The sequence below is a fragment of the Rhodococcus sp. 15-2388-1-1a genome (assembly GCF_002259145.1).
GTDB lineage: Bacteria > Actinomycetota > Actinomycetes > Mycobacteriales > Mycobacteriaceae > Rhodococcoides.
This window is the reverse complement of sequence record NZ_NPFP01000030.1, coordinates 1-57134: the sequence shown is the minus strand read 5'-3', so window position 1 is coordinate 57134 and position 57134 is coordinate 1. Positions and strand designations below refer to the sequence as shown.

Annotated in this window: 52 protein-coding genes and 2 pseudogenes (1 of these 54 running past the window's edge); 26 read left to right on the top strand and 28 right to left on the bottom strand. The window is 64.7% G+C overall.

The features are described 5' to 3' along the window. Positions 1–103 carry the 5' end (the start) of a hypothetical protein gene (locus CH302_RS17335; protein WP_037191758.1) on the bottom strand. Its footprint begins 104 nt before the window's first position, so the window shows 103 of its 207 coding nt (coding positions 1–103); the start codon lies at positions 101–103; the stop codon falls past the left edge of the window. Positions 104–242: 139 nt separating this feature from the next. Between CH302_RS17335 and CH302_RS17330 the strand changes: the two genes are divergently transcribed. After that, positions 243–1571, top strand: coding sequence for a cryptochrome/photolyase family protein (locus tag CH302_RS17330; protein ID WP_037192152.1), 1329 nt, complete (start codon positions 243–245; stop codon positions 1569–1571). A 19-nt stretch (positions 1572–1590) separates the two neighbouring features. Here CH302_RS17330 and CH302_RS17325 read toward each other — a convergent pair whose 3' ends face one another. The 6 genes from CH302_RS17325 to CH302_RS17300 all read right to left on the bottom strand — a co-directional run bounded on the left by CH302_RS17325 (position 1591) and on the right by CH302_RS17300 (position 7615). Further along, positions 1591–2493 (bottom strand): DMT family transporter, encoded by a 903-nt coding sequence (locus CH302_RS17325; protein ID WP_037191760.1) that lies wholly within the window; start codon positions 2491–2493, stop codon positions 1591–1593. Between the two features lie 73 nt (positions 2494–2566). Then, on the bottom strand, positions 2567–4423 hold the full coding sequence (locus tag CH302_RS17320) for a propionyl-CoA synthetase (RefSeq protein ID WP_037191762.1): 1857 nt from the start codon (positions 4421–4423) through the stop codon (positions 2567–2569). A 125-nt stretch (positions 4424–4548) separates the two neighbouring features. Further along, a complete protein-coding gene (locus CH302_RS17315; RefSeq protein WP_037191764.1) occupies positions 4549–5001 on the bottom strand; it encodes a hypothetical protein in 453 nt (150 codons plus the stop codon). Continuing rightward, positions 4998–6245, bottom strand: coding sequence for a molybdopterin-dependent oxidoreductase (locus tag CH302_RS17310; protein ID WP_037192154.1), 1248 nt, complete (start codon positions 6243–6245; stop codon positions 4998–5000). Before CH302_RS17310 ends, CH302_RS17315 begins: the two co-directional genes overlap by 4 nt. 99 nt (positions 6246–6344) lie before the next feature. Further along, entirely contained in the window at positions 6345–6947 is a 603-nt protein-coding gene (locus tag CH302_RS17305) for a TetR/AcrR family transcriptional regulator (RefSeq protein ID WP_052047755.1), read from the bottom strand. Further along, entirely contained in the window at positions 6944–7615 is a 672-nt protein-coding gene (locus tag CH302_RS17300) for a methyltransferase domain-containing protein (protein WP_230596300.1), read from the bottom strand. Before CH302_RS17300 ends, CH302_RS17305 begins: the two co-directional genes overlap by 4 nt. 130 nt (positions 7616–7745) lie before the next feature. Here CH302_RS17300 and CH302_RS30150 point away from each other — a divergent pair, with 130 nt between their 5' ends. Next, positions 7746–8144, top strand: a complete 399-nt coding sequence (locus tag CH302_RS30150; protein ID WP_037191766.1) for a hypothetical protein — start codon at positions 7746–7748, stop codon at positions 8142–8144. Positions 8145–8178: 34 nt separating this feature from the next. Here CH302_RS30150 and CH302_RS17290 read toward each other — a convergent pair whose 3' ends face one another. The 6 genes from CH302_RS17290 to CH302_RS17265 all read right to left on the bottom strand — a co-directional run bounded on the left by CH302_RS17290 (position 8179) and on the right by CH302_RS17265 (position 13155). Then, a complete protein-coding gene (locus tag CH302_RS17290; RefSeq protein WP_037191768.1) occupies positions 8179–9699 on the bottom strand; it encodes a carboxyl transferase domain-containing protein in 1521 nt (506 codons plus the stop codon). 9 nt (positions 9700–9708) lie between these two features. Then, a complete protein-coding gene (locus tag CH302_RS17285) occupies positions 9709–10908 on the bottom strand; it encodes an ABC transporter permease (RefSeq protein ID WP_037191770.1) in 1200 nt (399 codons plus the stop codon). Continuing rightward, positions 10905–11798, bottom strand: a complete 894-nt coding sequence (locus tag CH302_RS17280) for an ABC transporter ATP-binding protein (RefSeq protein ID WP_037191773.1) — start codon at positions 11796–11798, stop codon at positions 10905–10907. The genes CH302_RS17285 and CH302_RS17280 overlap by 4 nt, the downstream gene beginning before the upstream one ends. Positions 11799–11814: 16 nt before the next feature. Beyond that, positions 11815–12366, bottom strand: coding sequence for a hypothetical protein (locus CH302_RS17275; protein ID WP_037191775.1), 552 nt, complete (start codon positions 12364–12366; stop codon positions 11815–11817). After that, positions 12363–12635 (bottom strand): helix-turn-helix transcriptional regulator, encoded by a 273-nt coding sequence (locus CH302_RS17270; RefSeq protein ID WP_008719231.1) that lies wholly within the window; start codon positions 12633–12635, stop codon positions 12363–12365. Before CH302_RS17270 ends, CH302_RS17275 begins: the two co-directional genes overlap by 4 nt. A gap of 64 nt (positions 12636–12699) precedes the next feature. Further along, the gene (locus CH302_RS17265) at positions 12700–13155 is read right to left on the bottom strand and encodes a MarR family winged helix-turn-helix transcriptional regulator (RefSeq protein ID WP_037192160.1); all 456 of its coding nucleotides are present in this window, start codon (positions 13153–13155) and stop codon (positions 12700–12702) included. 81 nt (positions 13156–13236) lie between these two features. Here CH302_RS17265 and CH302_RS17260 point away from each other — a divergent pair, with 81 nt between their 5' ends. Continuing rightward, positions 13237–14067 (top strand): alpha/beta fold hydrolase, encoded by an 831-nt coding sequence (locus CH302_RS17260; protein WP_037191778.1) that lies wholly within the window; start codon positions 13237–13239, stop codon positions 14065–14067. Positions 14068–14125: 58 nt separating this feature from the next. Here CH302_RS17260 and CH302_RS17255 read toward each other — a convergent pair whose 3' ends face one another. Continuing rightward, positions 14126–15757, bottom strand: coding sequence for an ABC-F family ATP-binding cassette domain-containing protein (locus tag CH302_RS17255; protein WP_094649993.1), 1632 nt, complete (start codon positions 15755–15757; stop codon positions 14126–14128). 54 nt (positions 15758–15811) lie between these two features. Here CH302_RS17255 and CH302_RS17250 point away from each other — a divergent pair, with 54 nt between their 5' ends. Further along, the gene (locus tag CH302_RS17250) at positions 15812–16660 is read left to right on the top strand and encodes an aldo/keto reductase (protein ID WP_037191781.1); all 849 of its coding nucleotides are present in this window, start codon (positions 15812–15814) and stop codon (positions 16658–16660) included. A 41-nt stretch (positions 16661–16701) separates the two neighbouring features. Next, positions 16702–17523, top strand: a complete 822-nt coding sequence (locus CH302_RS17245) for a uroporphyrinogen-III synthase (protein ID WP_037191784.1) — start codon at positions 16702–16704, stop codon at positions 17521–17523. On the opposite strand, the gene CH302_RS31015 is transcribed toward CH302_RS17245, so the two are convergent. Next, positions 17520–18587: a flavin-containing monooxygenase gene (locus tag CH302_RS31015; protein ID WP_037191786.1), complete on the bottom strand. Its 1068-nt coding sequence runs from the start codon at positions 18585–18587 to the stop codon at positions 17520–17522. The genes CH302_RS17245 and CH302_RS31015 overlap by 4 nt on opposite strands. Positions 18588–18649: 62 nt before the next feature. Between CH302_RS31015 and CH302_RS17235 the strand changes: the two genes are divergently transcribed. The 3 genes from CH302_RS17235 (at position 18650) to CH302_RS17225 (ending at position 21579) form a co-directional block, all read left to right on the top strand. Further along, complete coding sequence (locus CH302_RS17235) at positions 18650–19381, top strand: enoyl-CoA hydratase (protein WP_037191787.1); 732 nt, start codon at positions 18650–18652, stop codon at positions 19379–19381. Then, on the top strand, positions 19378–20712 hold the full coding sequence (locus tag CH302_RS17230) for an ammonium transporter (protein WP_037191789.1): 1335 nt from the start codon (positions 19378–19380) through the stop codon (positions 20710–20712). The genes CH302_RS17235 and CH302_RS17230 overlap by 4 nt, the downstream gene beginning before the upstream one ends. A gap of 192 nt (positions 20713–20904) precedes the next feature. After that, a complete protein-coding gene (locus CH302_RS17225) occupies positions 20905–21579 on the top strand; it encodes a hypothetical protein (protein ID WP_037191791.1) in 675 nt (224 codons plus the stop codon). 69 nt (positions 21580–21648) lie between these two features. Here the strand turns inward: CH302_RS17225 and CH302_RS17220 are convergent, their stop codons facing one another. Then, a complete protein-coding gene (locus CH302_RS17220; protein WP_037191793.1) occupies positions 21649–22596 on the bottom strand; it encodes an alpha/beta fold hydrolase in 948 nt (315 codons plus the stop codon). 198 nt (positions 22597–22794) lie between these two features. On the opposite strand from CH302_RS17220, the gene shbA reads away from it, so the two are divergent. Next, on the top strand, positions 22795–23376 hold the full coding sequence (gene shbA, locus CH302_RS17215) for an RNA polymerase sigma factor ShbA (protein ID WP_037191795.1): 582 nt from the start codon (positions 22795–22797) through the stop codon (positions 23374–23376). Between the two features lie 115 nt (positions 23377–23491). Next, positions 23492–25138: a purine-cytosine permease family protein gene (locus tag CH302_RS17210; RefSeq protein ID WP_037191797.1), complete on the top strand. Its 1647-nt coding sequence runs from the start codon at positions 23492–23494 to the stop codon at positions 25136–25138. Between the two features lie 62 nt (positions 25139–25200). Here CH302_RS17210 and CH302_RS17205 read toward each other — a convergent pair whose 3' ends face one another. Both CH302_RS17205 and htpG read right to left on the bottom strand, forming a co-directional pair. Further along, a complete protein-coding gene (locus CH302_RS17205; protein WP_037192162.1) occupies positions 25201–26004 on the bottom strand; it encodes a crotonase/enoyl-CoA hydratase family protein in 804 nt (267 codons plus the stop codon). A gap of 93 nt (positions 26005–26097) precedes the next feature. Next, the gene (gene htpG, locus CH302_RS17200; protein ID WP_037191799.1) at positions 26098–28035 is read right to left on the bottom strand and encodes a molecular chaperone HtpG; all 1938 of its coding nucleotides are present in this window, start codon (positions 28033–28035) and stop codon (positions 26098–26100) included. Positions 28036–28129: 94 nt separating this feature from the next. On the opposite strand from htpG, the gene CH302_RS17195 reads away from it, so the two are divergent. From CH302_RS17195 to CH302_RS17160, 8 genes are all read left to right on the top strand, one after another. Further along, entirely contained in the window at positions 28130–29245 is a 1116-nt protein-coding gene (locus CH302_RS17195) for an MBL fold metallo-hydrolase (RefSeq protein ID WP_082323719.1), read from the top strand. A 24-nt stretch (positions 29246–29269) separates the two neighbouring features. Continuing rightward, the gene (locus CH302_RS17190) at positions 29270–31666 is read left to right on the top strand and encodes an HAD-IC family P-type ATPase (protein ID WP_037191801.1); all 2397 of its coding nucleotides are present in this window, start codon (positions 29270–29272) and stop codon (positions 31664–31666) included. 42 nt (positions 31667–31708) lie between these two features. Then, the gene (locus tag CH302_RS17185) at positions 31709–31897 is read left to right on the top strand and encodes an antitoxin (protein WP_037191803.1); all 189 of its coding nucleotides are present in this window, start codon (positions 31709–31711) and stop codon (positions 31895–31897) included. A 77-nt stretch (positions 31898–31974) separates the two neighbouring features. After that, positions 31975–33603, top strand: a complete 1629-nt coding sequence (locus CH302_RS17180; RefSeq protein ID WP_037191805.1) for a Na+/H+ antiporter — start codon at positions 31975–31977, stop codon at positions 33601–33603. Positions 33604–33616: 13 nt separating this feature from the next. Then, complete coding sequence (locus tag CH302_RS17175; RefSeq protein ID WP_037191808.1) at positions 33617–34798, top strand: alpha/beta hydrolase family protein; 1182 nt, start codon at positions 33617–33619, stop codon at positions 34796–34798. Further along, positions 34795–35967: a sensor histidine kinase gene (locus tag CH302_RS17170; RefSeq protein ID WP_037192165.1), complete on the top strand. Its 1173-nt coding sequence runs from the start codon at positions 34795–34797 to the stop codon at positions 35965–35967. The genes CH302_RS17175 and CH302_RS17170 overlap by 4 nt, the downstream gene beginning before the upstream one ends. Next, positions 35964–36758: a LytR/AlgR family response regulator transcription factor gene (locus CH302_RS17165; protein ID WP_037191809.1), complete on the top strand. Its 795-nt coding sequence runs from the start codon at positions 35964–35966 to the stop codon at positions 36756–36758. Before CH302_RS17170 ends, CH302_RS17165 begins: the two co-directional genes overlap by 4 nt. A 67-nt stretch (positions 36759–36825) precedes the next feature. Next, the gene (locus CH302_RS17160) at positions 36826–37131 is read left to right on the top strand and encodes a hypothetical protein (protein ID WP_371828448.1); all 306 of its coding nucleotides are present in this window, start codon (positions 36826–36828) and stop codon (positions 37129–37131) included. Between the two features lie 12 nt (positions 37132–37143). Here CH302_RS17160 and CH302_RS17155 read toward each other — a convergent pair whose 3' ends face one another. Next, positions 37144–37806, bottom strand: a complete 663-nt coding sequence (locus CH302_RS17155) for a GAP family protein (RefSeq protein ID WP_141216678.1) — start codon at positions 37804–37806, stop codon at positions 37144–37146. Between the two features lie 101 nt (positions 37807–37907). Between CH302_RS17155 and CH302_RS17150 the strand changes: the two genes are divergently transcribed. From CH302_RS17150 to CH302_RS17120, 7 genes are all read left to right on the top strand, one after another. After that, positions 37908–39650 (top strand): sodium/solute symporter, encoded by a 1743-nt coding sequence (locus CH302_RS17150; RefSeq protein ID WP_037191818.1) that lies wholly within the window; start codon positions 37908–37910, stop codon positions 39648–39650. 229 nt (positions 39651–39879) lie between these two features. Next, on the top strand, positions 39880–40179 hold the full coding sequence (locus CH302_RS17145) for a DUF485 domain-containing protein (RefSeq protein WP_037192167.1): 300 nt from the start codon (positions 39880–39882) through the stop codon (positions 40177–40179). Next, entirely contained in the window at positions 40176–41807 is a 1632-nt protein-coding gene (locus CH302_RS17140; protein WP_037191820.1) for a solute symporter family protein, read from the top strand. The genes CH302_RS17145 and CH302_RS17140 overlap by 4 nt, the downstream gene beginning before the upstream one ends. A gap of 81 nt (positions 41808–41888) precedes the next feature. Beyond that, positions 41889–42320 carry a type II toxin-antitoxin system Rv0910 family toxin gene (locus tag CH302_RS17135; RefSeq protein ID WP_037191822.1) on the top strand — a complete coding sequence of 144 codons (432 nt, stop codon included), beginning with the start codon at positions 41889–41891 and terminating at the stop codon, positions 42318–42320. Positions 42321–42340: 20 nt separating this feature from the next. Beyond that, positions 42341–43972, top strand: coding sequence for a VWA domain-containing protein (locus CH302_RS17130; RefSeq protein ID WP_037191824.1), 1632 nt, complete (start codon positions 42341–42343; stop codon positions 43970–43972). 238 nt (positions 43973–44210) lie between these two features. Next, complete coding sequence (locus CH302_RS17125; RefSeq protein WP_082323708.1) at positions 44211–45068, top strand: bacteriorhodopsin-like; 858 nt, start codon at positions 44211–44213, stop codon at positions 45066–45068. Positions 45069–45226: 158 nt separating this feature from the next. Next, positions 45227–46879, top strand: a complete 1653-nt coding sequence (locus tag CH302_RS17120; RefSeq protein ID WP_037191826.1) for a VWA domain-containing protein — start codon at positions 45227–45229, stop codon at positions 46877–46879. Between the two features lies 1 nt (position 46880). Here CH302_RS17120 and CH302_RS17115 read toward each other — a convergent pair whose 3' ends face one another. From CH302_RS17115 to CH302_RS17095, 7 genes and pseudogenes are all read right to left on the bottom strand, one after another. Further along, positions 46881–47618, bottom strand: coding sequence for an energy-coupling factor transporter transmembrane component T family protein (locus CH302_RS17115; protein ID WP_037191829.1), 738 nt, complete (start codon positions 47616–47618; stop codon positions 46881–46883). Next, entirely contained in the window at positions 47615–48568 is a 954-nt protein-coding gene (locus CH302_RS31010) for an ATP-binding cassette domain-containing protein (protein WP_441347078.1), read from the bottom strand. Before CH302_RS31010 ends, CH302_RS17115 begins: the two co-directional genes overlap by 4 nt. After that, positions 48557–48883: pseudogene (locus tag CH302_RS31005) on the bottom strand (ATP-binding cassette domain-containing protein); the annotation flags it as partial. The pseudogene CH302_RS31005 and the gene CH302_RS31010, both read right to left, overlap by 12 nt. A 195-nt stretch (positions 48884–49078) precedes the next feature. Further along, positions 49079–49525 (bottom strand): annotated as a pseudogene (locus tag CH302_RS31000) (ABC transporter); the annotation flags it as partial. A 143-nt stretch (positions 49526–49668) separates the two neighbouring features. Further along, positions 49669–51069, bottom strand: coding sequence for a DEAD/DEAH box helicase (locus CH302_RS17105; RefSeq protein WP_037191832.1), 1401 nt, complete (start codon positions 51067–51069; stop codon positions 49669–49671). 244 nt (positions 51070–51313) lie between these two features. Further along, positions 51314–52657 (bottom strand): HNH endonuclease, encoded by a 1344-nt coding sequence (locus CH302_RS17100; protein WP_176460722.1) that lies wholly within the window; start codon positions 52655–52657, stop codon positions 51314–51316. A gap of 790 nt (positions 52658–53447) precedes the next feature. After that, positions 53448–54746: a hypothetical protein gene (locus tag CH302_RS17095; RefSeq protein ID WP_141216677.1), complete on the bottom strand. Its 1299-nt coding sequence runs from the start codon at positions 54744–54746 to the stop codon at positions 53448–53450. Between the two features lie 287 nt (positions 54747–55033). On the opposite strand from CH302_RS17095, the gene CH302_RS30145 reads away from it, so the two are divergent. Beyond that, complete coding sequence (locus tag CH302_RS30145; protein ID WP_155292929.1) at positions 55034–55177, top strand: hypothetical protein; 144 nt, start codon at positions 55034–55036, stop codon at positions 55175–55177. Positions 55178–55472: 295 nt separating this feature from the next. Here the strand turns inward: CH302_RS30145 and CH302_RS17080 are convergent, their stop codons facing one another. Both CH302_RS17080 and CH302_RS17075 read right to left on the bottom strand, forming a co-directional pair. Then, complete coding sequence (locus CH302_RS17080; RefSeq protein ID WP_037191839.1) at positions 55473–56090, bottom strand: hypothetical protein; 618 nt, start codon at positions 56088–56090, stop codon at positions 55473–55475. 4 nt (positions 56091–56094) lie between these two features. After that, positions 56095–56976 carry a hypothetical protein gene (locus CH302_RS17075; RefSeq protein WP_037191841.1) on the bottom strand — a complete coding sequence of 294 codons (882 nt, stop codon included), beginning with the start codon at positions 56974–56976 and terminating at the stop codon, positions 56095–56097. Between the last annotated feature and the right edge of the window lie 158 nt (positions 56977–57134).

Genomic DNA, 57134 nt, shown 5'->3' with positions numbered 1-57134 from the left:
CCAGCGCGGGTGCCTTGGCGTAGAGCTGCTCGTAGTACTTCTCGAAGGTGCAGGTGCTGTCCACCAGTGAAAGAGCGCCGGGGAAGGGGCGTGTGTTCGTCATGGTGTTCTCCTTATCTCTTCTGTGTTTCCCAAGGTAGAGCCCCATGTTGCGGCCATGGTGAGTCGTCGTTGGCGGTTCTCTGAGAATCGAACGAGCGAGGGAGGGATTGCTCGGGGCGGGGGTGGGTAAGACTGACAGCATGTCGATCGTCTGGTTTCGCCGTGATCTCCGTCTGGGGGATCTGCCCACCCTCACTGCCGCTGCCGAGTCGGGAGATCCGGTGCTCGGACTCTTCGTGCTCGACGATCGTCTGCTGAAGCCCTCCGGCGGGCCGCGCAAGGATTTCCTGTTCCGCTCGCTCGAAGCACTCGACGAGCAACTCGGCGGGCGGCTGATGGTGGTGCACGGTGACCCCGAGACGGTGGTCCCGAAGGTGGCGAAGGCGATCGGCAGCGAGGACGTGCACATCAGTGCCGATTACGGCCCCTACGGGCGCGAGCGAGACGCGCGGGTCGGCGAGAAGGTGACCCTGGTCGAGACCGGATCTCCGTATGCAGTTGCCCCCGGGCGGATCCTCAAGAACGACGGGGAGCCGTACAAGGTGTTCACGCCGTACTCACGGCAGTGGATGGACCACGGTTGGCGCGGTCCGGCGGACACCTCGGCCGACTCCGCCGAGTGGATCGACCCGGACGAGGTCAAAGGTGTTCGACGCGTGAAGATTCCCTCCGAGAAGGAGGCCTCCGACGCGGCAGCCGGTGAGGCGGCGGCTTCGAAGCAGTGGAAGGAATTTCTCGACGAGGTCTCGGTGTACGACGACGAGCGCAACCGTCCCGATCTCGACTCGACGAGTCGGATGTCGGTGCACTTGAAGTACGGAACCATTCACCCGCGAACGATGCTCGCCGACCTGGGCAAGCTCCGCAACGAGGGCGCGGCGTCGTATCGTCGACAGATCTGCTGGCGAGACTTCTACGGCGACATCCTCTTTCAACGTCCCGACAGTGCGCGTGAGAACTACGTCAAGAAGTTCGATGCGATCGAACTGGACTCGGGCAAGCACGCCGACGAGCTGTTCGAGGCCTGGTGCAAGGGCGAGACCGGCTTCCCGATCGTTGATGCCGGTATGCGGCAGTTGAACTCGGAGAAGTGGATGCACAACCGAGTTCGCATGATCGTCGCGTCGTTCCTGGTCAAGGATCTGCACCTGCCGTGGTGGCGGGGAGCCCGGTACTTCATGCAGCATCTCGTCGACGGAGATCTGGCCAGCAACCAGCACGGCTGGCAGTGGACCGCAGGAACCGGTACCGACGCCTCGCCCTACTTCCGAGTGTTCAATCCCATCACCCAGGGCGAGAAGTTCGATCCCACCGGCGAGTACGTACGACGCTGGGTGCCGGAGTTGCGCGGTGAAGAAGGAAAAGCCGTGCACACGTTGAAGTTCGGCCGACCAAAGGAATACGTGGATCCGATCGTCGACCACAAGCACGAGCGGGAAGTGGCGATCGCACGCTTCAAGGCGCTGTAACACCTCACCGCCGTGGCCGCTATTTTTTGCGGGACAACCCGACTCCCACCAGGCAGATCACTCCGCCGACCACGGCGAGGACATGCGGAACCTCGCCCAGCAGCAGCCAGGCCAGAACGATCGTGATCGGCGGGACCGCGTACGTGGTGATACCGAGCTTGCCTGCGTTCATTCGCGTCAACGCGTAGGCCCAGGTGCTGAACGCCAGTGCAGTCGGGACGAGTCCGAGGTAGATCAATCCGCCGGTGGCACCGGCCGACGCGGCCCCGAGGTCGTCGAGCAGAGCCGGTGCGAACGGCAGCGTGCAGACCATACCGATGGTGCATGCCATCCACGTGACCTGAAGTCCGGGGACGGTGCGCAGCACCGGCTTCTGGCTGAGCACTCCGATGGCATAGGTCACCGCGGACACCAGACACAGCGCGATGCCGAGGAAGTCGGCGTCCGTCTTGGTGGTGGACGTGGTGGTCACCGCCGTGACGACACCGACCATGACTGCGCCTGCGAACGCGATGCCCGCACCGATCACCAGCCACCTCGGAAAGCCCTCGCCCAGAAGCAGACCTGCGAACAGGGCAACCAGAATCGGACCGATCTGAATGATCATCGACGTCGTGCCGGCGTCGACGCGTTGCTCGGCGGCATTGAGGGCGACGTTGTAGATGCCGAACCAGAAGACACCGATACTGACGATCTGCAGCCACTGCGTGCGGTTGGGCTTGACCCACTGTTTTCTGACCAGAACTATCGCGCCGAGCGCGAACGATCCGATGAGCAATCGCCCCAATGCGAGCGGGCCTGCCCCGAAGGATTCTCCGACGCCGCGAATCGCCACGAATGCCGAGGCCCACGAGACCACCGTGATGGTGACCGCACCGAGGGCAAGCCAGTCGACGGCAGGGCGGGTGTCGAGATCTGTCATGAGCACGACGCTATCGCGCGGGACATCCCTGTGGCGCGCGGGTTTCGGCCATGGTTGCTCGTATTCCCGCCGCCTATCTGCCGAGCAACTTCTCCAACGCATCGAGTACTGCCGGATCCTCGATGGTCGACGGCACGCCGTACTCCTCACCGGCGACGATCTGCCGCATCGTCTTCCGCAGGATCTTGCCGGAGCGGGTTTTCGGCAGTGCTCCGACGATCGTCACGTCGCGGAAGGTCGCGAGTGCGCCGATCTGATCGCGCACCATGGCCACCAGTTCGGTACGCAGTTGATCCTCGGTGATGGTCTCCCCGGCCTTGAGCACCACGTAGCCGCTGGGGCGCTGGCCCTTGAGGTCGTCGTGGATACCGATGACGGCGCACTCGGCAACCGCCGGGTGACCGGCCAGTACCGCCTCCATCGATCCGGTGGACAGGCGGTGTCCGGCCACGTTGATGACGTCGTCGCTGCGGCCGAGCACGTAGACGTACCCGTCGGCGTCGATGTACCCGGAATCGCCGGTGAGGTAGTACCCGGGGAACGTGTCCAGATACGAACGCTGAAAACGTGATTCGTCGTTCCACAGCCCCACCAGAGCGCCCGGTGGCAACGGCAGCTTCACGACGATGTTGCCCTCGGTGCCTGCGTCCACCGGTGCTCCGGTCGCGTCGAGGATACCGACCTGGAATCCCGGCACCGGCACCGTCGGTGAGCCCGACTTGATCGGAAGTGGTTCGAGTCCGCGAAGATTGGCGCAGATCGCCCAGCCGGTTTCGGTCTGCCACCAGTGGTCGACCACGGGGCGGTTCAGGGTTCGCGAAATCCACTCGTACGTATCGGGATCGAGGCGTTCACCGGCGACGAACAGCGTCTCGAGCGACGAGATGTCGTACTTCTCGAGCTCGGCGGCGTGCGGGTCGACCTTGCGAATGGCTCGTAGTGCCGTCGGCGCGGTGAACAACGCACGGACGCCGTGATCCTGGATCACCCGCCAGAACGCGCCCGCATCGGGAGTGCCGACGGGCTTGCCCTCGTAGAGAACCGTTGTGGCACCGGCGAACAGCGGTCCATAGACGATGTACGAGTGCCCGACGACCCAGCCGACGTCGGACGCCGTCCACATCACCTGACCGGCACCCACGTCGTAGATGTTGCGCATCGACCACGTCAACGCGACGGCATGACCGCCGTTGTCGCGCACCACACCCTTGGGCTTTCCGGTCGTGCCCGAGGTGTAGAGGATGTACAGCGGATCCGTCGCCTGCACCGAAACCGATTGGGCGGCGGTGGCGTCGGCGATGAGGGTGTCCCAGTCCAGCCAATCGTGGCCGCCGGGGATACCGTCGCGGGCCTTGACGATCACCGCGGGGACGGCCGCGGTCGTGAGAGTCAGGGCGCGTTGCACCAGCGGGAGGTATTCGATGACGCGGCCCGGCTCGAACCCGCCGTTGGCGGTGATCAGCAGGACCGGCTCTGCGTCGTCGATTCTCGCTGCCAGCTCCTTGGCTGCGAAGCCGCCGAACACCACCGAGTGCACTGCGCCGAGCCTGGCGCACGCGAGCATGGCGACAACTGCCTCGGGAATCATCGGCAGATAGATCACCACGCGGTCGCCTCGGGAGACGCCGTTGCTGCTGAGCACTCCGGCGAAACGGGCAACCTGATCGAGCAGTTCGGCGTAGGTGTAGCTGCGGGTGAGGCCGAGCATCGCCGAGTCGTAGATCAACGCGGTCCGGTCGCCGTGCCCCGCGTCGACGTGCCGATCGAGCGCGTTGAAGCAGGTGTTCAGATGGGCTCCGGGAAACCAGTGCGAGCCGTCGAACGCAGTGGTGGGAGGGGTGTCCCAGTCGACTCCCGCTGCAGCGTCGAGCCAGAATTGCTCGCGGTTGTCGATGCTGTCGTCGAACGCCTGCCGATACTCGCCACTCATGTTGTGGAGCGTAGTTCGGGGCCGCGTGGTGCGGGCCGGGTTGCGCACTACCGGCGACGACCGGCGGAATCCCGTCGACCGGCGGTCGTTGCGTGCAACCGTGCCCGGTGTACGTCAAGATTGCGTCAACGCCTCTGTCTGAGCATTTCGCGGCCGCCGTAGAACGCTGCGCTGGCCGCGAACATCCCCGCTACCAACAGCAGCCATCGCATCGCGTACGGCTCCTGTGTCTGACCCGTGGCGGCCTCGTAGGTCTCACTCCCGTGGGCGAAGATCCCCGGTGCGAAGAGCAGCAGGCTCAAACCCGCCCCGAGCGCGGGTATGCGCACCGCGTTGACGAACCTGCCCAGACGACCGACCAGCGTCCGGTCCAGCGCGGCGTACAGCGGAAAGAGGATCGCATCGTGCACCACCGCTGCCCCGACGAACCAGAGACCGATGGACTGCCACCACGTATCGGTGTTCCACAGGGCAGGGAAGCCGATCGTCAGGACGACCGCGCCGGCCAGGGCGAGGCAGCAGGCCGTGACCGCGAGATGCATCGGTCCTGCGCCGTACCTGGCTCGAAACGTTGTCATGCTCGCTCCTCGAAGAATTCGACGGACTCGATCCACTTGGTGGCGTGCACTCCGGGTATCGCCGGCATCATGATTCGAGCGGGGTAGCCGTGATCGAGTGACAGGTCGGCCCCGTTCACTTTCAGTGCGAGAAGTGAATCCGGATGCATCATCTGGTGTCCTCCGAAGGTGACGCGGTTGAACGACCCGACGGGTTCGAGCGACCGCACCTCACCGGTATCGACGGCATCGACACCCACGAGTGCCGCCAGATCTCGGAGCGGAACTCCGGTCCACGTCTGCACCGTCGACCAGCCCTCTACGCAGGAAATCGGGAGTTCGACGGTGTGCAGGTCCATCTGCTCGAGTTGAGCTCGGGTGAGTACTACCTCGGTACCGCCGGCCAGTACCGTCAGCCGCCACGCATCGCCTGTCTGCGCATCGGTGACGCCTGCGGACTGCGCGGTGCGGTTGATCTGGAAGTCGTTGGGGCCGTCGCCGTACGAGCGTCCGCGAGGCAGCAGTATCGCCGCTGAGCGCAGTGGTCCGCCCGTCGTCTGCCCAACGCTGAGGACCGCGACGAACAGTGCGCTGCCGCCCACGAGGGTGAGAGCTCCGCGTCTGCTGATCGTCGCCGGAGCGGGATCGGTTGCAGCAAGACCGGATTCGTCGTCGGCATCGGGTACCGTGTCAGCCACTCGAATGCGCATCAACTCCAGGAACGGTCGGGTTCTCAACGCCGTCACCATGGTCGGAAGCTTGAGCGCCACGTGGGCGAGAAAGCCGGCGACGAACACCCAGGCGCCCCAGTAGTGCGCGGTGTAGAAACTGAAACCGAAGATGTAGTCGTACTGAATGTTCAGGACGCCGGTGATGATCTCGAAGAGGATGCCACCGACCAACGCCAGCAACGAGATTCGCTCGAGAAGGTGCGCGACACTGCGAACCGGGGGCATCTCGATCAGTTTCGGGATCACCGACCACAGCTTGGTCAGCACGATCGGCACCATGACCAGTCCCAGTCCCACATGCAGGCCCTGGGTGAGCCGATAGAGCCAGGCGGGCTCGGTCGGCCAGTCGAACGACGGAATTCGTAGCCACCCGACGTCGCCTGGCATGGCCTGGCCGAACTGTGGGCCATATGCGGCCCAGGAGATGAATCCGGTGATCGTCACGATCGGCAGGGCGACGAGCAGGACGGACGCCAGGACCGACGTGAACCAGACACCGCGGATTGGGCTACGGAACGTGGGAAGTCGTTGCATGCTGGTTCCCGTCTCCAATTTTGTACCCAGTAGTACAAACTGTGAGGTCGAGGTTAGCGCACTCGGGGTCCTTTCGCCAGGGCTGGTGTCGGCGTCGGATCAGGTTGCGCGCCGACGCAGCGCGGCGACTGCTGCGTCCAGCGTGTCGCGCAGAGGTTGCACATCGCCCGCGATGCGGGCGATCAGCATTCCGCCTTGCAGTGAGGCGATCAAGGTAGCGGCCGCGGCGGCGGGATCGGTCGCCACGTCGAGTTCGCCTCGGTCGATCATGCGACGAAGTCCCTGCTCGAGTGGTTGCTCCCAGCGTCGGAACGCGGCGTTCAGGGTGGGAACGAAGGCCGCGTCGTTCTTCAGTTCTGCAGCGAGAGAACCGAGAGGGCACGAGAACGGGCCACCTGGTTGTTCGTGATTTCGCACGATCTCGGCGGCCCATGCGTCGATGTCCTCGAGGCTGTCGATGTGGGCCAGGCGTGGCTGGGCGGCGAGGACGCGCTCGAGCTGACGTGCAATAACTGCCTCGACCAGGTCCGACTTGTCGGAAAAGTAGTGGTAGAGCTGCGACTTTCCGGTTTCGGACGCGGCGAGTACGTCGTCGAGAGTGGTCCCGGCAACGCCATGGGTGTACATCATGGACGCTGCGGCGTCGACGATCGCAGCTCTCGTTCGTCTGCCCTTGGCCGTTCTCGGCAGCTCCTTGCTCACGGGTGCTCGGCTCCTCGGTCGATGCTGTGAACAGCGAGTTCCACGAATACTCGTCCGTTCGATTCGATGGTTCGACGGGCTCGAAGGCCCGCGGTCACCGCCAGCGCGCGCAGCGAGCTCACGCCGACGCTGGCCCAAGTGAACCACTCGCCCACCGAGTCGCCGGTTTCCCATCGGACCATTCGGTTCCGATCGTCGGCATCGGGCGTGGACTCGACTTCGACGATGGCCGTCCCACTCTGGTGCAGCAGCGCACGAACCGTCGCCAGGAGTGCTGCGGGATCACCACCGATGCCGATGTTGCCGTCCGCGAGTAGTACGTGTGACCAATGGCCGGCGCGGGGGAGTGCCGAGAATATGTCCTGTTCCACGGCGAATCCGCCCCGTTGATTCGTGATCTCCACGGCGACCGAGGATGTGTCGACTCCCAGAGCGGGAACGCCGGCTCGGGTGAGCGCTTCGGTCAAACGCCCTGGTCCACAGCCGAGATCGAGGGTGGGGCCGGTGCAGAAAGCAATCGATGCTTCGTCCGCCCGGATGTCTTCGGCCGTCGAATGGACTCCGCCCATCCAGCGCGCGATCGGAAGTTCGGTGCGGCGGCCGTCGTAATCGGTGATCCACGAGGGCAAGCCGGCTCGGCCGCGGCGATAGACGTCGTCTGCAATCACCCGATTGAATGTACCAGTGAGTACAGTGGGAGGCGCCGCGAGACGAAGTCCATCAAATTTTCTGCCGGTGCCGTCAAGATTGCGTCAACACCTCTGTTCGACGCCACCGCGCGGCGCAAGACTTCTTCTCATGACACTTCTCGACATGCTTCCGTCCCTCGGTGCCGCATACGTTGCGCGGTGCGATCCAGCGCTCTGGCCTGCAGATACGCATTGCGTCTGTGGCCGCATCACGGTCGACGGCGTTGCGCTGGAGGATCTGGCCGATGCGCAGGGCACTCCGGTGCAGTGGGGCTCGATTCTGGTGACTCGGGTGCGTTCGGTGATCGCAGGCGAGGTGGGCGTCGACGCCGAGTTCGCGGATCTGCGCCAAGCCGTGGTGGTCAACCGGCATTCGGTGGGCCCGGTGGTCAAGGTCGATGTGCACGGCCCGGGTCGACGCTGCGTCAGTCCGGTGGAGTTGCCCGCCGACCTACGCGCGGGTGACGTGGTAGCGCTCGTGACCTCGCAGGTGCACGAAAACTCGTAGCAGGCTACGGCGGGAGTGGAGCCTGCGGAACGACCTATTGGGGGCGCCCGCTCACGTGCGGCGGAGCCGCACAGCCGAGATTGCGGTAGCGGCCGAGTCTGTTCCGAGTCCGGGTGGCGGGATCGACGATCGACAGCGCATGCAGTTCCCGGACGATGGCGTCGGCGATGCGGCCGGAGAACGCGGCGGGCTCGTCGGCCGCATCGGGGAGTTCGGGAACGATGGCGTCGACGATGCCGTCGCGCAGGAGGTCGACCGACCTGATGCCTTGGGCCTCGGCCATGTCCGGGGCGTGGGCGGTGTCGCGGTGCACGATGGCACTGGCACCCTCGGGCGGAAGCGGTGCGAGCCAGGCGTTCTGGGCGCACAACACGCGGTCGGCGGGAAGAAGCGCGAGTGCTCCACCGCCGGTTCCCTGGCCGAGCAGAATCGAGACGGTCGGGGTGTCGACGGTGACGAGATCGGAGATCGATCGGGCGATTTCGGGTGCCAGGCCACCTTCTTCGGCTTCTCTGGACAGTGCAGCGCCGAAGGTGTCGATCACCAGCACCAGCGGTAGGCGTAGTTCCTCGGCGAGGCGCATGCCGCGTCGCGCCTCTCGCAATGCCGCCGGACCCATCGTGGCGGTGGCGGAGCTGCTGCTGCGGTCGTTTCCGAACAGCACGCAGGAGATCCCTCGAATTCGACACAGCGACAGCAGGATCGACGTGTCGGCCTCGCCCTGACCGGTGCCGCTGAGCGGAACGTGTTCGCTGGCTGCGTGTTCGATGAGTTGTCGAATGCCTGGCCGATCTGCGCGACGCGACGACTGCACCGAATGCCAGGCAGACTGCTCCGGTATCTCGGCCGGCTCATCGCCGGTGAGATCGGGCCACACGGTGGCGTCGAGAATTACTCGAAGTGCGCGAATCAGTAGGTGACGCAGGTGATCCAACGGCACCACGCCATCGATGACGCCGTGCTGGTAGAGGTTCTCGGCGGTCTGGACACCGTCGGGAAATGGTTTGTCGTACAACGCCTGATAGACGCGTGGTCCGAGGAACCCGATGAGAGCGCCGGGTTCGGCGACCGTGACGTGGGCCAATGACCCCCAGGACGCGAACACGCCGCCGGTCGTCGGATTGCGCAGATACACCAGGTACGGCAGGTGCGCCGCCTTGTGCGCGGTGACGGCGGAGGCGATCTTGACCATCTGCACGAAAGCCAACGTCCCCTCCTGCATACGAGTGCCGCCGGAGGTGGGGGAGGCAATGAGCGGCAGGCCCTCTGCGGTGGCGCGCTCGATCGCGGAGGTGATGCGTTCGGCCGCCGCGACGCCGATCGAACCGGCGAGAAAGGCGAACTCGCAGGCGATGATCACCACGCGTCGGCCGTCGATGGTGCCCTCGCCCGTCAACACCGACTCGTCGACCCCGCTCTTCTCGCGAGCTTTCGCCAGGTCGCGCTGATACGAGTCGTTGGGGTGAACGTCGACCGGCTCGGAGTCCCAGGACACGAACGATCCGCCGTCGAGAACGGAGTCGAGAATCTCGGCGGCGGATGTCCGTGGGCTCATGGAAGAACCCTAGCGAGAAAACGCTTCCTTCCACGAGACGGTCTTGCCGATCCGAAGAATGGAACGCTGGTAGATCTTCGCTGCGCCCATCGCCAGGATCGCGGTGGTGATCACCATCAGGACTGCCGAACCGACGATCTGTACCGGCGAGGTCACCCCGGCAGCGATGCGCAGCGGCATCATGATCGCGGAGAACGGGGGGATCCAGCTCAATGTGTTGGCCAGGGTGCTCTCCGGATCGCTGACGGAATAGAACGCCGCGAAGAACATCGCCATGATCAGGATGAGTAGCGGCATGGTCGTCGAGTTGACGTCCTCCTGGCGCGAGACCATCGAACCGCCGGCCGCGTAGAGCACCGCGAAGAAGGCGAACCCCAGGATGAACCACGCCAGCGTTGCCGCGAAGACGCTCACCGCGGCACCGGTGACCGTGAGTACACCTGTGCCCAATCCTGCTCCTACACCTGCGATTCCGTACAGGGCGAGCTGCAGGATGCCGACCGCACCGATACCCAGGATCTTCCCCCACAGCAACTGCAGGGGGCGGACGGTGGAGAGCAGCAGTTCGACCACACGCGAGGACTTTTCTTCGACGACGCCCATCGCGACGTACATGCCGAAGCCGATGATCTGTGCGTACAGCAGGAACACTGCGGACAGGGCAAGAGCAGTCCGCTGACCGGCCTCGGGGTCCGGCGGATCGATCGCGTCGACGGTGACCGTTGCGGCACTTGTTGCTGCCCCGAGCGTGTTCTGGTCGACACCCTGCTGCGCCAGTGCAGTATTGGTGGCCTGCGTTGCGACACTGCCTTCGACGACGGCGCGCAACGTGCCGGTCAGATCGGACTCGGTGACAGCGGTGTACGCACCCGCGGTTCCGTCCGGAACCAACGCCACGTCGAGATCTCCCGATTCGACGCCGCTGCGTGCGGCTGCTGCGTCGGCTACCTCGCGCACCTCGACCGGAGATCCGACTGCGTCCCCGGTTGCTTCCACCACGGCTGCGATGGACTGGTCTCCGGCGATGCCGACGACGTCACGCTCTTCGTCACCGCTGCCGGAGAAGATCGAGAACGCGATGATGCCGCCGACGATGACGGCCAGGATGATCACGTTGCTGATGACGAAGCTCTTCTTCATCACCTGAACGGTGAACTCGCGCTTGGCTATCAAGGACACTGCGCTGAAGGAGTTCAGTTGGGAGCTCATGCCACTACCGCCTCTCGGAACAGGTCGCTCAGGGAAGGTTTCTGGATGGAGAATTCGTGTACCGGACCGGTTGCCAGTGCGGCCCGCAGGATCTCCTGATCGTCGGCCCCGGGTGCCAGGCCGAGGACGGTGACGCCGTCACCGTGGCCGAGCGTGCTCACCCCGGCGATGCCCGACGCCCATCCGGGGGCAGCGTTCGGTGCATGGACGCGCAGTTGCGCATCTCCCGAACCGCGTAGCTCGTCGACGGTTCCGACGGCCTTCATCGAGCCGGCAGCGATGATGCCGACACGGTCGCACAGGCGCTGCACCAGATCGAGTTGATGGCTCGAGAACACCACCGGCACTCCGGCAGCGGCCTTTTCGCGCAGCACCTCGCTCATCACGTCGACGGCGATGGGGTCGAGTCCCGAGAACGGCTCGTCCAAGACCAGCACTGCGGGATCGTGCACCAGCGCGGCCGCCAACTGCACGCGCTGCTGGTTACCCAGGCTCAATGCGTCGACAGTGTCGTTGACGCGCTGATCGATTCCGAGACGTTCGGTCCAGCGAATCACCGCTGCCTTGGCGTCCTTGGACGAGAGTCCGTGCAGTTCGGCCATGTACGCAAGTTGCGGACCGACCTTCATCTTCGGATACAGTCCGCGCTCCTCGGGCATGTAGCCGATGGTGCGGCGGACGTCGAGGTCGACGGGCTTGCCGCCCAACAGAACCTGGCCGGAGTCTGCGGACAGAACTCCCAGCGCGATGCGCATCGTGGTGGTCTTGCCCGCGCCGTTGCTGCCGACGAAGCCGAACAGCTCGCCCGGCCGGACGTCGAAGCTGAGGTTGTCCAGGGCGATCTTGTCGCCGTATCTCTTGGAGACTGAGTCGATCGTGAGGGTGCTCATGGTGCCCTTTCGGTCGTTACTTCGGGTCGAAATCTTCGGTGTCTTCGAGTTCGGGGTCGGGGGTGATCCACGCGAGAACGACGGCCGGTGCGCATCCGCCGGCCAGCAGAGCAGCGAGCGTCCACAACGCTCCGGCGTACGCCAGGTTCTCGTTGTCGTACGTTCCCGACAGCACGATCAGGACCAGAACTGCCACCATCACCAGGGCCTGAGTGACGGTGAGGCCGATCGAGCGGGCTTCGTTGCGCTGCTGTACTTCCCACTCGTCGAGTGCGCCCACCGGTGCATCGCTGTGGCGACGTGACACTGTCTGCAACATCGTCCACGTGACGAGAAACATCACGGTGGCCGGGACCCATGCGATCGGTGCCCACCGGGAGAACAGTGACCACACGGCGATCACCAACAAAGTGAGCAAGGACGCCATCACGAAGACGGCGAGAATGCGACGACGCTCTTGGGTGCGCCAGTTCGGAAGCCAGTGACGGGTTTTCGCGTCGTGCTCCAGGAATCGTCGAGTTCGATACGCCTGGTAGCGGGTGAGGAGGTCGGAGCTGGGTGTGGTCATCGATCCTTCTCCCTTCGGAAGAGTTCGGCCGAGAGTGGTCCGAGTTCGGTGCGCGAGAACACCGCTTCGATCGGCAGATCGAAGACGTCGCAGATGCGCATCGCGAGGTCGAGACTCGGGTAGTGGTCGCCCCGCTCGAGGGCTCCCACCGTCTGGGGATTCACTTCGACGAGTTCGGCCAGTTGCGCGCGGCTCATCTTCCGTTCTGCCCGCAGAACACCCACCCTGTTGTAGATCGGGAGCGCGGTACCGCGCTTGATGGGGCTCATGACAATGAAGTGTTGTATAAACCCAACGATGTGTCAACCAGTAATAACGATTTTGTTGATGCGCCTACAGGCTCTGCTGTTCGCGAGCCGCCACGACCACGGCATGCATGGTCGTTAGAAATTCGTCGATCGTTGCCCGCTGCTCTGGTGTGAAGCGTGCGAGCTCGTCGACGGCCCGACCGATGACGGGGCCGAAGAACGTCGTGCCGAGTTCGGCTGCGCGTGCGGTGACCCGTAGGAGTACCCGCCGGCGATCGGCTGGGTCGGGTTCGCGTGATACCAACTCGCGCTTGGCCATTCGATCGATCAGAGCCGTGACCGACGCGGATTCCAGGCTCAGCTGTCCGCCGAGCCAGCCGGGTGTGGCGCGCGTTCCGGCTCGGTCTGCATCCAGTAGGCAGATCAGCGCGCGGATGTCTGTCGGGTGAAGCGCGTGCTTCTGAGCGAAGTCTGCGCCGAGGAGATCGAGCTCGACGGTCAGTGCTCGCAACTGATGCACGGCGGCGACAGGTTCGGTCATGTGCTGATCCCTCGGGAGATGCTGGACGAGTGGTCTCTCCATTGTCTACTATCTCGATCATCGAGAGAAGTGAGGGTTGCAATGTCGCTGGACGAGTTCTTCTCCGCCTACGACCGGGTGCTGCAGAAGTGGCCGGCTGATACCCAAGCCATCGACGTGAACACGGTGCACGGCACCACGCGAATCAACGCCTGCGGACCCGTCGACGGCCCGGCGCTGGTGCTGCTCCCTGGGGCGGGTGCCACGTCCACCGTGTGGTTCGCAAACGTCGAGGCGCTCTCGCAGCGGTATCGGGTGTACGCGGTCGACCTCATGGGTGACGTCGGGCGCAGCGTCCCCGGACAGCAGTCCATCGACTCGGTGGACGAGCTGCTGAACTGGGTGACGGCGGTGTTGGACGAGCTGAAGCTGCCCACCGCGGCACTCTGCGGACATTCCTACGGCGCGATGATCGCCCTGGCGTACGCCCTGCGGAACGCGACCCGAGTCGATGCACTCACGCTACTCGACCCCAATGCTTGCTTCGGTTCCATGAGTCCGCGATACCTGCTTCATGCCCTTCCGATACTGCTGTCTCCCAACGAGACACGGCAGCGACGCTTCGTAGGGTGGGAGACCGATGGCCTGGAACTGGATTCCGACTGGCTCGACGTCCTCGCGCTCGGAGCCGCACATTTCCCGACGGCGAAGACCATCGTCCCAAAACGGCCGAAGCCTGCTGCGTTCGAGGGCTTCAATGTGCGCACAACCGTGGTCCTGGCGGGGAAAGGGAAGGTACACAACGCATCCAAGATCGAAGCGGCAGTCCGAGCCGTATTACCTGACGCGCGAATCGCAATACTCGACGGAGCCACGCACCACACGCTGCCGATGCATCCGGCCGCCGAGGTGAACGAAATCCTCCTGAGCTGACGTGAATCGGGTGCAGCTGACCGCGCTCACCGCGGTCAGCTGCACCCGATTCGCGTGACTACAGTTCCGACAACTGCCCGTCGGTCATCGTCCAGTGCCGAGTGCTGCGGACCGTGTCGAGCATTCTGCGGTCGTGTGTCACCAGCAGCAGCGTGCCCTCGAAGTTCTCCATGGCCCGTTCGAGTTGTTCGATGGCAGGCAGATCGAGGTGGTTGGTCGGCTCGTCGAGTACCAGCAGGTTGACTCCGCGGGCCTGCAGCAGGGCGAGTGCCGCGCGGGTTCGCTCACCGGGCGAGAGAGACGACGCCGGCCGCAGTGCGTCGTCGCCGCGCAGGCCGAACTTGGCCAGCAGGGTGCGGACCTCGGCGTCGGGCCACTCGGGAACCGCTGCGCTCAGGGCGTCGGACACTGTGCCCTCGCCGACGAAATATGCTCGTGCCTGATCGATTTCACCGATCGCCACGCCCGAACCCAGCGAGGCCGTGCCCTCGTCCGGGTCCAACCGGCCCAGTAGTACCGACAACAACGTCGTTTTGCCGGAACCGTTGGGCCCCGTGATCAGAATTCGATCGCCCCAGTCGATCTGCGTCGTGACCGGGCCGAAGGTGAACCCGGATCGCCGCACGACGGCTCCGCCCAGAACTGCGACGACGGTGCCGCTGCGAGGAGCGGCCGCAATCTCCATCCGCAGCTCCCACTCCTTGCGGGGCTCTTCGACCACCTCGAGCCGCTCGATACGGCGCTGGGTCTGACGGGCTTTCGCGGCTTGTTTCTCGGTGGACTCGGCGCGGGTCTTGCGGGCGATCTTGTCGTTGTCGGTAGCCTTCCGACGCGCATTGCGTACCCCCGACTCCATCCAATTCCGCTGCATCTGCGCCCGAGACTCCAACGCGGACTTGGTGTCTGCGAACTCGTCGTACTTCTCCCGAGCATGCTGGCGGGCGATCTCTCGCTCTGCGAGATACGACTGGTAGTTGCCCTCGTACACATCGATGCGACGCTGCGCCCGGTCGAGCTCGACGACTCCCGTCACCGTCCGCGCCAGAAACTCGCGATCGTGACTGACGACGACGATGGCGGCCCGCGTGGCGACGACGAACTGCTCCAGTTGCTCGAGGCCGGCCAGATCGAGGTGGTTGGTCGGCTCGTCGAGCAGCAGGATGTCGTAGCGAGCGAGCAGAATCGCGGCGAGCCCGGCCCGGGCAGCCTGCCCACCGGACAGCGCCGTCATCAACGCAGACCCGTCGACGTCGAGACCGAGATCCGCGAGCACCTTCGCCGTGCGCTCCGCCAGATCCGCGCCGCCGAGTGCCAGCCACTTCTCCAGCGCGGGGGTGTAGAGGTCCTCGTCACTCGAACCGAGAGCCTCGGCGGCGGCGTTCATCGCAGACTCTGCCGCCGTGACCCCGGTGCGCCGACCGAGAAAGTCCAGCACCGTCTCCCCGGCAATGCGCTCGGGTTCCTGTGCCAGGTAGCCGACCGTGGCGTCGGGCGGGCTGGTGTAGATCTCACCCTCGTGATCGGCCGTCTCCACCCCCGCGAGCAACGTCAACAACGTCGACTTACCTGCACCGTTGGCCCCGACGAGCCCGATCACATCACCCTCGGTCACCGTCAGATCCAGGCCGGAAAACAGGGTTCGATCGCCGTGAAAAGCGGCGAGATCATCGATACGAAGCGTTGCGGTCACACCGAAACACTAAGGGGCGGGAACAACACCACCCCACCCACCGTTGCCATTCGTATGACGTATTCAGCCGAGACCAGTACTGTCCCGACCATCGTGCTCAACGACGGCACGTCCATTCCCCAGCTGGGGTTCGGAGTGTGGCAGGTGCCCGACGACGGTGCCCAGGCCGCCGTGACCGAGGCATTGAAGGTCGGCTACCGCAGCATCGACACCGCCAAGGTGTACGAGAACGAAACCGGCACCGGCCGGGCCATCGCAGACTCCGGCATTGCCCGTGACGAGCTGTTCGTCACCACCAAGCTGTGGAACGACGACCAGGGCTACGACTCCACGTTGACGGCGTTCGACGCGAGCATGGATCGCCTCGGACTCGAGTACCTCGACCTGTACCTCATTCACTGGCAGCAGCTCGACCGTGACAAGTACATCGACACGTTCAAGGCTTTCCAGAAGCTCAAGGCGGACGGCCGCATCGGCTCCATCGGCGTCTCCAACTTCACCATCCCCACCCTCGAGAAGCTGATGGACGCCGTCGGTGAGGTGCCGTCGGTCAATCAAATCGAACTGCATCCGCGCTTCATCCAGGAAGAGCTGCGCGCCTTCCACACCTCGAAGGGCATCGCCACCGAGGCCTGGAGCCCGCTGGGCTCGGGCACCGTTCTGGACGAGCCGGCCTTCGCGCCCATTGCCGAGGCGCACGGAGTCACCCCGGCCCAGGTGATCCTGCGCTGGCACATCCAGCTCGGCAACGTGGTGATCCCCAAGTCGGTGACCCCGAAGCGCATCGCGAGCAACTTCGACGTCTTCGGCTTCGAGCTGAGCAACGACGAGATTCAGCAGATCAACGCGCTGGACTCCGCAGACGGCCGCACCGGCCCGGACCCGGACAAGTTCAGCAGCTGACCTGTCACGTTCCAGGCACGTCGGGGGCCTAGTCTGTACTCATGTCCGATTCGCTCGCAGGCAAGACCGTTGCCCTCACCGCCGAGCGACGTGCAGACGAATTGGCCACCATGCTCGAACGCCGCGGCGCGAACATCGTTCACGCCGCGGCGATTCACGTTCTGCCCCTGATCGACGACTCGGAGCTGAAGTCCGCCACCGAGGGCATCGTCGAACGCCCGCCGCAGATCGTGGTGATCAGCACCGGCATCGGTTTCCGGGGCTGGCTCGACGCGGCCGCCGACTGGGGCATCCGTGATGATCTCGTTGCGGCTCTTGGGCATTCGCGGATCATCGCCCGAGGGCCCAAGGCGCGCGGTGCCATTCGTGGTGCAGGGTTACGAGACGAGTGGTCCCCGGCCACCGAGGCCTCGCAGGAAGTCTCCGATCATCTCGAGGCCGAAGGTGTTGCCGGCGCGGACATCGCGGTTCAGCTGCACGGGGTGATCACCGAATGGGAACCGACGATCCACTTGAGCGATGCACTGATCGAACTCGGGGCACACGTGCGGCCGGTTCCGGTGTATCGGTGGATCCGCCCCGTGGATCAGGCTCCGCTCATCGACCTGCTGTCGCAGATCATCGAGCATCGGGTTCACGCGGTCACGTTCACCAGCGCCCCCGCGGTCGCGTCCCTGCTCTCGACCGCAAAGGACAACGGCCTGCTCGACGCCTTCCTCGACGCACTTCGCGGCCCTGTCGCCGCGATCTGCGTCGGGCCGGTGACGTCGGCGCCGTTGGATGCGTTGGGTGTTCCGACCTCGATGCCGGGCCGGGCGCGATTGGGCGCGCTGGCGAAGTTCGTGGCCGAGGAGCTCGGTTAATCCAGAGTTTCGAGTAGTTCGGTCACCGCGGCTCGCCCGGCTCGGTTCGCCCCGATCGTGCTGGCGGACGGCCCGTAGCCGAGCAGGTGGACGCGATGGTTCGCGGCGACCCGGGTGGTCAGCTTGCCGTCCATCACGATTCCGCCGCCGTGTCCCCGCAGGCGCAGCGGCGCGAGGTGGTCGAGGGCGCTGCGAAAACCGGTCGCCCACAGGATCACATCGGTGTGCTGACTCGACCCGTCCTCCCACACCACCGAATCTTCCGTGATGGACGAGAACATCGGTTTCCGGTCGAGCGCGCCGCGTTTCCGGGCGGCCGCCAACGACGGCGTCAGCAGCAGCCCGGTCACCGAGACGACCGAACCGGGTGGCAGGCCGGCCCGCACACGTTCTTCGACCATCGCGACGGCCTTGCGGCCGGCATCGTGGTCGAACTCGCTGTCCCGGAACACCGGTGGTCGGCGCGTCACCCAGGTCGTGGACGTGACCTGCGAGATCTCGTCGAGCAGCTGGACGGCCGAGATGCCGCCGCCCACCACGACGACGTGCTTGCCGGCGAACTCGTCGGCGGTTCGATAGTCCTTGGTGTGCACTTGCCTGCCGGTGAACGTCTCGGCACCGTCGTAGTGCGGAACGAACGGCTTCTCCCACGTCCCGGTCGCATTGATCAGCCCCTCGGCCATGACGACGGTCTCGCCTGCCTCGACCCGGAACCGGGGTTCACGATCGCACACGACGGTCACCGTGACGGGGCGTCGAACATGCAGTTCGAAGCGGTCCTCGTAGGCGCGGTAGTAGCGGGGGACGGCGTCGGCGGCTGCGATGGTCTCGGCAGGCTCGTCGCCGAGGGTGTCGGTGAACGCCATTCCTGGCAGGTCGTGCACGCCGTTGACGGTGCTCAGCGTCAGCGAGGGCCAGCGGAACTGCCACGCACCACCCGGTCCGGGCGATCGGTCCAGCATCACGAACCCCTCACCGGCGGTCAGGCCCGCACGATGGAGGTGATAGCCGGCCGAGAGTCCGGCTTGGCCGGCACCGATGACGGCGACCCGAGTCTCGATCATGCAGACCAGTAGATCAGGCCCCGCACTGTCAATTCCTGTACTGGTGGGTAACCTCTGCTCTCGTGATCGGACTCTCTCGTGACGGCGACGTCGTCACCATCGAACTGCAGCGCCCGGATCGACGGAACGCGTTGAACTCCGAGTTGTGCCTCGCGGTGCATCGCGGAGTCGAACAGGCCGAGCGTGACGGCGCGCGGGTCGTGGTCATCACCGGCCAGGGCACCAGCTTCTGCGCGGGCGCGGATCTGACCGGCGATGCGTTCCCCGAGCATTTCGGACAGATCCTCGAGGACATGCTGACCGCGGTGGAGGCGGCCTCGATTCCTGTGGTCGCGGCGGTCAACGGCCCGGCCGTAGGGGCAGGCACGCAGTTGGCGATCGCCTGTGATCTGCGGGTCGTTGCGCCGGGCAGCTTCTTCGAGATTCCGTCGACGCGCCTCGGTATCGCGGTGAGCAACTGGACCATCCGGCGATTGGCTGCGCTCGCGGGCGGGGGAGTGGCGCGCACCATCCTGCTGGGCGGGGAGCGGGTGCACGCAGATCAGGCGTACACGTGCGGGCTGGCCAACAAGCTCGGTGATCGCGATGTCGCGACGCAGTGGGCGAAATCGATCTGCGAGCTCGCTCCGTTGGCGCTGAAGCACCTCAAGCTCGTGTTCAACGACGACAGGATTCACGATCATCCGACGCCGGAGCAGGCCGCAGCGTTCGAGGCCGCGTGGAGCAGTGAGGACATGAAAGAAGCGCGCCGCGCACGAGCAGAGAAGCGCAAGCCGAAGTTCGTGGGCAAGTGATCACCGGAGCGCCCGATGCGGGCGACACCGCCTGGCTGATGGCCAGCACCGCGCTGGTGTTGCTCATGACTCCCGGCCTCGCGTTCTTCTACGGCGGCATGGTGCGCTCGAAGAGTGTGCTGAACATGATGATGATGAGCTTGTCGGCGATCGCAGTGGTGTGGTTGCTGTGGTTGGCGTTCGGTTTCTCGATGGTGTTCGGCGACAACGTGATCGGCGGGTGGATCGGGAACCCGTTGCAGTACGCCGGGTTCGAGGGATTGTTGGGTGGGGTGTACACCTCGGCCGCAGGGACGGTGTCGATTCCGTTGGTGGGAACCGTTCCGGCGCTGGTGTTCGCGGCGTTCCAGGCGGGCTTCGCGATGGTGACGGTGGCATTGATCTCCGGGGCCGTCGCAGACCGCATGCGGTTCGTACCCTGGGTGCTGTTCGCGGCGCTGTGGTCCACTCTCGTGTATTTCCCGGTGGCGCACTGGGTGTTCTCGCTCGACGGCCTCACCAGTGAGTTCGGTGGGTGGATCACCAACCGGCTCGGTGCCGTCGACTTCGCCGGTGGCACCGCGGTGGAGATCAACGCAGGCGTCGCCGGGCTGGTGTTGGCTCTGGTCGTCGGCAAACGTCGGGGCTGGCCGCGAGATCCCATGCGCCCACACAACCTTCCGGCCGTCATGCTCGGAGCCGGGTTGCTGTGGTTCGGCTGGTTCGGTTTCAACGCGGGATCGTCGTTGGCCGCGGACGGTGTCGCCGCGGTGGCGTTGGTGAACACGATGGGTGCCGGAGCGATGTCCATGGCGGCGTGGCTCGTCGTCGAGAAGTGGCGGGACGGCCATGCGACGTCGTTCGGCGCGGCCTCGGGCGTCGTGGCCGGACTGGTGGCCATCACACCGTCGTGCGCGGCGGTCACCCCTATCGGTGCCGCGGCGATCGGCATCGCGTCGGGTGCGCTGTGTGCTCTGGCCATCGGCCTCAAATACCGCTTCGGGTACGACGATTCGCTCGACGTCGTCGGTGTGCACCTCGTCGGTGGCATCGTCGGCACACTGATGATCGGACTCGTGGCCAGCGCCGAGATGCCGGCAGGCGTCGACGGTCTGTTGTACGGCGGCGGGCTTCATCAGCTGTGGGTGCAGGCGATCGCGGTGGTGGCGGTGTTCGCCTACTGCGCCGTCGTCACCACCGGCATCGCATTCGCGATCAAGGCGGTCATGGGAGTGCGCGCCGACGCGCAGCACGAAGCCGACGGCCTCGACGAGCACGAGCACGCCGAGTCCGCCTACGACTTCGGAGTGGGCCACGGAGGCAGCAACAAGCCTGGTCTTTTCGGCAAGTAGGGGCAACCCGTACGCGCCCTTTGGAAACCGATCGGTCGCTGAAAGTCGTTCTGTCCCTTTCGAGTCGATATGATCGATCGTTGTTCGGATCGACCCCGTTCGTTCATCTCGGGTTCGCCTCACTCGCGTGTTCCACCCATAGTTTTTCGCTGCTCGGCATCGAGTGATGGACACGACGAAAGACTGAGGAACATGAAGCTGACTCGATTCGCGGCAACGTCCGCATTGGTCATTGCAGCGATGACGACCGCCATGGGCACCGCCTACGCGGATCCGGCACCGGCTCCCGCCGCTGCCGTCGGGTGGAACGTCACCCAGGCCGGCAACCAGGTCCTCGTCGACACGACGGCCGGCACCCTGAGCAACGAAGACAACCACCTCGTGGTTCGTGACGCCACTGGCGCACTGGTCGACTCGGTTCCGCTGGCCATTGCCGCCGACGGATTCTCGCACCCCGTCGCCGCCGTGATCGACGGTAACCACGCCACCCTGACCGCCGATGTCTCGCCTGCCGCGGCAACGCCGGTCTCCGCCTCACTCCCGGGTCTGCAGCAGGTCGACCTGCCCGCCGCAGTCTCCGGCGTCAAGGACAACATCAGCCTCTCCGCATCGATCGGTGGATTCCTCGGAGCCGCAACCGGTCTGGTCACCGGCTGCTTCCTCGGAGCCATCGCTGCCGGCACCGTCTCCGCGCCTGCACTGCTGCTCTTCGGCGCTGCACCGGTTGCCGGATGCGTCGGCGGCGCACTGCTTCTCGGCTCGGGTGCTTCGCTCGCCGGTACCGCCATCGGCGGTCTCGGTGCCATTGCCGGCAACGCAGGGCAGTTCATTCAGCTCCTCAATGCTCCCCCCGCCGTCAAGAAGTAATTCTCTTTCAGTGCTGTGGCCCGCATCGGATTTCCGTTGCGGGCCACAGTCGTCGGCAGGTTCTCGTGGCTAGCGAGCCAGCGCAAGATCTCCCACGTGAGCACGTCGAGCGGCCGTCACGAGTTCTACGATGGCCTCGGCCACCTCGTGGGCTCGTTCCAGAATCACCATGTGCCCGGCCTGCGCGACGCGCACCAGGTGAGCGTCGGGCAGGTGTGCGGCAAGGGTTTCCGAGTGTCGCATCGGTGTCATCACGTCGTCGGATCCGCAGAGCACGAGGGTGGGAATCGAGGCGAGAGCGGCCAGGCCGGCCACCTCGTCGAGTCCTCGGAACGCCCCGAGGAAGCCGGCCATCGTCACGATGGACGTCTCGCCCAGCATCGCCGTCGCCAGCGTCACCACCCTCGGATCGACTTTTCGGGATCCGCATCCCGCTGTCCTGACGATGGGTGCACACACGCCACGACTGAGTCTCTTGGCACCCGACATCAGGCGAGGGGCTCGTCGCACAGCGGCCTGGAATGCCGACACCGCGGGATGCGCGAGACAACTACCGAGTCCGTCGTCGGTTATCCCACCCGCCGACGTCGCGATCAAACCGACTCCGATCAGGCGCGTGCCGATGGCCTCCGGGTTCTGACGGGCGTAGGACAGCGCCGTCATTCCCCCCATCGAATGGCCGACGACGACGAACGGTCCGGACGGGACCACCGCGCGGATGACGTCGGCCAGGTCCTCGCCGAGTCGGTCGATGGTGCAACTCTCCGGGGCGGCCGCGCTCGACTCACCGTGTCCGCGGTGGTCGTACATCACGATCCGCACATCGTCTCCCCAGGTGTGCTCCACCTGTCGACGCAGTTCGGTCCACGACTGCATGCGCAGGCAGTGTCCGTGCACGAACACCGCGGTCAGCGGCGCATTCGGATGCCCGAACTCGCGAACCGCCAGCGCGGTGCCGTCGCCGGCAGCGACGGTGCTGCGGCGACCGACCTGATGGGTCTGCTCGCTGGTGATCATGGGCGCTCCGCGGGTGTGAGTGTCACGTGCTGCGACGACGGTGTTGTCGGGTACTTCGCTCCGTCGACACGCCGTGTTACCTGAATCACACATTTCGGTCGGTGTGGTAGCTGCTCGGACCAAGCCGGTTGGGAATCGGCACCGAAGTACTGGTGAGCGTTCAGGAGAGGACGCGCGTTGCCAGTGAGGAGATCGACCATGAGCTTCGGCATGGACAGGCTCGAGGATGTTGTGCCCCGAGCCGTAGCGGGAGATCGACTCGCTCTCGAGCAGGTGCTGGTGCTGATCCAGCCACCGGTTCGTCGATACTGCGCCTCCCGAATCGGAAATCTCGACGTCGCCGCGGACGATGTGGTGCAGGAGGTCTGCCTCGCATTGGTCACCGCCATCCCCAAGTACCGCGACATGGGCAAGCCCTTCATGGCGTTCGTGTACGGGATCGCCGCGCACAAGCTGGCCGATGCCGGTCGCAAATCTGTTCTGCGACAGACGTTCTCGATAGACGAGATGCCCGAGGAGCAATCCACCGATGCCGGGCCGGAGCAGCTCGCGCTCGGCGACGAACTGCGCAGCCACACCCAGGCCTTGATGGACACCCTGCCGACGAAGTACCGCAAGATCATCCTGATGCGAGTCGTGTGGGGTCTGACGGCACCGCAAACCGGCGAAGCGCTCGGAATGACGGCCGGAGCCGTGAGAGTCGCCCAGCACCGGGCGATGAACATGCTTCGTGCGGAACTGTCGAACTTCTCGCTGCTGGCGGCGCGCGCAGCCGCGTGATGTAGCCGCAGAAGCGGGACATTCGGTCCGTAATGTCCTGATCGTCGGAGTGAGTAACAGTAGCTACATCTTCCCAAGACGCCCCGGCAACGTGGCGGTTCTACGTTACTGACCCATGACCGCCGTACAACCAGCGCCGACAGACACCGCGCTCAAAGAGACGCTAGAGGACTACACGCTGCGCTTCGCGCCGCGTAGCTACCGCAAGTGGGGAACCGGTGTCGTCGCGACGTCCGCGCTCGGCGGCATCGCGTACCTCGCGGATTTCGCGATCGGTGCCAACATCGGGATCTCCTACGGAACCGGCAACGCACTCTGGGGCATCCTGGTGTTCGCCGTGGTGATCTTCCTGACGGGACTCCCGCTCGCCTACTACGCCGCCCGCTACAACATCGATCTCGACCTGATCACGCGCGGAAGCGGATTCGGCTACTACGGGTCGGTGGTCACCAACGTCATCTTCGCGACGTTCACGTTCATCTTCTTCGCGCTCGAGGGTTCGATCATGGCGCAGGGACTCGAACTCGGACTGGGCATCCCGTTGCCCATCGGGTACGCGGTGTCCACGATCATGGTGATCCCGCTGGTCATCTACGGCATGAAAGCCCTTGCCAAGCTGCAGGTCTGGACCACGCCGCTGTGGCTGGTGCTGATGGTGCTGCCGTTCGTCTATCTGGTGATCAGCAATCCCGATTCGGTCGGGGAGTTCTTCGCCTACGGCGGCCAGGACGGTGCCGACGGCAAGGGCGTCAACATCGGGTCGGTGATGCTCGCGGCCGGCGTGTGTCTGTCGCTCATCGCGCAGATCGCCGAGCAGATCGACTACCTGCGGTTCATGCCACCCAAGACACCCGAGAACTCCCGACGCTGGTGGACGGCAGTGCTTCTCGCCGGGCCGGGCTGGGTCATCTTCGGCGCGCTCAAGCAGGTTGTCGGCCTGTTCCTCGCCGTGTATCTCATCGCCAACGTCGTCGACGGATCCACCATCGCCAACGAGCCGGTGCACCAGTTCCTGGAGATCTACGAGAACTTCATGCCGGGCTGGCTCGCCATGACTCTCGCGGTGATCCTGGTCGTCATCAGCCAGATCAAGATCAACGTCACCAACGCCTATTCCGGATCGCTGGCGTGGACCAATTCCTACACCCGCCTCACCAAGACGTACCCGGGCCGCATGGTCTTCGTGCTGTTCAACCTCGCGATCGCGCTGATCCTGATGGAAGCCAACATGTTCAGCTTCCTCAACAGCATCCTCGGTTTCTACGCCAACTGCGGTATCGCGTGGATCGCCGTGGTGGCGTCGGACATCGTCTTCAACAAGTACATCCTCAAGCTCTCGCCCAAGGTTCCCGAGTTCCGACGCGGCATGCTCTACAACATCAATCCGGTCGGCTTCGGGTCGATGGCGGCGTCGGCGATCCTGTCGATTCTGGTCTTCTTCGGGGCATTCGGATCGACGATCAAGCCGTACTCGCCGATCGTGGCTCTCGTTCTCGCACTTGTTCTTCCGCCCATCCTGGCGGTGGCGACCAAGGGTAGGTACTACCTGCGACGCACCGACGACGGCATCGATCTGCCGATGTTCGACGAGCACGGAAACCCGTCCGACGCGCTCGTCATGTGCCACGTCAGCGGAATGGAATTCGAGCGACCCGACATGATCGCGTCCAACGTGCCCGGGCCGAACGGGGAGAAGCAGTACATCAGTTCACTGTCGCTGAGTACCGACAAGACGGGGGAGCACATCCTGCCCGAGCAGTAGGCGACTTCGTCGTAGGTGAGTGGAAACTCGTAGTGGGCCCGAGTTTCCACTCACCTGGCGAGTCAGCGTCCTCGGAACTCGGGGTCGCGACGCTCGAGCATCGCGTTGACAGCCTCGGAATGATCCTCGGTGTGGTGTGCGATGGCCTGATAGGCGGCGGAGAGTTCGAGCAAGGATTCCAGACTCTGCTGCTGGCCCTCGCGCAACAACTTCTTCGTCATACGCAGTACCTGCGGTGGGTTGGCCGCCACACGCCGAGCCAGTGCGTGGGCAGCGTCGAGCAGATCTTCGGGCTCGACGACCCGAGAGACCAAGCCCCATTCCAATGCCGTAGCGGCGTCGATGGCCTCGCCGGTGAACGCCATCTCGCTCGCCCGTGCCATGCCGATGGCCCGGGGGAGCAGCCAGGCCCCACCGTCTCCGGGAATGATGCCCACCTTGGCGAAACTCTCGGAGAATGTCGCAGTGGTCGAGGCGATTCGAAGATCGCACATCAATGCCAGATCGCAGCCGGCTCCGATCGCTGGGCCATTGACCGCGGCGATCGTGGGAATCTCGCAGTGATACAACGCCTTCGGGATTCGTTGAATGCCGTGGCGGTAGCCCTGCCGCAACTCGGCCGGGCTACCACCGAACATTCCCTGCTTGTCCCGCATGTGCTTGACGTTCCCGCCCGACGAGAATGCCGAACCGGCACCGGTCAGGATGGCAACCCTGATCGATGGATCCCCGTTCGCGTCCGCGATCGCGGCCTCGAGAGCGTCGATGGTCTCCATCTCGGAGATGGGATTACGGGCCTGGGGGTTGTTCAACGTCCAGGCGACGATGTCCCCGGTTCGCTCGATCAGCAGTGGTGCGTCGGTCATGGCGGGAGGGTCCTCCATCTTCTCGTGCCGCTCGGGTCGTGAGTGGAACCTCGTAGCAGGCTACGAGGTTCCACTCACATGCGGCGAAGCCGCTCAGATGGTGCGCGTCAACCGATCCGCCAGCAATCGGGAGAACTTCGCCGGGTCCTTGAGCTCGGTGCCTTCGGCCAACAAGGCCGTCGCGTAGAGCAATTCGGCAGTCTCGGCGAGGTGCGGATCGTCGCTGCGATCCTCGCGGGCCTTCTTCAATCCCGTCACCAGATCGTGGGTTGGGTTGAGTTCGAGGATGCGCTTGGAGGTCGGCACGAACTGTCCCGACGCCTTGTACATCTTCTCGAGCTGCGGGGAGAAGCTGAACTCGTCGCCGACGACGCAGGCCGGTGATGTCGTCAGGCGCGTCGACAGGCGCACCTCCTTGACGTCCTCACCGAGGGTCTCGGTCAGCCACGTGAGCAGGTCGGCGAACTCCTTGTCCTGCTCCTCGCGCTTGGCCTCGGACTCCTTCTTCTCCTCTTCGGTGTCGAGGTCCACCTCGCCCTTGGCGATGGACTGGAACGACTTTCCGTCGAATTCGGTGACGTTGCCGACCCACACCTCGTCGACCGAGTCGGTGAGCAGCAGCACCTCGAGCCCACGAGCCTTGAAGGCCTCCATGTGCGGCGAGCTCTCGATCTGCTGGCGGGATTCGCCCGTCATGTAGTAGATCTGCTGCTGGCCGTCCTTCATTCGGTCCACGTACTCGGCGAGGGTGGTCACGCCCTCCTCGGAGTCGGTGGACGCGAACGATGCGATGCCCAGCAGGGTTTCGCGATTGTCGCTGTCGGAGATCAGGCCCTCCTTGAGGACCGTGCCGAACTGCGACCACAGCGTCTTGTACTTGTCGGGCTGCTCGCTCTGCAGTTCCTTGACCGTCGAGAGCACCTTCTTGGTCAGGCGTCGACGGATCGCGCGGATCTGCCGGTCCTGCTGCAGGATCTCGCGAGAGACGTTGAGCGAGAGGTCCGCTGCGTCGACGACACCCTTGACGAAGCGCAGGTACTCGGGCAGCAGTTCCTGCGAGTCGTCCATGATGAACACGCGCTTGACGTACAGGTGCACTCCGGCCTTGCTCTCGCGCATGAACAGGTCGAACGGTGCCTGCGACGGAATGAACAGCAGCGCTTGGTATTCGAAGGTGCCCTCGGCCTTGAACGGGATGACCTCGAGCGGCTCGTCCCAGGCGTGGCTGACGTGCTTGTAGAACTCCTTGTACTCCTCCTCGGACACCTCGTCCTTGGAGCGGGTCCAGAGCGCCTTCTGCGAGTTGATCGTTTCCGTCTCGATCGTGACGGTGTCCTCGCCGACATCGCCATTCTCATCAGCTGGGCTCTTGACGCGCTTCTCGACGTCGATGCGAATGGGCCAGGCGATGAAGTCGGAGTACTTCTTGACCAGTTCCTTGATCTTGCGCTCGGACGCGTAGTCGTGGAGGTGATCCTCCTCGTCGGCGGGCTTGAGAGCCAGCGTCACCGAGGAGCCCTGCGGGGCGTCCTCGACGTCGGTGATCTCGTAGGTGCCCTCGCCGGTGGACTCCCACTTGGTGGCCGTGCTCTCGCCGGCCTTACGGGTGAGCAGCGTGACCTTCTCGGCCACCATGAACGTGGAGTAGAAGCCGATGCCGAACTGGCCGATCAGCTCCTCGGAAGCCGCTGCGTCCTTGGCCTCCTTGAGTTTCTTGCGAACCTCCGCGGTGCCGGACTTGGCCAGCGTGCCGATCAGGTCGATGACCTCGGCGCGCGACATGCCGATGCCGTTGTCGCGGATGGTCAGCGTGCGGGCCGCAGCGTCGATGTCGATCTCGATGTGCAGATCCGAGACGTCGACGTCCAGGTCCTTGTTGCGGTACGACTCCAGGCGCAGCTTGTCCAGCGCGTCCGAGGAGTTGGAGATCAGTTCACGGAGAAAGCTGTCCTTGTTGGAGTAGATGGAGTGCACCATCAGATCCAGGAGCTGACGCGTCTCCGCCTGGAATTCGAGCTGTTCGGTACTCAATGTCTCCCCTTCTAGCAGCAAAACCGACGCGAATATTCTACGGCAAGGCTACGGGTGAGCTGCGAAGACGTCGGCGCCGCCTACTGTGGTGGCCGTGACGAAGACGAAGTTCGTTCTGGGAGCCACGGCAGCACTGAGCGGGGCATGGTTGGCGCGTGCGCTGTGGGGTCTGCCGTCGGCCATCGGTGCCAGACGCGTGCACATCACCCCCTACGCCGCCGCGTCTCCGCGCTACCGCGATCGCCGGTTCCACAACTCCGACCCCAGTTCCAGCTACGTACCGGGGCGGGGCGAGAAGGGACAGCAGAACATGTTCGTCTCGCTCGTCACCGAACGCGGCAAGGGCAGGCCGCAGCGTCCGATTCCGTTGGCACCGCCGATCGCGCCGGTGGACGCGGGCGAGCTGGCCGTCACCTGGTACGGCCACTCGAGTGTGCTCATCGAGGTCGACGGCTATCGCGTCCTCGCCGATCCGGTGTGGAGCAATCGCGTCTCGCCGTCGTCGGTGGTGGGGCCCGCGCGCCTGCATCCGACGCCGGTCGAGCTGACCGATCTGCCGAAGGTCGACGCCATCGTCATCTCCCACGACCATTACGACCACCTGGACAAGGCGACGGTGCAGAAGCTGGCGAGCACACAGTCGGCCCCGTTCGTCGTGCCGCTCGGCATCGGTGCGCACCTGCGCAAGTGGCGGGTGCCCGACGATCGCATCATCGAGCTGGACTGGGACGAGCAGACGAACCTCGGCGGCCTCACCGTCACCTGCACCGAGGCTCGGCACTTCTCCGGCCGCGGCCTGACCCGGGACTCGACGCAGTGGGCATCCTGGGCGTTCGCCGGTCCGGTTCGACGCGTCTTCTTCGGCGGCGACACCGGCTACACACCGAAGTTCGCCGAGATCGGCAGCAACTACGGCCCCTTCGACCTGACGCTGCTGCCCGTCGGGGCCTACGACGTGCGATGGCCGGACATCCACATGAATCCGGAGGAAGCGGTCACGGCGCACATCGATCTGACGGCGTCGGGCATCTTCGTCCCGATTCATTGGGCCACGTTCAATCTCGCCTTCCACCCCTGGTCCGAGCCGATAGTGCGACTGCATGCCGCCGCCCAGGACGTCGGAGTTCAGGTGGCGGTGCCGATGCCGGGGCAGCGAATAGACGGCACGCGAACGCTGCACGACGATCGTTGGTGGGCTCGGCTGGGCTGACCGGACCGGGTTTAAGCTGCACGCATGTCTATCGAGGCCGATGCGCAGCGGGATACCGGGCTGACCGAGGCGGATGTCGCCAGGCTCAGGGCCGAGGGAAAGTCGAACGACGTTCCGGCCCGCGCTTCTCGGTCGGTTCGCGACATCGTCCGCGGCAACGTGTTCACCCGAATCAACGCCATTCTCGGTGTGTTGTTGATCATCGTGCTCTCCACGGGCTCGGTGATCGACGGCATGTTCGGGCTGCTGATCGTCGCGAACAGCGGCATCGGCATCGTGCAGGAGATTCGCGCGAAGCGCACGCTGGATCGACTCGCCATCGTCGGGCAGAACAAGCCCCAGGTGCGACGCGAGGGCACCTCGAAGCAGATTCCGCCCGACGAGGTCGTGCTCGGTGACATCGTCGAACTGGGCCCAGGCGATCAGATCGTCGTCGACGGTGAAGTGATCGAGACCGCGAGCCTCGAGATCGACGAGTCGTTGCTCACCGGTGAGGCCGACACGGTGCACAAACTTCTGGCAGCGCAGGTACTTTCGGGCAGTTTTGTCGTCTCGGGCAGCGGTGCGTATCGCGCGACGAAGGTCGGGCGCGACGCCTATGCCGCCAAGCTTGCCGAGGAGGCCAGCAAGTTCACGCTGGTCAAGTCCGAACTGCGTAGCGGTATCGACAAGATCCTCAAATTCATCACGTACCTGATGATTCCGGCCGGCGCACTGATCATCTACAACCAATTGTTCTCCAGCGGTCAGGCTTTGAAGCCGGCTCTCAACGGCATGGTCGCGGCCCTGGTGCCGATGGTCCCCGAGGGTTTGGTGTTGATGACCTCGATCGCGTTCGCGGTGGGCGTCATCAGGCTCGGTCAACGGCAGTGCCTGGTGCAGGAGCTGCCTGCGATCGAGGGCCTCGCCCGCGTCGACGTGGTGTGCGCCGACAAGACCGGCACCCTCACAGAGAACGGCATGCGGCTGTCCGAGTTGGTGCTGATCGACGAGCATGATTCCGATTCCGTCACAGCGGCTCTCGCGTCCCTGGCCCACGACGATCCGCGGCCGAACGCGAGTGTGCAGGCCGTCGGCGAGGCATACCCGGACGCGCCGGGGTGGGTGCAGACGGCCGTGGCCCCGTTCTCCTCGGCCAAGAAGTGGAGCGGACTGTCGTACGGCGAGCACGGAAACTGGCTCCTCGGTGCCCCGGACGTGTTGCTCGACGCCTCCTCCGACATCGCTCGTCGCGCCGAATCCACAGGTTCGAAAGGGCTGCGGGTATTGCTGCTTGCCAGCAGTGACATCTCCGTCGACGATCCGGATGCGCCCGGTGTCGTCACCCCGCGAGCGCTGGTGGTCCTCGAGCAGAAGGTACGCGAGGATGCCCGAGACACGCTGGAGTACTTCGCAAGCCAGCACGTGCAGGTCAAGGTCATCTCCGGCGACAATGCCGTCTCGGTCGGTGCAGTCGCGGGATCGCTCGGCCTGCCCGGCGGCGACGCCCCGATCGATGCGCGTGAACTGCCCGAGGACTCCGAGAAGCTGGCCGACACTCTGGCGACCTCCACCACGTTCGGCCGCGTTCGGCCCGATCAGAAGCGGGCGATGGTGGGCGCGTTGCAATCTCGCGGCCACACGGTCGCGATGACCGGCGACGGCGTCAACGACGTGCTCGCGCTCAAGGACGCCGATATCGGCGTGTCGATGGGTTCGGGGAGCGCAGCCACGCGAGCCGTCGCGCAGATCGTGTTGTTGGACAACAAGTTCGCCACGCTTCCCTACGTCGTGGGGGAGGGGCGACGGGTCATCGGCAACATCGAACGCGTCTCCAATCTGTTCCTCACCAAGACTGTCTACTCGGTACTGCTGGCGTTCCTCATCGGGCTCTCGGGCGTGCTGTCGCAGATCTTCCACTTCGAGCCGATTCCGTATCCGTTCCTGCCACGGCACGTGACGATCGCGGCGTGGTTCACCATCGGAATCCCCGCCTTCGTTCTCTCGCTCGCACCCAACAACGAGCGAGCCCGCAGTGGATTCGTCTCGCGGGTGATGCGACTGGCGGTTCCGTCCGGTTTGATCGTCGGCTCGTGCACGTTCGTGTCCTACCTGCTGGTCTATGCAGGCCCGAACGCCACCGAGACTCAGGTGACACAGGCCAGTACCACCGCGCTGATCACCTTGATCATGATCGCGCTGTGGGTGTTGGCCGTCGTCGCGCGGCCCTACAACTGGTGGAAGATTCTTCTTCTCGGTGGATCGGTCGGTGGCTACCTGCTGTTGTTCGCGATCCCGTTCTGCCGCACCTTCTTCAAGCTCGATCCGTCGAACGTCGGAGCCACCACCAGTGCGCTGATCATCGGCGGCGTCGGTATCGCGCTCGTCGAGGTGTCGAACAGGATCGGCACTGCGCTACGCAATCGGCAGAACAAAACGTAGGCTTTCGGGTGTTCCGTTGCACCCGACCGGCAGGAGAGTTTCATGGGCTTCGCAGACAATTTGAAGGGCATGGTCGACAAGGGCAAGGACCTTGCGGCCGAGAACTCGGACAAGATCGACGACGTCGTGGAGAAGGCGGGGGACTTCATCGATAACAAGACCGGCGGCAAATACGCAGACAAGGTCGACAAGGTTCAGGACGCAGTCAAGAAGGCGATTCCGGACAAGTAGGACCTTTCGGTCTCCCGCATCGGTGATCGTGGCCGTCGGTCGTACCCCAGGGTGCGGCTGACGGCACAATCGTCGGGGTGGACGGACCGATTCTTCTTCTCGTAGTCATCTTCGCGATCGCGGTCGCCGGTTTCGCCAGGCGCATCGATCTGCAGGTCCCGCTCGTCCTGGTCACCGTCGGATCCATTGCCTCGTTCGTTCCCGGAGTACCGCACGTCAGTCTCTCGCCCCAGCTGATCCTCGGCGTGGTGCTTCCGCCGCTGCTGTACTCCGCTGCGTTGGATTTCTCGTTCGTCACCTTTCGGCGCAACCTCGGCCAGATCCTTCGGCTCGGTTTGGTCATGGTGATCGTGACGACGTTCGTGGTCGGCTGGTTCGCGAATCTGTTGATCCCGGAACTGACCCTGGGCGCGGCGCTGGTGCTCGGTGCCGTCGTTGCCCCGCCCGACGCGGTGTCCGCGGTCTCCGTCGGCCGCAAGCTCGGCCTGCCTGCTCGGATGATGGCCATCCTCACCGGCGAGTCTCTGGTGAACGACGCGGCCGCGTTGACTCTGTTCACCCTGGCCGTGGCGTCGGTGACGGGCAGTCGGATCGAACTGGGTTCACCGGTGCTGTTCTTCCTGTACGAGATCGCGGGCGGCGTACTCGTGGGGCTGGTCCTGGCTCGCATCGTGCGGTTCGTCCGCAATCGCATCGCGGACTCGGCGCTGGAGACCGTGCTCGGTCTGGTGCTGCCGTTCACGGCGTATCTGGCGGCCGAGGAGTTGCATGCCTCCGGTGTGCTCGCCGTCGTCACCGCGGGCTTCGTGTTGGGCCGCGTCACCGCCGACGTGTCGGTCTCCACTCGGGTGCAGGAACGCCAGGTGTGGCCGACGCTGGATCTCCTGCTCGAAGCATTCGTGTTCGCCTACATGGGTTTACAGCTGAAGTTCGTCATCGAGGAAGTCCAGCGTGAAGGGCTGCCGGTGCACCACGTGTTCGCCTACGCGTTGCTGGTGCTCGTGGTGGTGATGGCCGTCCGGCCGGCGTGGATCTTCGTCAATTCCGGTCGAAACACAGTGCTTCGCAAGCTGTTCCGGCGATCGTCGCCGGGTGAGGCCGGTCTGACGTGGCAGCAGAACCTGGTGCTTTCGTGGGCGGGCATGCGTGGGGTGGTCACGCTCGCTGCAGCGGCCGGTGTGCCGCTGACCACGGTGCTCGGTGACGAATTCCCCGGGCGTGCAGTGATTCAGGCCGTGGCGTTCGTCGTTGCCGTCGGTACGTTGCTGCTGCAGGGTCTGACGCTTCCGCTGTTGATCCGCCGACTCGACGTCGCAGATCCACTCGAGCAGCAGCGCAACGACAATCAGCGGCTGCTCTCGCAGGCCATTGCCCGTACGGCGGCAGAGGACTACCTCCAGCGCGCGGCGAAGGACGGAATTGCCGGAGTGGACGCCGAGCGCGTCGACGAGGTGATCGAGCGCGTCCGACGCTCGGTGCGCGCTCGGTTGGATGCCGACGAGACCGAGGATCGCGAGAAGCGGATCGCGGCGGCAGGGGCCTTGTTCGATTCGCTGCGGCACAACGTGCTGGTCGCGCAGCGGGCGGCGCTCATCGCGGCCCGCGACTCGGGGGAGTTGGAAGACGAAGCTCTGCGGGCAGTGTTGAATGGCTTGGACGTGGAAGAAATTGCGGCGGAGGCTCGCATCGCACGACGTACACCGTAGGAGCGCAGAGACAGTGAGGTCGACGGGACCGGTGGCCGCCGCGGCACTGGTGTTCGCCCTTGCCGCGTGCAGCACGCCCGCAGCCGAACCCCTCGAACCCGCCCCCACTGCGGTCGCGGCACCCGAAGGCCTCGAACGCGGTGAGATCGTGTCGTCGATGCTGCTGGGACAGGTCGACATCGGTGTCGCCTACCTCGGCGGGACCGCCACGAGGATTGTCTACCGCACCACCGACGGGGTCACCGGAGGCGGCACGCAAACCTCGGGAACGGTGTTCGTGCCCAAGGGGTCTGCGCCGCCGGGAGGTTGGCCGATCGTCTCCGTCGGGCACGGAACCACCGGTGTCACCGACGAGTGTGCGCCGTCGCTGTACCCCAACCTGTTGGGCACCATCGGCCTGGTGACGCCGTTCCTCGAACGCGGCACGGTGGTCGTGGTGACGGACTACCAGGGCCTCGGGACGCCGGGAGATCCCGCCTACCTCGACCGGGACGCCGCAGCGTACGACGTCATCGACGCGGTGCGTGCGGCCCGCAACCTGGTTCCCGACGTCGGCACCAGGTGGGGCGCAGTAGGTACTTCCCAAGGTGGACAAGCAGTCTGGGCGGCAGCCGAACGCAGTGACGACTACGGCGACGGTCTGCAACTGGTCGGTGCCGCGGCGCTCTCTCCGGTGGCCGATGCCACTCGCTTCTTCGCGCCCGAGACCGAGCAGACCGTGCCGCGTCAACTGTTGGTGCCGTATCTCTACGAGGGTCTGCACGCCGTGGATCCGACTGCCGAACGTTCGGATTACATCCGCGGCACGTTCGCCGACAACGTGTCCGCACTGACCGCCTGCAGTGACCTCCTCGGCTTCTCCAAGGCCGACGCCGGAGCCGTCCTCGATCCGGCCGATGCTCTCCCGGACTCCGAGGAGGCATCGGATCGGATGACGCAGTGGCTCGAATCGGTTGCGGTTCCGACTTCCCGCACCGGGGTACCGCTGTTGGTCCTGGTCGGCGAACGCGACGACCTCATCGATCCCCAGTGGACCCGCGACGCGGTGGCCGAGGCCTGCGCACTGGGCGACGACGTCGAGTTTCGCTCCGAACCGGAGCAGGGCCATGCCGAACTGGCCGCCAACGGCACCGGAGTCGACTGGCTCGTCGAACGCTTCCTGAACGTGCCCACCTCGACCACGTGCGCGCGATGACCGCGGCACTGGCAACGATGGCGGTGATCGTGGCCGTGATCGTCTCGGTGATCGCCGTGATCAGTCTGCGCGGGCGACGGGACCTGACCACACCTGCCGAGCGCGCCGTCCACGCCACCCTGCATACCGCCTCGCTGGCGGCCAAGCCGCTGCGCGACGGCCTCGACGCTCGTTCGGCCGCCGCGGCCGCGCCGCATCTGCGGGTGCTGACGGGTGCGGACGCACTGGGCATCTGCGATCCCGACGGTTCGCTGCTGGCCTGGGACGGCCCGTGGGACGAGCTGACGCCGGCCTTCGTCGAGGCGGCGAAACGGGCCGTGGACGGGCAGCGTCGCGTCCTGGTGCGTCTGCCGCTCGGTTCGATCCACGAGGTCAGAGCGCTGGTGGTGCAGCCGTTGGTCGTCGACGAGTCTCCGGTGGTCGGGGTGTTGGGCGCCGCTGTCGTCGCCGAGCCCGGACCGGGCATGCTCGGGGCCATCGCCGAGGTCGCGCGCTACGCCTGCGGTCAGATCGAGCTCGCCGAACTCGACGCGTCGAGGGCGCGGTTGGACCGCGCCGAGGTGCGGGCCCTGCGCGCACAGATCAGCCCGCACTTCATCTACAACGCACTCGGCACGATCGCGTCGTTCGTGCGCACCGACCCGGATCGGGCGCGGGAGCTGGTGCTCGAGTTCGCCGACTTCACCCGATACTCGTTCCGCAACGCGGGCGAGTTCACGGTGCTCGCGGACGAGCTGCGCAACATCGATCGGTACCTGACGCTCGAACGCGCCCGCTTCGGCGATTCCCTGCAGGTCACGTTGCAGGTCGCTCCCGAGGTGTTGGGCGTAGCACTGCCGTTTCTCGCGCTGCAGCCGCTCGTCGAGAACGCTGTCCGGCACGGCCTGTCCGGTAAGGCCGACGGCGGCCGAGTGACGATCATCGCCGCCGACGAGGGCACCGACGCGGTGATCAGTATCGAGGACGACGGTGTGGGGATGGATCCCGAAGTGTTGCGCTCGGGAAGTCTGCACACCGAGGACGCGGCCCATGTCGGATTGGCGAACGTGGACGATCGGCTGCGGGCAGCCTTCGGTAACGATTACGGTCTCGTGGTGGACACCGCACCGGGCGCAGGCACCAAAGTGAGCATGCGGGTGCCCAAATTCAGGCCGGGTGTACGGGCATGACGCAGGCTGCCACCCCCGGCCGTGGGTTGATCGTCCTCGCCGTCGACGACGAGCGCCCGGCACTGGACGAACTCGCCTTTCTGCTGCGCCAGCAGGACACCGTCGCCGAGGTGTTCACCGCGCAGGACGCCACCACCGCACTGCGGCAGCTGCAACAGACCTCCGCGCAACCGATCGACGCAGTGTTCCTCGACATCAACATGCCCGGGCTCGACGGCCTCGAACTGGCCGGCATCCTGTCGGCATTCGCGCGGCCACCCGCCGTCGTGTTCGTCACCGCCCACGACGACCGGGCCCTGGCCGCCTTCGATCTCGGTGCCGTCGACTACCTGCTCAAGCCGTTGCGAGAGGATCGGCTCACCGAGGCACTGCGCCGGGTGTTGCTGGCGCGGCGTCGACCCGCGGAGTCGACGGACACGTCGGCCGACGAGGTCATCCCCGTCGAACTCGGCGGGACCACCACCTTGGTGCACCGGTCGTCGGTCGCGTGGGTGGAGGCCGACGGCGACTACGCGAGGTTGCACACCTCCAACGGCTCGCACCTGGTGCGTATACCGATCTCGGCCCTCGAAAGTCGCTGGGCCGATGCCGGATTCCTCCGCGTGCACCGCTCGTACCTGGTCTCGCTGCGATTGGTCACGGGGATCCGCAGCGTCGGTTCGGGTCTGGTGGTGTGTCTGCGGGCCAGCGGAAACCTCGCTGCCTGCGAACTGCCGGTGAGCCGACGGCACGCCAGAGAACTCAAGGACAGACTGGTTCGCGGGCCGCTGCAATCGTGGTCGTCCCGGTGACGAGGAGTACGCAGTGAGCCAGCCGCACCGACAGCGGGTGGTGCTCTCGCAACGTCGCGGCGCACGGATGGTGCGCACTCGTGTCGAAGTGCAGGAGCAAACCGAGGTCGGCGACGCCCTGGTCCGTAGCCTGGTTCGCGCGCAGCTGTTGCTGTCGGTGCGCCTGGCGGTCATGACGCTGTCGATTCTGTTCGCAATTCCGTTGCTGGGGCTGCTTCTCGCACGTGTCACCGACGTTCCACTGCTGGGAATCGGGCTGTCGTGGGTGGTGCTGGGAGCAGCGATCTATCCGATGCTGTTCGGTGTGGGCTGGATGTACGTGCGTAGAGCCGAACGCAACGAACACGACTTCACCGTCTTGATGGACGATTGACTCGATCGATGATCAGATAGCGTTCACTGTCATGTACAGGCCAAGGGCCAGGAGTATCGCGATCAAGACGACGTCGCTGTACGCGACGAACCGGTCGACGACGGTGCTCATGGGACGTCGGGCACGGTCGCGGAAGACGAGCAGCGCGACGGCAGGTGCAGCGACGCCCAGGCTGGACACCACCACGAACACCACCGCGGCCGTGATCTGGACGGCCACTACCGAGGACGCGTCGACGATCACCGCGACGGCGGAGAGCGCGATGACGGCACTCTTCGGATTCACCGATCCGAGCAGGAACGCAGTGGCGAAAGCCTTGCCTCCGGTGAGGTTTCGGGCCGTCCCGACCCACCCCGGTTCTTCCTGCGCCGGGCCGTTCCGCACCCGCCCGACCAGCTTGCGGACGCCGAGAACGAGCAGAGCGAGACCGAGAGCCACCCTCAGCCACCGCACCCAGCCGGACGAGTCCGACGCCAGGACTGCGGTGTCCACGATCACCAGCCCTGCGGCGGTGACGGCCGCGACGCCTGCCAGCCATCCGGCAGTGAACCGAGCGAGCACGGAACCGGTGTTCAGAGAGCCGAGACCGGCCGCGACAGCGGTCGTGGGCAGATGCGCGAACACAGCACCTGCTGCGAACGGCAGACACGCAGCGACGGCCGCCGATACCGTCATCGGGTCGCGCTCGGCACGTGCACACACTCAGTGTCCCACCGCGAAACCGATCACCACATGAGTTTCGGTGCTGGGATCCACGATCAGGGAATCGCCGTCCAGTGAACCAATCCATTCCGATCGCGACGGTGATCGCGCTGCTGGTGGCCGCCGTGGCCACGGTGGGCATCGGTATCTACGGAGTTCGGCTGGCTCGCACCACCTCCGACTTCCTGGTGGCCTCGCGTACCGTCGGACCACGCTGGAACGCTGCCGCCATCAGTGGTGAATACCTCTCCGCTGCATCGTTTCTCGGGGTCGCGGGTCTGATCGCGAAGTACGGAGCCGATGCGCTGTGGTACCCGGTCGGCTTCACCGCCGGCTACCTGGGTCTGCTGTTGTTCGTCGCGGCACCGCTGCGCAGGAGCGGCGCGTACACGGTGCCCGATTTCGTCGAATTCCGGCTCGGCGCACCGTGGTTGCGGACCGTGGCGATGCTGGTGGTCGTGGTCATCTGCGCGCTGTACCTGGTGCCGCAGTTCCAGGGCGCAGGCCTGACCCTGAACATTCTGCTCGGAGTGCCCGGCTGGGTCGGTGCCCTGGCGGTGGGGCTGATCGTCATTGCGAACGTCGTCGGCGGTGGCATGCGCTCCATCACCTTCGTCCAGGCGTTCCAGTACTGGCTCAAGCTCACCGCAATCGCCATCCCGGCACTGGTGCTGGCCGTGCATTTCTATTCCGACGACCGCGACGTCGGCAGTCCGGCCCCACCCACGGTGACCGAACAGACCGCCGTCGACATCACCATCGATGTTCTCGTACAGGTGGATTCGCCGATCGTCGTCGCCGTGACGGGGACTCTCGACGACGAGAGCGTCGACGGGCGAGTCCTGCTGGACGCAGGTGAACACCGGCTGGGCTCGGGTACGTTGCTGACACTCGACGCCGGATCGCCCGTCCCCGTCGTCGCGGGAGCGCCGACCACCGACCGGGCGTGGGCTATGCCCGGCGGGGGACTGGGCGGAGCGCACCCGCTGTATCAGGTGTACTCGTTGATTCTGGCCACGTTCCTCGGAACCCTCGGCCTGCCGCACGTGCTGGTGCGCTTCTACACCAACCCCGACGGCCGAGCGGCGCGACTGACCTCGCTCACCGTCCTCGCGCTGCTCGGCATGTTCTACCTGTTCCCGACGGTGCTCGGAGTGTTCGCCCGGCTGTACGTGCCACAACTGCTGATCACCGGGGCATCCGACGCAGCGGTGCTGCTGCTGCCCGGCTCGGTGCTGTCCGGAATACCGGGCCAACTGCTCGCCGCACTCGTGGCCGCCGGTGCCATCGCCGCCTTCCTGTCCACGTCGTCGGGCCTGCTGGTCAGCATTGCCGGTGTGCTCAGTACCGACGTCCTCTCGGGCAAGGTCCGAGATTTCCGCGTCGCTGCCGTTCTGGCCGGTGCCGTGCCGCTGGCACTGTCGATCGGCGTTGTCTCACTCGATCTTTCGCGCACCGTCGGGCTCGTGTTCGCCGTCGCCGCATCCACCCTGTGCCCACTGCTGGTACTGGGCATCTGGTGGCGCGGCCTCACCGCAGCCGGAGCCGCGACCGGACTGCTCCTCGGTGGCGGCATCTCACTCGTCGCCGCGTCGATCTCCGTCGTCACCCCCATCTCCGACGGCGTCCTCGGCGGCTGGGCGGCAGCGATCCTCGGCTATCCCGCCGCCGTCAGCGTCCCCGTCGCCTTCGCCTCGATGATCGCCGTCAGCCTCGCCACCCGAAGAACGATCCCGTCGGACATCTCCCGCATCTTCGCGCGACTGCACCTGCCGGAAGGCCTCGACATGGGCAAAGACCGAGAGCGCGAGCTCTGAGACCACTGGGTCATTCCGCAGGCTCCACTCCCGCAGAGCCGCTCAACTGCCATTCTCGACCGCTCGTCGCACACTCCCGCAGCCCATCGTGTGATCGACACCACCTCCTGATTTTGTGACCTGACTCTCATTATTGTTCCGAGTCAGCTACAGCTCACATCTACTTCAGGAGTCCAAGGTGACCGCATCGGAAACCAATTCGCCACCGGACGCGCAAGCGTTCGTCGACATGCAGGCCAGTCCCGAGTTCCAGGAACTCCGACGACGCCTGCGTAGCTTCGTGTTCCCGATGGCCGGGTTCTTCCTGGTCTGGTACGTCCTCTACGTGCTGCTGAGCACCTACGCGGTCGACTTCATGTCGACCAAGGTGTGGGGCAACATCAACATCGGCCTGCTGCTCGGCCTCGGCCAGTTCGTCACCACGTTCGCCATCACCGGCATCTACGTGAAGTTCGCCAACCGTGAACTCGATCCTCGCGCCGCAGCCTTGCGCGCCGAGATGGAAGCCTCCCAGGGAGCCAAGCGATGAATCTCGCGCAAGCAGCAAGCACCACCGTCGGCGAACCACTCGTCAACATCGCGATCTTCGGTGCGTTCGTCATCATCACGATGGCCGTCGTCATCCGCGCATCGAAGAAGAATGCGACCTCCGCGGAGTTCTTCACCGCAGGCGGCGGATTCTCCGGACCGCAGAACGGCGTCGCCATCGCTGGTGACTACCTCTCGGCCGCAAGCTTTCTCGGCATCGCCGGTGCCATCGCCGTCTACGGTTACGACGGCTTCCTGTACTCCATCGGCTTCCTCGTCGCCTGGCTCGTTGCACTGCTCCTCGTCGCCGAATTGCTCAGGAACACCGGCAAATTCACGATGGCGGACGTGCTGAGCTTCCGGCTCAAGCAAGGACCGGTTCGTACCGCAGCTGCTCTGTCCACGCTGACGGTGTCACTGTTCTACCTGCTCGCACAGATGGCAGGTGCAGGCGGACTCGTCGCACTGCTGCTCGACATCTCCGACCGCACCGGGCAGTCCATCGTCATCGCGATCGTCGGTGTGCTGATGATCGCGTACGTGCTCATCGGCGGCATGAAGGGCACCACCTGGGTGCAGATCATCAAGGCCGTTCTGCTCATCGCAGGTGCGGCGTTCATGACCGTTCTGGTTCTCGCCAAGTTCGGCCTGAACTTCTCCGAGCTGCTCGGCAGCGCACAGGCCATGGTGGCCGGATCGGCCAACGAGGCCGTGGCAGCACGTGACGTCATCGAGCCAGGCGCTCAGTACGGCGGCAGTGCCACCTCGAAGATCAACTTCCTCTCGCTCGGTATCGCACTCGTGCTCGGCACCGCGGGTCTGCCGCACGTGCTGATGCGCTTCTACACGGTGCCCACCGCCAAGGAAGCTCGTCGCAGCGTCGTGTGGGCCATCGCGCTCATCGGTGCGTTCTACCTGTTCACCCTGGTGCTCGGCTACGGTGCCGCAGCGATCGTCGGACCCGACCGCATCCTGGCCTCGGCCGGCGGTCAGAACTCCGCAGCTCCGCTGTTGGCCTTCGAGCTCGGCGGCGTCATTCTGCTCGGTGTCATCTCGGCGGTCGCCTTCGCGACCATCCTGGCCGTGGTCGCCGGATTGACGATCACCGCGTCGGCGTCGTTCGCTCACGACATCTATGCGAGCGTCATCAAGAAGGGCAAGGTCGACGACAAGAAGCAGGTCAAGGTCTCGCGCATCACGGCCGTCGTCATCGGCCTGCTGGCCATCGGCCTCGGCATCCTCGCCAACGGGCAGAACATCGCCTTCCTGGTGGCACTCGCGTTCGCCGTCGCTGCGGCCGCGAACCTGCCGACCATCCTGTACTCGCTGTTCTGGCGTCGCTTCACCACCACCGGCGCACTGTTCAGCATGTACGGCGGCCTGATCTCGACGATCGTGCTGATCATCTTCTCCCCGGCCGTCTCCGGATCGCCGACGTCGATGATCCCCGGCTCGGACTTCGCGTGGTTCCCGCTCTCCAACCCGGGCATCGTGTCGATTCCGCTCGCATTCATCCTCGGCATCGTCGGAACTCTGATCTCGAAGGACACCGAGAGCACCGACAAGCAGGCCGAGATGGAGGTTCGCTCCCTCACCGGTATCGGTGCGGAGAAGGCCAGCGCCCACTGATCGATCGCAGCACCGTCGAAAATGCCCGTGTGAGCAAGGCCTCACGCGGGCATTTTCGTTTCAGCGGTTACCATCCCTGCTGTGGCCAAGCTGAAGGTTTCCCTCGACGTCCCGCTGACCCCCGAGCAGACGTGGGCGCACGCGTCCGATCTGTCCGGATACGAGCAGTGGCTCTCCATCCACGAAGCGTGGCGCGGTGAGCTGCCCGAGCAGCTGGCCGTCGGCACCACCCTCGACTCCATCGCCAGCGTGAAGGGCATGCGCAACCGGGTGTCCTGGAAGATCGAGTCCTACGATCCGCCCAAGAAGCTCGAGCTCAAGGGCAACGGCAAGGGCGGCGTCAAGATCGGCCTGAACATGTCCGTGAAATCCAAGGGTGACGGTTCCGAGATCACCATCGACATCAACCTCGGCGGTGCGCCGCTGTTCGGTCCGATCGGTTCCGGTGTCGCCCGCGCGCTCAAAGGCGACATCGAGAACTCGTTGAAGACGTTCGTCAAGATCTACGCCTGACGGTGTAGGAGTGGAGATGCATGCCCGGTAGGCACAGTGCGCCGTCGTCCGCGACGAGCAGCAGAGGACTCGCCAAGTACGGTGTCGTGGCCGTTTCCGTCCTGCTCGTGGTCGGCGGCGGTGTGGTCGTCGCGCAGAAGGCCTTCGGGTCCGAATGCGGCGACCCCGCGTCGTACTCTCTGGCCGCGGACCCGGCGATCGCACCTGTGCTGCAGAAGATCGTCGACGACACATCCGCGGAAAGTCTCGGTTGCGCCGAGATCGAGGTCACGGCGACCGAGTCCGGTCAGGTCTCGGCGGCTGTTGCCAAGGGCGACGATGTCCCCTCACTCTGGATTCCGGATTCATCGCTGTGGGTCGGCAAGACCGTACGGTCGACCGCGACACTGATCGACCTCGCGAGTCAGTCGGTGGCCGCCACCCCGGCCGTGCTCGCAGCACGCAAGGACGAGGTGCCGTTCTTCGACACCTGGCTCACTGCCCTGAAGCTCGAAGGTCTGCGTATCGGTAACCCGTTGGCCAACACCACGTCCGACGCGGCCATCCTGGGCGCGGTGGCCGAGGCCGGATCGGACGAGACCGCCCTCGACTCGGTCGGGACGGCGCTCGTCCCCATCGCTCAGGCTCAGGCCGCCACTCGTGGTGAGGCCGATCCGACGGTACGGCTCGACGATCTGGTCGCCGACGGAGGCGTCGCAGTGGTCTCCGAGCAGGCTTTCCTGGCCTACCAGCAGGACAACAGCGTCGAACTGGGCGCGACGGTGCCGCCGACGGGCACCATCTTCTTGAACTTTCCGCTGGCGGTGACCGAACCCGCAGGTGATCGACACGAGGCCGCGAAGTCCGTCGGGACGGCACTGGCCACGGCCATCGAATCCGAGCTGGGGCAGCAGGCGCTGTCCGACGCCGGCTTCAGATCGGCGGACAACGCACCACTCGATGCCGGTCGTGGGATCGGTGACGTGACATCACTGACCGTGGCCGACCAGCAGGCCGCCGAGTCGACGTTGCGGCAGTACCAGGTCTTGGCTCTGCCCTCTCGTGCGTTGGTGATGGAGGACGTCTCCGGGTCGATGAACTACAGCGCCGGGGCGAATACACGCATCGCCATGACGGTGCAGGCCAGTGAGACCGGAAATCGGCTGTTCCCCGACAACGCGTCGATGGGGTTGTGGGCGTTCTCGATCGGACTCGGCGGCGAATCGCAGGACTACCGTGAGCTCGCACCGATCCGGCGAATGGACGAGCAAGTCGGCAACACCACGCAGCGTGAGGTGCTGTTGCAGCAGACTCGGACGCTTCCGACCCTGGTCGGAGGTGGTACCGGTCTCTACGACACCACGTTGGCGGCGTTCCGCACCGTGCAGCAGGGCTACGACCCCGATGCCGTCAACAGCGTCATCATCCTCACCGACGGCACCAACGAGGACCCTGCCAGCATCTCGCTCGACGAGCTGCTGTCCACTCTGCGAGCCGAGCAGGACCCGTCCAAGCCGGTCGTCATCGTGACTATCGGCATCACCGATGATGCAGATGCCGGTGTGCTGCAACAGATATCGGCTGCCACAGGCGGTACGAGCTTCGTCGCACGAAATCCGGCGGAGATCCCCAACGTCTTCGTCAATGCGCTGAGAAGCCGTTCTGGTCGCTAACGACGGCATCGACCCGAAAGGTTCGCGACGACAACGAAATTCGAGGCAATTCTGGGCGGTTCGCAGGTTTGCCGAACCGAAATATTCGAATAGTCGATTTCGGGCAACTATTTGCCGGCACTGGGTCTAGCGTTCGAGACAGTTCGCAGCGGTCTTCAGACCACGGCAGGTTATTGACACTCCCGGTCGTCCTCTCCTCACCAGCGAACTTCGCTACTTTCCGACCGGAGGACACCCCGTGATACCCGATACTCTCACCACTGCCCAACACGACACCATCTACAACATCTTCTCGTTGGTCATTGCATCGCAGCTCTTTGCGGCTTTGTTCATGATCGCCTGTCTCCCTAGGATTTTGCCCCGGTACAGGCAGGCCATGTGTGTTGCGGCCGTCGTCTGTGGCATCGCCGCGTACCACTACTTCCGAATCTTCAATTCGTTCAACGACTCGTTCCAGACCGACGCGGTCGGTGGACGAGGCACCTACAGCCAAGTTGTAGGAGAGGGGTTCAACGAGGGCTACCGATACGTCGACTGGCTGCTCACCGTGCCGTTGCTCCTCCTCGAGTTGGTCGCCGTACTGGCGCTCGCCCGCAAGCTTCAGACCAGTCTGTTGTTGCGGCTCATCCCCGCTGCGGCGCTGATGATTGCACTCGGGTATCCGGGAGAACTGAGCGGGGACAACGGAATTCGAAACCTCTTCGGAACGCTGTCGTCCATTCCCTTCGTCTACATCCTCTACGTCCTGTTCGTGGAGGTCACGAAGTCCCTCGACAATCAACCGGAACAGGTGCGCAAGTCGATCGGTCAGCTCAGGCTTCTGCTGCTGATCACGTGGGGTGTGTACCCGATTGCGTACCTGTTGCCGCAGTTGGGCATCGACGGTGCCGCGGCCTGGACCGGTAAGCAGATCGGTTACTCGATAGCCGACATTCTCGCGAAGGCTCTGTACGGTCTGATCATCTACCGAATTGCGCGGATCAAGTCCTTCGCTGACGATCCGTCCTTCGCCGCCAGTGAACTGTCCACGAGCGAAGCCATGGAACTGGACCCGAGGCACGAAGAGGATCGACCGATTCCGAGAGGCGCCGCCTGAGTCATCCCAGCCAGTAGCGAGCCGGAGCCCGAGGTTGAGCTCCTGTACGGGTGACCCGCTATGGTATGCACCACACGCAGCGAGGCACCTCGCTGCGTGGAGGATCCGGGGCCCCATCATGTCGGTGGTGATGGGGATCGAAGCAGGGGGAGCCAGCGATGTCGGGACGTCACAGCGGTAGTAGTTCCAGGTTCGGCCGCGTGTGGACCTGGGCGGTTCTCGCTCTGACTGCGGTCATCGTCGTGGTCGGTGGATGGTTCGGAGTGCAGGCAGTGCGCGCGTCCGGTGCGGATTCCTGCGATTCCCTCGACACGGTGTCGCTCGCGGTGGACACCTCCATTGCCGAACCGGTCCAGCAGATTCTGGCGCAGGCCGGCGAGTTCGACCGCGGCTGCGTGAACTTCGAGGTTCGCCCCGAACGTCCAGCCGACACCGCCACCGAGATCGCGGGAACCGAAAACCGCCCGGACCTGTGGATTCCGGATTCGACGCTGTGGCTGCTCAAGACGCTTCGCTCGACCGGTGCCCTGCCCGAGCTGGCCAAGACATCCGTCGCGAACACGTTGCCGGTGCTGGTATCGAAGTCCGACGCGGTGCCGGTGACCGATACCTGGCTCAGCGTGCTCCAGCTTCCCGGTCAACGCATCGGTGACCCTTTGACCAGCAGCGCCTCGAACGCCGCGATCCTCGGTGCGCTGGCCGAATCCGAGGTGGCCATCTCCGACGCCAAGGCCGTGTCCGCTGCCCTGGTCCCGATGGCGCAGGACTTCGGACGGATCGCGAACACTCCACACGACACTCCGGATCTGGTGGCCCTGGCGGCTGCCGAGGGTGGCACCAGCGTGGCCACCGAACAGGCAGTCCTTGCGTACGAGGCCGACAACCCGGGATCGGGACTGACCGAGTCGGTTCCGCCGACCGGCAGCTATTTCCTCAACTACCCGCTGGCCGTGACCGCGCCTGCCGGCCCCGAATACGACCGCGTCAAGCAGGCCGGAGTGGCACTGGCCTCGGTTCTCGCCACCGCGTCGGCCGCCGACACCATGGTCGCAGCAGGCTTCCGAACATCGAGTGGCACACCACTTCCCGACGGCCGTGGCGTCGGGTCCGTGGCGTCGCTCGAGATCAAGAACCCGTTGTCGATCGAGACGACGCTGCGGGATTGGGCGGTGCTCGCGCTACCGCTGCGGACCCTGGTCGTCGAGGACGTGTCGGGTTCGATGGCCGCGAGATCGGGCGATTCCACGCGTATCGCGTTGACCGTGGACGCGTCTGTCGGTGCGAATTCGCTCTTCAGTGATCAGACGCAGATGGGGTTGTGGGCGTTCTCGATCGGTCTCGGTGGTGGCAAGCAGGACTACCGTGAGTTGGTGCCGATGGGTAAGGCCGACGGTACATTCGGCGGAAAGTCGCAGCGCGACGCCATTCTCGATTCGATCCGAGGCCTTCCTGCTCTCGTCGGAGGCGGAACAGGGCTCTACGACACCACGTTGGCTGCGTTCCGGCGGGTCAAGGAGGGCTACGACCCCGATTACGTCAACAGCGTCATCATCCTGACCGACGGAGCCAACGAAGACGAGGGCAGTATCTCCCTCGACCAGCTGCTGGCGTCGCTGCAGAAGGAACAGGATCCGGTGCGACCCATCGTGATCATCACGGTCGGCGTCACCAGTGATGCAGATCCGGCTGCACTGCAGCAGATTTCGGCAGTCACCGGTGGAACGAGCTATGTCGCCGAGGATCCGCGAGACATCCCGGACGTGTTCGTCAAGGCCTTGAACTCGCGCACCGAACGTCTCGCGGGCGAGTAGCTCAGCTCCACAGGAAGCTGATCGCGATGGCCGCAGTGCACGCGAGCGTCACCACGGTCAGCGTCACTGCGTCGGAGGCCTTGAAACGCGCGTCGGTTGCGGTGATCATTCCGGTGCCCCCGCGGGCGGTGATGGCCCCACCCATCTCGTCGGCCCGTCGGATGGCAACCGACATCACCGTCGTGACGATGTCGACCAGGGAATTGTCCGACGCGCAGTTGACGACCGGTTTGGGGCGCAGGCGTCGGGCAGCATTGAGGGTGCGCATCTCCTCGATGAGCAGCGGAAGCGAACGCAGGCTCAGGGCTACGGCGATCGCCCACTCGTCGACCGGCAATTTCAGCTTCTTCAGCGGTGTGCCCAGTTTGGAGACCGCAGGGGCGATGTCGCTCATCGACGTGGTCCAGCCGATCATCATCGATGCGCCGAGCAGTACGAAGATGAACAGCGTCGCGCGCAGATACACCAGCACTGCCGCGCCGCCGATCGGCAGATTGATCAGAGCTCCGACGCCGAACAATGCCCAGATCCACCACGGGGGACGCGGAATTGCGGTGATCGGGACGTGCGCGATCATCGCGGCGATGACCAACAGCGAGAACACGATTCCGAGGGCAGGCCACGTCGGTGCGACGACAAGAGTGATGCTCAGCAGTAGTACGACGACGAGTTTGGTGCCGGCCCACAGGCGATGGATCGGTGAGAATCGGGGGACCTGACGCAGTACGACGGTGGTCACGAGTGCACGCTCCCCAGGATCGAATCGGAGACGATGTGGCCGTCGGCCATCGTGATGGTGCGGCTGCAGACGGTGTCCATGCCATCCACGTCGTGGGAGATGACGACGATGGCGACGCCGCGATCGCGCAGTCCGGCGAGAACGCCGATGATGTCGTCGCGCCCGGGCGGGTCGAGCCCGGCCAGGGGTTCGTCGAGAACCAGCATGCGAGGCCGACGCGCGATCAGCCCGGCGAGCACCACGCGTCGCATCTGCCCACCACTGAGTGAATCGATGTCGCGAGCGGCCAACGACCTGTCCAGGCCGACGGCATCCATCGCGGCCGATACTGTGGCAGAGCCTGTTTCGGGACCGGCAGCGGCAGCGATGTCCTCGGAGACGGTGCGCCGCTGCAGCTGCAGGCGCGAGTGCTGAAACGCGAGCCCGACGTCGCCCACCCGTGCAGTCATCGCCTTGCCGCCGAGCTGGGCGGTGCCCTTGGTCGGGCCGGTGAGGCCGGCCATGATCCAGGCGAGAGTGGATTTGCCCGAACCGTTTCCACCGAGAACGAGTACACCCTCACCGCGTTTGACAGTGATGTCGATGCCGTTCAGTGCTACCTGCGCCCACGGTGTGCGCCGGTTGTACGTGTGCTCGACGCCGCTCAGTTCGAGGAGGCGTTCACTCGAATTGTCGTGCAGCGCAGTGGAATTCTCCGTTCGAGCCTGCATCCACGTGGAGTCGTGCTGCACCTGATAGCCCTCGTGCAGATGCACGACGCGATCTGCGGCGACGGTTTCCGAGACATGGTGCGTGACGAGCACGACCGACATCCGGTGCCTGCGGGGCAGTTCGGCGAGGAGCGAGACCAGATGTTCGCGCCCTGAGGCGTCGATCATCGCGGTTGCCTCGTCGGCGATGAGAAGTGCAGGACGGCGAGCAAGTGCTGCGGCGACAGCGAGCCGCTGCATCTCGCCGCCGGACAGGGAGGCAGTGTCGCGCGCTCCCATGCCGCCGAGTCCGACCTCGTCGAGCAGGGCTTCGACGTCGGGGCGTGAATCGCCGGGCGGCAGTCCCCACACCACGTCGTCGGCGACGCGGGTGCCGAGGATCTGGCTTTCGGGACGCTGCAGCACCACCGCGGTGCCGCCGTATCGTCCGAGGCCGGTCGAGCCGGGCCTGTCCACTGTGCCCTCCGACGGTTCGAGGCCGGCGAGGATCCGCGTCAGTGTCGATTTGCCGGAACCGTTGTGGCCGACGATCGCCACGAACTCACCGATGTCGATGCGGAGGTCGACGCCGGTCAGCGCGGACGTCGTGCTTTCCGGGTAGCGGAAACCGACTGCGGTGAGCGTGACCGGCAGTGGCCCGATTTCGTCGTCGGCGTTCGAAACCAGAGGCTCGGGGGTGGGGATGGTGGAGAGACGGTCGAGGATCGCGGTGAGGATGAGCCACGCGAACAGCGTTCCGGTGACGATGCCGAAGGCGATCGATCCTCCGACCCACCACCACCAGTTGTCGAGCACGGCGGTGCTGCTACTGCGGAGCACATCCGCGGCACCTTGCAGCACCGACGTTCGCTCGAGCAATCGAGAAATGCCCTCCATCGTGTTGCGGAGCGTTTCGAGGAACAGCTCGCGCAACGGAACGAGGATGAGCAGCATCAGCACGGTCAACGCCCCGAGTGCCGGCCCGACGACCATCGAGGTGACGAGAACGCCGAACAGTCCTTGCTTCTTGCGCTTCGCCCGCCCGACCAGGCCGCCCAGTAGGGCGGCGCTGGCCACGGTGATGGCTGTCTGGGTTCCGGCCGCGACGAATCCGACGAGGGTGCCCGCGACCGCGGAGGTGACCAGTGCGCGAGTCCGATACCGGAGCGCGACCACCGACATGGGAATCGCCGCGACGACCTGAAGGATCGCCGCCATCGGTACCAGCACACCGATCACCGTCAGGGCAACGGTGAAGCTGCTCATGACGGCAGCGGTCGCCATTTCTTGCGGACCGAGGGGCCCTGACTTCGGCGTGTGGGAAGAGCTGACGGTCACCGCTCCAGTGTGCCAGCCTGAGATCAGCGGCTGCGCTGGCTCGTGGCAGGCCCTGCTGCACGACGGCTGTGGCCGCCGCCACCGCTGCGCGGCTGACCGCCACTGCGGGGCTGTCCTCCACTGCGCGGCTGTCCACCGGAGCGGGGCTGTCCACCGGAACGGGCCGGGCCGCCGCGTCGCGCGTTGTTACTGTTACGAGGGTTCGCGGCGCGAACTTCCGGCTCGGCCTTCGGCGCGGGCTGGACGTAGCGAGCCTGCTCGCCGACGAGGTTCGCCACTGCGGGCGAGTCGGCGGTGACGCGGACCGGGGTGACCTTGATGTCGGCCTTGCGCAGCAGAACTGCGGTGTCCTTGCGCTGCTCGGGCAGGACGACGGTCACGACGTCTCCGGCGCTTCCCGCGCGTGCGGTGCGGCCGGAACGGTGCAGGTACGCCTTGTGCTCGGCCGGCGGGTCGACGTGGACGACGAGCTGGACGTCGTCGACGTGGACGCCGCGAGCTGCGACGTCGGTGGCGACGAGAACACGGGCCTGGCCGGAGGAGAACGCGGCGAGGTTGCGGTCACGCGCGGCCTGCGAGAGGTTGCCGTGCAGGTCGACGGACGGGATTCCGGCGTCGGTGAGCTGCTTGGCGAGCTTGCGGGCCTGGTGCTTGGTGCGCATGAACAGGATGCGGCGTCCGGTGCCCGATGCGAGCTGGTGGACGAGCTTCTTCTTGGCTTCGACGCCGTCGACCTCGAAGACGCTGTGCGTCATGGCCTCGACGTGCGAGGTGGCCTCGTCGACGGAGTGCGTGATCTGGTTGTGCAGGAAGCGCTTGACCAGCTTGTCGACGCCGTTGTCCAGGGTCGCGGAGAACAGCATGCGCTGGCCCTTGTCCGGAGTGGCGGCGAGGATGCGGGTGACGACGGGCAGGAACCCGAGGTCGGCCATGTGGTCTGCCTCGTCGAGGACGGTGATCTGAACGCCGTCGAGGGTGAGGTGGCGCTGCTTCATCAGGTCCTCGAGGCGACCGGGGCAGGCGACGACGATGTCGACTCCACCCTTGAGCGCGGAGACCTGGCGGACCTGTGAGACACCGCCGAAGATGGTGGTGACCTTCAGCGAGTATGCGGAAGCAAGCGGCTCGATCGCGACGGCGATCTGGGTGGCGAGCTCACGCGTCGGCGCGAGGATCAGGCCGCGCGGGCGGCCGGGCTTGCGGTTGCCGGGAAGCTGGCCTGCGAGGCGAGCGACCATCGGGATGGCGAATGCGAGTGTCTTACCACTGCCGGTCTTTCCGCGTCCGAGCACGTCGCGTCCCTGCAGTGTGTCGGGGAGGGTATCGGCCTGGATGGGGAATGCCTCGGTCTTGCCCTGGCTCGCGAGTACATCCGCGATGGCCTGGGGTACGCCGAGTGCAGAAAAAGTCTGTGGGGTCGTCATAGTGATGAAAAGTGCCTTTCGGGCAGGGTGTTGCACCTGCGGGCCTTCGGGCCGAGATGCAAGGTGGCGAGACTGCCGGTGGGCAGTTTCGATCGCCGTAAGAGAAGCCTGTGCAGGGTGCACATGGACTGCGCGGCCGGAGCCGGGCGGAAGTAAAAGCATTCCACGACGTCTGACGTGCAGCTACGCGCGTCGTTACCGAGTGTAACCGAGTTGGTGCTCGGTCTCTTCCCGCGGCGACCTGTCACGCGGCATCGTCGTCGAAGAGACCGGTGATGATCACGTTCTCGATCCGCGAGTTGTACAGCTCCACCACCGGCATCGGCGGCGCACTCGAGTCGTAGGTGTGCCCGGTGGGTGAGATGAGTGTGTATCGGTGTCGAGCGCCCCGTTTGTCACGTCTCGCCTCGGCCGTCCAGCCGTCGCCCTCTTTCGCGTAATTGCATGCGGCACAAAGACCTGCACCGTTCTGGGCACTCGTTCTGCCGCCCGCGGAGTGGGGTCTGATGTGATCGTGGTGACGGATCGGTGCGTCGCACCACGGGGTACGGCAGGTGCGGTCGCGGAGATCGATGAGGCGTCCCAGCGCGGTCGGGAATGCGCGTGATGTGGACTCGACCGCCGTCAACGCACCGGACGTCGGGTGCGCGTAGAGGCGTCGCAATGCGACGTGCGTCTCACTGTCGAGTGTGTCTCGGATGAGTTGCCGGGCGACGTCGGACGGAATGTCGCCGTAGCCGTGCATGTATGCGGACGTGTCACCGCCGGCGAGGAGGGCGGAATCCGCGATGACGACGTCGACGGTCACCGGTGGGCCCTGTGCTGCGGATGCGCCGGTGATGCGCTCGAATACGAGGTCGGCCATGATCTGGTCGCGGGTGCGTGTGTCACCGCCGGAGTTGATGATGGTGTCGGCGTCACGTCGCAGTGTCGCCCACATGCAGACCATCTTCTCCATCGAGGTGAGGACCGTGAAGAAGCCCATCGATTCGGGTGCGGGACGGGTGCTGGTGCGCCTTGCTGCGTAGGCCTTGGCGCGGCGTCTCACCTGGGAGGCGGCATCGAGTTCGTTGGCGAGTGCGCGGGCGCGGCCCTCGATGGTGCGGTCCCCGGCACCGGCCAGGGTTGCCGGGTCTGCGCAGAGTCGTTCGTCGATGGTGCGGCGATCGTCGACGGTGAGGCACGCGGTCTCGCGAGCGAGAATCATGACCCGCCATTCGTTGAGTTCGCCGGCTTTCAGGCGCGCGAGAGTGTGTGGCATTTCGTGCACCAGCGCGCGAGCGAGTCCCAGATGAGTGCCCCCACGGTTCGGTGATTCGCGTCGGGCAAGACCGATCTGTGACGCAATACCATTGCGCCACTGTGCTTTCGGCTTGCCGCGTTCTTTGCGTTCGTTGCTGATGACTGTTGCGACGGCGTCGGTCACCAGGGCTTGGGTTGCCACGCTGGCGCACTTGACGGTCTCGAGGGCGGAGATCAAATCAATGCCCGCTGCTGCGTCGACAACGACATCGGACGCCTGAAGACGCGCGACGAAACGCAACACTTCATCGGACGTGAGTGGTGAATCTTGTACAGCTGTGACCACGAGTTCCTCCCCAGTACTCGAATGCATGTTCGATGGTACGGGTGTTTTCGGAGTCTGGCAAGTGCTGGTCACGAGATTTCAGAGGTCTGACGACGTGTGACCGACCACATCGCCTGGGTGTTGGGCTAGCGAATTTGTGCGTTGGCCGTGACTGTAAGCGCCTACTGCGGGTTCCGCGGGAGGGCTTGCCGACCCGAACGTCAGGGACACGGAGCTGTCTGAAGGCGCAACGAGTTTCGTAAGCCCCGACCGCGCGGAGTAAAACCCTGACGCCCGGCACTTCCGTAGCCGGTATGCGACGGAGGAGATATTGCTGGACGGACTGGTTCAAGACGCCATCCGATCCGAGCGCGCGGTGGTCGTTGACCCGGAGGTACGCAGGAAGAACGGGCCCGCCCGCCGCAAAGCGACTATTGGCCCGACGGCGATCTGCTTTGGGGCCACCTGTCTGAGGGGTATAGATGGACCGCTCCGGTCAACTCCGAAGCCTCGCTGGCCATTCGTTCGGGCAAGCGCTACGCGCGGTCGGACTGCACGCTTTCGCTAGCACGACCTTCGCCACAAGTTCGCCGTGCCTAGCCTTGGCACGGGGGAGTGTTAAATGCAGGTCTCGAATTGGCTCGGTCACGCGTCGTACGTGACTTCGCACAACGTCTACTCGGACTGCATCGAACGAGAACGAGAGCGAGAAGCAAGCCCCGCTTACCCGCCCTCTCGTGGAACTGGCCCCGAAGCAACCGGGGCCGCAAAGTGCGTCGAATTTGGTGCAGTCCCATCGCAGCTCTGCGGGTTAGGAGGTCTCGACACCGATGTGGTCCCAGAAATCTGGATAAAAAAGTGTTAGCTGGGTCTGCGAGGGGATTCCTTCGGCCAATGCGGCGCGGCATTGCCGCGTTATTTCCTGTCGATGGAGCTCGATTTGGGGAACCAACGTGTAGATGTTTGTCATGTCGACTGTGACAGTCCGATACTGGCCAACGTCGAACGGCAGTGTGTCGGATGATCGCGTGATCTGTACTACGGGTTTCTGGACCGCGTGGCGTAAGGCCAGCTCGTAGTAAACATTTGGGTTTGCAAAACTGAGATCCGCAATCACCAGCGCGGCCTTCGCGATGTGCTCTATAACTTGGCCTGTAATCAATCCAGGCTTGCTGATCTGATCTGCCCGGACCGCACGCAGCCCTAATTCGGCCAGAGCAGGTTCAATTAGCGACCCCAAAACTAGATCTGCGTGCTGCCGTTGCTCTGAATCAGGTGCTCCAATCGGCGAAACGATGAAGCACGTGGAGCTGAGATCGTCCGCCTGCACCGCCCAGCGAGACGCGAGGCTCTGGGGCGATCCGTGGTTCTGCAAAGGTGGCAAGGCGGTAGTTGGCCCATTCTGAGATGTCGGTGTGTCTTTTCCCGCGGATGGAACCGAGTCGTTTGAGGCAACTTGCTCCAGGACTGCATCTGCAGCAACGAGATGCTCAGAACCGGCAATGGTTCTTACTAGACCTACCTCGCGAGCGTTGGCAAGGAAAATCTCGACAGCTTCACTTACTACGTCATCCTCCACACCCGCCGATTTGAACGCGTCCTTCAACACTTCAACAGTTGGCAGGCGGAGACCAACAAACTGCTCAAATACAGTTTTGAAGGGCTCGACATCTAGTATGGCTAATTGGATTTGAGCCGCTACGCGTCTCGCCTCGTCGAGGCCTTTGTCTGAGGCGGACCTCCCAAGCGGAGTTAGTTCCAAAAAGTCCGCGTTGTACCCACCGATCGTAATACCATATTGGCCACTGGCCGTGACGAGGTTGCGGCTAGTCCCGCTGGTTGGAGCCCGATTCAGTGCCTCGAAAAGAGTCAGGCGCCTGACCTTTTGACCAGATGCGTGCTTTTGGATCGCATCTGCCAGGAAGAGCGCCTCTTTAAAAGACGTACCTGGGAAGTTTCTAGTACGCCGAGTTCGCTTCTTTGGCGCGTCGGAATCAATATCGGAGCTGTCGACCGTGGATGCCGAATCGTCTTCTTTGGCATCCGGTTCGGGCGACCGGTTGTCGGCACCCTTCGGCACGTCGGTGGTTCCGTTAGCAGGCTCGGTCACGAGTTAACACCCTTCCAATGCCGCAATCTGCAGCGTTGAATAACCGTATCCGTTGGTGCCGATCCGGTTGTCCGATTCGACTCGTCCGAGGGTGCCGACATCGCGAACCCGCGAAACCCGCCGTGCGTCTAGGCCCGGTTCAGACTGATTCTGGACGACTCGCCGTCATAGGACAAGTACATCTCTCAGCCGTCCCAATTGGCGCTTTCAGTGCCTTCGATCGGTCGGTCTCCTATCCGCGGAAATCGATGGACGAAGGCACTGACCTGCAAACTAACCTGCGGGAGGTGCACCCGCAAGGCGACGTGCTGTCCGCGGACTACGACCCGGATGCGCCGCTGTTTCCAGGGCGGCACACCCGCGCCAGTGCGGTGCCGCAGGCATCGACGTACGCGACCCGGCTGCGATGTGCCGGTGGGACGCGCCCCTGACGTGCGCCAATGTGTACAGGCGATGCCTACAACCCGCCTTGGCCGCGCTCAAGCTGCCACATAGCCGCTGGCACGACCTTCGGCGCGTTTGCGGTGATGAGCCTGAGCGCGGGGGAGCGCTACATGCAGGTGAGCCGGTGGCTCGTGCACGCGTCGTTTGTTACGACCCTGACCGTGTACGACTACATCGCCGAGAACGAGGGCGGGAAGCAAGCCCCGCTCAGTCGCCCGGCTGCACTACGGAGCCAGTTTCAGAAAGCCCCGCCGAACGTTGTCCAGTTTTTTTGAACTTCGGTTAATCCGTTTTCTTGCGACCGAAACGGCTGCTGCTTCGCTTGGGGATATCTGCCGTGGGTGCTGAGGTCATGAAAGCGCGCGCCGCCTTGCTGAAATTCTCACATGCACGAGCTACGTCTTCGGCTTTCGGATCCATCGAGGCGTTTGCTTCTTCAGGCTTCTTAGCCCGATACAGAGCGCGGCTCTTGTTGCATTCGGTCGTGACGACCCCAAGGCAGGCAACGACGCTTTGGTGCACTTGCGTAATTTCAGAATCAAGAGCGTCCTCGGCTATCAGTCGCATTCTGCGGGCGGCATCCGGGATGGCCGCTAACGAGTTGTTAATCTCGATGAAGTTTTTCTGCACTGACGCCGGTTCCCAAAGATAAAAACTGCGTGCAGTCGCCGCGCACACGTGTGCCACAGTTAAAATCTCGTCCGAGAGGTCTGTGACCTTCTCGCGTCGCCACTTCAAGAACTCGCGGTCATCTGCTGCTGAAATGGCGCGGGAGTTCGTTCTGTTACTTAGAACAACACCACGGAACGCGGCGGCAGCGACTAGGGCTGAACCCAGCAGCGGAAGCCAAGGCGTCCACCATGCGCTGGACGCAGCCTGCACGATCTCGATCACCATCATCGGATCAGCGCACGACCTTGCCGGTTTCGAACCAGCCGACCAGTGTGACGGCGAGCATCACAGCCGCCTCTGCCTGCTCCTGCGTCACGCTGACGCTGGAAGGGCCACCATGTCGGTCGCTTTGTCCAGTCCAGAGGAGCCGCATCATTCCAATTAGAACATCGTGTGTTTTGGCATCGGTGTGCTCACGTAGCCCCGGTATGTTGAATTGCCCGCCGCCAGCGATTTGTCCAATCAGCTTGCCAAGCGTTGCGCTGCCGTCGTTCGGGCTGACTACCGGTATCGCCGCGTACTCAACAGCTTTAACCGCGCGTGAGTACGCAGTTTCCGGGTCAGGATTTATCCCAAAAGCCGAGGCCCAGGCTGATTCAAGCCTTCGCCCTGCGTCGCCATGCTGAAATACCGCAAGAGCCGCCTCTGCGACGCCAGACGGCAGCCGCTTTATGAGGCCGGGCCTGCCGTTTCGTTGGCCGAGGGTCCAAGCCGACCCGGCTTCCGTCAGCAGCTCGCCGAGTCGCTGCTTCTGAGCGTCGTGCTTGGTGCCTAGCAAATAGTCCACAAGACGCCACGTCTTCACGGGGCCGCCGTCTGAAAACGCGTTCTTCAGCCACCAGAACGCATTGTCGGTATCGTACGAGCTCGTTCCATCCCAACCGATCGGCACATGCAACTTACGTTCGACTTCGCGAACCAGCTCATTACTGAATGTAGTAACCGAATTGCCGCCTCGCGCGTAACGAGTGAACTCTCGTTTGATCCAGTCCCATAGGGATGTTTGCAGCCAAGGTGGAATGTCGTCTCGGAGCGCGGTAAAGCGCTCCAGCTCTTCGCCTTCAAGCCCGAGGGGGACGAACGGCTGACCGCCGTCACTCGTGTTGTTCGTCACGGAGTGTATCGTACCGACCGGTACCGACAGGCCATGACGCAATGCCGCCAAATCATTATGGCTGTGACAGTGGCCTGCCCCGAGTCCCGCATCTCACCACAACACAGGTGCATCAACGCCTTCACCCGCTTTGAGTCGGGGTGGTGCCGGGGTGGCGG

What these genes read in the sequence shown, in the direction of transcription:
- CH302_RS17330 (WP_037192152.1), top strand. Translation starts at nt 243, where the DNA reads ATGTCGATCGTCTGGTTTCGCCGTGATCTCCGTCTGGGGGATCTGCCC.
- CH302_RS17325 (WP_037191760.1), bottom strand. Translation starts at nt 2,493, where the DNA reads ATGACAGATCTCGACACCCGCCCTGCCGTCGACTGGCTTGCCCTCGGT.
- CH302_RS17320 (WP_037191762.1), bottom strand. Translation starts at nt 4,423, where the DNA reads ATGAGTGGCGAGTATCGGCAGGCGTTCGACGACAGCATCGACAACCGC.
- CH302_RS17315 (WP_037191764.1), bottom strand. Translation starts at nt 5,001, where the DNA reads ATGACAACGTTTCGAGCCAGGTACGGCGCAGGACCGATGCATCTCGCG.
- CH302_RS17310 (WP_037192154.1), bottom strand. Translation starts at nt 6,245, where the DNA reads ATGCAACGACTTCCCACGTTCCGTAGCCCAATCCGCGGTGTCTGGTTC.
- CH302_RS30150 (WP_037191766.1), top strand. Translation starts at nt 7,746, where the DNA reads ATGACACTTCTCGACATGCTTCCGTCCCTCGGTGCCGCATACGTTGCG.
- CH302_RS17290 (WP_037191768.1), bottom strand. Translation starts at nt 9,699, where the DNA reads ATGAGCCCACGGACATCCGCCGCCGAGATTCTCGACTCCGTTCTCGAC.
- CH302_RS17285 (WP_037191770.1), bottom strand. Translation starts at nt 10,908, where the DNA reads ATGAGCTCCCAACTGAACTCCTTCAGCGCAGTGTCCTTGATAGCCAAG.
- CH302_RS17280 (WP_037191773.1), bottom strand. Translation starts at nt 11,798, where the DNA reads ATGAGCACCCTCACGATCGACTCAGTCTCCAAGAGATACGGCGACAAG.
- CH302_RS17275 (WP_037191775.1), bottom strand. Translation starts at nt 12,366, where the DNA reads ATGACCACACCCAGCTCCGACCTCCTCACCCGCTACCAGGCGTATCGA.
- CH302_RS17270 (WP_008719231.1), bottom strand. Translation starts at nt 12,635, where the DNA reads ATGAGCCCCATCAAGCGCGGTACCGCGCTCCCGATCTACAACAGGGTG.
- CH302_RS17265 (WP_037192160.1), bottom strand. Translation starts at nt 13,155, where the DNA reads ATGACCGAACCTGTCGCCGCCGTGCATCAGTTGCGAGCACTGACCGTC.
- CH302_RS17260 (WP_037191778.1), top strand. Translation starts at nt 13,237, where the DNA reads ATGTCGCTGGACGAGTTCTTCTCCGCCTACGACCGGGTGCTGCAGAAG.
- CH302_RS17250 (WP_037191781.1), top strand. Translation starts at nt 15,812, where the DNA reads ATGACGTATTCAGCCGAGACCAGTACTGTCCCGACCATCGTGCTCAAC.
- CH302_RS17245 (WP_037191784.1), top strand. Translation starts at nt 16,702, where the DNA reads ATGTCCGATTCGCTCGCAGGCAAGACCGTTGCCCTCACCGCCGAGCGA.
- CH302_RS31015 (WP_037191786.1), bottom strand. Translation starts at nt 18,587, where the DNA reads ATGATCGAGACTCGGGTCGCCGTCATCGGTGCCGGCCAAGCCGGACTC.
- CH302_RS17225 (WP_037191791.1), top strand. Translation starts at nt 20,905, where the DNA reads ATGAAGCTGACTCGATTCGCGGCAACGTCCGCATTGGTCATTGCAGCG.
- CH302_RS17220 (WP_037191793.1), bottom strand. Translation starts at nt 22,596, where the DNA reads ATGATCACCAGCGAGCAGACCCATCAGGTCGGTCGCCGCAGCACCGTC.
- shbA (WP_037191795.1), top strand. Translation starts at nt 22,795, where the DNA reads ATGAGCTTCGGCATGGACAGGCTCGAGGATGTTGTGCCCCGAGCCGTA.
- CH302_RS17210 (WP_037191797.1), top strand. Translation starts at nt 23,492, where the DNA reads ATGACCGCCGTACAACCAGCGCCGACAGACACCGCGCTCAAAGAGACG.
- CH302_RS17205 (WP_037192162.1), bottom strand. Translation starts at nt 26,004, where the DNA reads ATGACCGACGCACCACTGCTGATCGAGCGAACCGGGGACATCGTCGCC.
- CH302_RS17190 (WP_037191801.1), top strand. Translation starts at nt 29,270, where the DNA reads ATGTCTATCGAGGCCGATGCGCAGCGGGATACCGGGCTGACCGAGGCG.
- CH302_RS17185 (WP_037191803.1), top strand. Translation starts at nt 31,709, where the DNA reads ATGGGCTTCGCAGACAATTTGAAGGGCATGGTCGACAAGGGCAAGGAC.
- CH302_RS17170 (WP_037192165.1), top strand. Translation starts at nt 34,795, where the DNA reads ATGACCGCGGCACTGGCAACGATGGCGGTGATCGTGGCCGTGATCGTC.
- CH302_RS17165 (WP_037191809.1), top strand. Translation starts at nt 35,964, where the DNA reads ATGACGCAGGCTGCCACCCCCGGCCGTGGGTTGATCGTCCTCGCCGTC.
- CH302_RS17160 (WP_371828448.1), top strand. Translation starts at nt 36,826, where the DNA reads ATGGTGCGCACTCGTGTCGAAGTGCAGGAGCAAACCGAGGTCGGCGAC.
- CH302_RS17155 (WP_141216678.1), bottom strand. Translation starts at nt 37,806, where the DNA reads ATGACGGTATCGGCGGCCGTCGCTGCGTGTCTGCCGTTCGCAGCAGGT.
- CH302_RS17145 (WP_037192167.1), top strand. Translation starts at nt 39,880, where the DNA reads ATGCAGGCCAGTCCCGAGTTCCAGGAACTCCGACGACGCCTGCGTAGC.
- CH302_RS17140 (WP_037191820.1), top strand. Translation starts at nt 40,176, where the DNA reads ATGAATCTCGCGCAAGCAGCAAGCACCACCGTCGGCGAACCACTCGTC.
- CH302_RS17130 (WP_037191824.1), top strand. Translation starts at nt 42,341, where the DNA reads ATGCCCGGTAGGCACAGTGCGCCGTCGTCCGCGACGAGCAGCAGAGGA.
- CH302_RS17120 (WP_037191826.1), top strand. Translation starts at nt 45,227, where the DNA reads ATGTCGGGACGTCACAGCGGTAGTAGTTCCAGGTTCGGCCGCGTGTGG.
- CH302_RS31010 (WP_441347078.1), bottom strand. Translation starts at nt 48,568, where the DNA reads ATGCAGCGGCTCGCTGTCGCCGCAGCACTTGCTCGCCGTCCTGCACTT.
- CH302_RS17105 (WP_037191832.1), bottom strand. Translation starts at nt 51,069, where the DNA reads ATGACGACCCCACAGACTTTTTCTGCACTCGGCGTACCCCAGGCCATC.
- CH302_RS17080 (WP_037191839.1), bottom strand. Translation starts at nt 56,090, where the DNA reads ATGATGGTGATCGAGATCGTGCAGGCTGCGTCCAGCGCATGGTGGACG.